Source organism: Streptomyces typhae (genome assembly GCF_009755605.1).
GTDB lineage: Bacteria > Actinomycetota > Actinomycetes > Streptomycetales > Streptomycetaceae > Streptomyces > Streptomyces typhae.
In genome coordinates, this window is record NZ_WPNZ01000008.1 from 228033 (window position 1) to 285703 (window position 57671).

The following is a 57671-nucleotide window of genomic DNA, read 5'->3' on the forward strand; positions in this document are numbered from 1 at the left end:
GGACACCCTGGACGCCTGCGGGCGGCTGCTCGCGGGCGGGCCCCGCCGGGACCCGGCGGCCCAGCACCACGCTCTCGACCTCGTCGCCCGGCAACTTCAGACGGCGGTGTCCGCCGAGGGCCTGGAGGCGTTCGGCTGCGTCGGGGAGCGCGCGGCCCCGGCCACGCACCAGATCGTGGAGGCGCGCCCGGCGCCCTCCGGAGCCGCGGACGACGAGGTCCTCGAAGTGGTGCGGCGCGGATACCGCTACCAGGGGCAGGTGCTGCGCGCCGCCCGGGTGGTGGTCGCCTCGACCGGCGGCGCCGAGGAAGGATTGCGAACGGACCCCGCCGGACCGCCTTCCGGCGACGGGACCACGTCCGCACCAGGGCCGCCGGTGCCGCCGCCCGCGTGAGGACCGCCGGGGCCACCCGCCCGCACATGAACCGCCGGGACCGCCGGGACCATCCGCCCGCACACGGACCGCCGGGTGCCGCCCCGGCACCACTCGCGCGGCCCCACGCGGCCTTGCGCGGCCCGCGCGGTGCGGCCATCGTGGCCGTCGTGACCTCCTTCATCCTGCCGCACGAACTGGTGGGCGACGGCACGCACAAGGTGCTCGCCGTGCACGGCTGGTTCGCGGACCGCTCGGCGTACGCGCCCCTGCTCCACGACCTCGACACCGGCGCCCTCCAGTACGCCCTGGTGGACCTGCGCGGGTACGGCGAGGCGAAGGCCGCCGCCGGCTCGTACACCACCGCCGAGGCCGCGGCGGACCTCCTCGACCTCGCCGACCGGCTCGGCTGGGAACGGTTCTCGCTGGTGGGGCACTCCATGGGCGGCAGCGTGGCGCAGCGCGTGACGGCGCTCGCACCGCACCGGGTGCGGCGGCTCGTGGGCGTCTCGCCGGTGCCCGCGTCGGGCCTGCCGCTGGAACCGGAGGCGTGGGAGCTGTTCTCCTCGGCCGCGCACCGGCCGGAGAACCGGCGCGCGATCATCGACATGACGACGGGCGGCGTGCGCCCCGCCGCCTGGCTCGACCGTATGGTGGCCCGCTCCCTCGCGTGCAGCGACGCGAAGGCGTTCCGCGCGTGGCTCGACTCCTGGGCGGGGGGTGACTTCCACGAGCGGCTCCAGGACTGCCGGGTGCCCGCGCTCGCCGTCACGGGCGCGCTCGACCCGGCGCTCTCGGCGGAGCTGATGCGGCGGACATGGCTGACGTGGTTCACGCGCGGCGACCTCGTGGACCTGCCGGGCGCCGGGCACTACGCGATGGACGAGGCTCCGCTGGACCTGATCCGCACGGTCGAGGACTTCCTGCGGGCGGACGACGGCACGCCGGAGACCGCGCCGGCGCGACACGACGCCTGACCGGCCGACCGACCACCCGTGCCCGCACCCGCCGAGGACGCCACGCCCGCTCCCGCACCCGACGAAGACGCCACGCCGGCCCCCGCACCCGACGAAGACGCCACGCCAGGTGCACCCGGCGCCCCGGACATCCTCGACGTCTTCGACCCGCGCGTCTACGCCCGCTCCGTCCCGTACGACCGCTACCGCGTCCTGCGCGACCACCACCCGGTCGCCCGGCAGGAGGAGCCGGCCGTGCTCGGCTGGCCGGCCGGGCCCGGCTTCTGGGCGGTGACGCGGCACGCGGACGTGACGGCGGTGCTCAGGGACGCGGCCACGTACTCCTCGTACCTGGGCGCCACCCAGATCCGCGACCCGGACCCGGCGGACCTGCCGTTCATCCGCCGCATGATGCTCAATCAGGACCCCTGCCCCCGGGCGCGGTCCGGCGCCCGCGGCGGGGACGCCACCGGCCACCATCGGCTGCGCACCCTGCTCGGCGGGGCGTTCACGCCGCGCCGCGTGGCCCGCTTCGCGGACGTGGCGCGCGAGCGGGCCGGGGCCCTGCTGGCGGCGGCCGTCGCCGAGGCCCGCGCCGGGGACGGCACCTGCGATCTCGTCGCCGCCGTCACCGACGACTACGCGCTCCTGAACCTCGCGGACCTGCTGGGCGTACCGGAGAGCGACCGTGGCCTGCTGCTGCACTGGACGCGCCGCGTCATCGGCTACCAGGACCCCGACGAGGCGGGCGAGAAGGTGCTCGGCTCCGACGGGCAGCCGGTGAATCCGCGGTCGCCCGCGCTGCTCGCCGACATGTTCGCGTACGCGGCCCGCCTCGCCGCGTACAAACGGCGCCACCCGGGCGACGACGTCATGACGACGCTGGCGACGACGCCCGGCCTGACCACCGCCGAACTGGAGATGTTCTTCTTCCTCCTGACGGTGGCGGGCAACGACACGGTGCGCAGCGCGGCGCCCGGCGGCGTCCTCGCGCTCGCCGGGCACCAGGGCGAGCTGCGCAGGCTGCGCGCGGGCGCGGCCCCGCTGCCCGGCGCCGTCGAGGGACTCCTCCGCTGGCACCCCCCGGTGCTGAGCTTCCGGCGGACGGCGGCCAGGGACACAAAGCTCGGCGGTATCCGGATCCGGCGCGGCGACAAGGTCGTGGTCCTCCACGGCGCGGCGAACCGGGACGAGCGGGTGTTCGCGGAGCCGGACCGCCTGGACCTGACGCGCGCCCCCAACCCGCATGTGTCGTTCGGCGACGGCCCGCACCTGTGCCTGGGAGCCCACTTCGCCCGCCTGCAACTGACGGTCCTGTACGAGGAGTTGCTTGCGGCGACACCCGTCCTGCGGCTCGCGGGGGCGCCGCCGCGCCGACTGGTCTCGCACTTCGTCAACGGCCTCAAGTCGCTGCCCGTACGGCTGTCCGACTGACCGGACGACGTGTTCCCGGTCGTCCCGGCGCCGCAGGACGGCTCCCGTCGGCGGGCGCCCCCGCCGGCCTGGAGGAGCACCTGTACGAGCTGGCCGAGTACGAGTACGTGACGCTGGGCAGCCTGGCCCGGTCCTGGCCCGAGGACGTCGACGTCCTGGTGGTCAACACGCGGACGCCGTGCGAGCGGTACTGCCCGACGACGCCGCAGGAGCGGCGGGTCCGGGCCGGCCTGCACGACGGCCACCACCGGCCCGGCCGGACCGGCGACCGCGTGGTCACCCGCCGCACGGGCGCGCCGGAGGGTCTCGTGCTGCACGGCCTGGCCTGCGGCGCCCATCTGTGCTTCGCCAACGGCGACGCCTGGAACACCCGGCGGACGGGTCCGGCGCTGACGACGGACCCGGACAGCCCTCGGGCGGCGGTGCCCTTCCGCTGACCGCGCGGCTCCCCGGGTGCGGAGGAAGGGTCCGCAAGGGCGCGGACGCGCCTGTTTGCGTCGCTTTCGCGGCGGTGTGTGCTGTCCCGCGGATACCGGTCAGCCGCACGGAAAGGATGACCTGTCGGAGGGCCGGTTCGCGCGGAGCCGGCTCGGGGGCCGGGAGGGGTGCTCGGTGCGGGGGCAGGAGCAGGGCAGCCACAACGACATGAGCGGGACGGTGTACGGCCCTGCCGTACAGGCGCACACCGTGTACGGCGGTGTCCATGTGCGGGCGCAGGAGCCCGCCCCGCGGAGGCCCTGGCAGTTGCCCGCGTCCGCCCCCATCACCAACCGCTCCGCGGAACTCGATGTGCTGGAGGAGCGGCGGCTGCGCGCCGGGCAGGGAGGTCACCACACCCTGGTCTCGCTGTCCGGCCTCGGCGGCGTCGGCAAGACCGCGCTCGCCCTGGCGTGGCTGCACCGGCTGCGCGCGGACTTCCCCGACGGTCAGCTGTACGCGGACCTCGGCGCGCAGTCGCCCGCCGGGCCGACGGACCCGGCCGAGGTCGTCGGCCGGTTCCTGCGCGCGCTCGGCGTCGCGGCCGCCCAGGTCCCCGCGGCGTTCGCCGAGCGCGGCACGCTGTACCGCTCGCTGACGGCCGGGCTCAAGCTGGTGGTGCTCCTGGACGACGCCGCCTCCGCCGCCCAGGTCCGTCCGCTGCTGCCGGGCGGGGCCGGGGTGACCGCCGTCACCAGCAGATGGCGGCTGCCGGGGCTGACCGTCGACGGCTGCCACCTGGTGCAGTTGGAGCCGCTCGGCGTGGAGGACGGCGTGGAGCTGCTGGCCGCCACGCTCGCCGACGGCCGCGTGGACGCGCAGCCCGAGCAGGCACGGGCGCTGGTGACCCTGTGCGCGGGCCTGCCGCTGGCGGTGCGGGTCGCGGGGGCGCGGCTCGCGGCCCGGCCACGACGCGGGATCACCACCATGGTGCGTGCCCTCGCCAAGGAGCACGAGCGGTTGGAGGGGTTGGCGATCGAAGGCGACCACAACGTACGAGCCGCGCTCGACCAGACGTACCAGGAGCTGCCGGAGGGCGCGGCACGCCTGTACCGGCTGCTCGGACTGCATCCCGGTACGGAGTTCGGCGACGCGGTGGCGATCGCCGTCCTGGCCCGGCCGGGCCCGGGGGACGCCGCCTCGGCTCCCGCTCCCGCGGCCGAGTCCCCCGCCGCCGCCGACGCCCTGGCCTCGCTCGACCTGCTGCACGACGCGAACCTGCTCACCGACACCGACGAGGACCGGCACCGCCTCCACGACCTCGTACGGCTACACGCGGCGGCGAAGGCCGCGCAGGACGAGCCGCCGCGGGAACGCGCGGCGGCGCTCCGCAGGATCGCCGACCACTACCTCGCGACGGCCACCGCGGCGGAGTACGCGGTGGACCCCCAGCACCGCACGATGGCCCGGGACTACGGCCCCGGCCCCGTGCTCACGGACGAGTTGGGGACCGGCCCCGAGGCGGCGCTGGACTGGCAGGAGCGCGAACTGCCCACGCTCATGGCGGTGGTGCGGCTGGCCCGCGGCGCCTTCCCCGAGGTCGCGTGGCAGCTCGCCGACGCGCTGTGGCCGCTGTTCCTGCGCCGCAAGTTCTACGAGGAGTGGCGGACCGCGCATCAGGAGGGCCTGGCCGCCGCCGAGGAACTGCGCGACACGGCGGCACAGTGCCGGATGCTCACGTCCGGCGGCGTGGGCGTGCTGGGTCTCGGCGAGCACACGCGCGCCCTGGAGATGTTCGAGCGCGCCGCGCGTCAGTTCCAGGCCGACGGCGACGCGCTCGGTCACGCCCGCACCCTCAACTACCGGGGTCTCGCCCTCCAGCGCCTGGGCCGTCTCGACGAGGCCACTCGCTGCTTCCGCCTGGCCGCGCGGGAACTGCCCGGCGTCGGCGACGTCCGCGCGGGCGGCCTGGCCCGCCTGAACCTCGCCGACGTGGCCCTCGCCCTGGGCCGTCCCGACGAGGCCGTCGTGCACGCGACCGCCGCGCACACGACGCTCCTCGGGGCGGGCGACACCTACAACGCCGCCCGCGCGGACATCCTGCTGGGCCGCGCGCACCTGGCCCGCGGCGCCGCCGACCTCGCCGAGGGCCGTCTGACGGCCGCGCTCACCGTGCTGCGCGCCATGTCCGCCGCGTACGAGACGGCCCGCGCGCTGCACGCCCTCGCCGAGCTCGCCGAGCACCGCGGCCTCCCCGGCCCGGCCCGAGCCGCCTACCTGGAGGCGCTCACCTCGTACGACACGGCGGGCCGGGCCGCCTCACCGGACGCGCGGTCGGCCCGCGCCCGCTTCGAGGCCCTGTCCGCGACACCCGACGGCGGCCCGGCGTGATGCGGGGTGCCGCACCCGGACCCCGGCCAGTGCCTCCGCGGGCAGGGCGGCGACGGTGACCGCGTGGGCGAGCGACGCCCACACCGGCCACGGCACCGACGGGCGGCGCCACCGGGCGGAGCGCAGCGCCACGGAACTCCCCCGGCGGCCGACGACCAGGCGGCACCAGCAGCCGTGATGGACGGCCACGACGAGCGCGCCGGGGTGCCGTGCCGCCAGCCGGACGGCGCGCGCCGCAGCGGTGGCCCCGGCGGCGGACTCCTCGTGGAGCACGTCACCGGCCCCCGCCCACGCCCCGGACGCGGGCAGCGCCACCCGCAGGTGCTCGTCCACGAGGACGCCGCCGGGCAGCGCCGGGCCGCGCAGGGCCACCCGGACGTGTTCGACGCCCCGCGCCCGGGGGACGCAGGTCACCGTCGCGGTGACGGCCTCCCGCACGTCGGCGGCCCTTCCGGCCGTCATGACGCCACGCTGCCCGGCTGTTCGTACTCGACGACCCGCGGGAGCCCCGCCGGTCCGGTGACCGGTACGGCGCCCGGGGCCCGCAGCCGCAGTCCGCGGTAGAGGAGCGCCCGCATCTTCCGTGTGAAGCGGCCGGGTTCGGAGGATATCCGCGCGGCCACCTGCTCGTGGAGGTCCGCCCGGTAGGTGGCGGCGGCCCGCGCCAGCTGGCGGCGCACCGGCTTGGCTCCGTGCAACCGCGGGACGAACGAGGCGAGTTCGGCCAGGGGCGAGCGGGGGTCCACGTCGGCTTCGGGCCAACTCGCGAGCAGCACCGGTCTGCCCGTCATGGCCCCGTACAGGGACACCGAGCCGTGGTCCCCGACGACGAAGTCGGCGGCGACGAGGGCGCCGACCCAGTCCGCACGGTGGCTGACGACGGCGAGCCCACCGCGGCCGAGGTCGGCGAACCAGCTCCGGACCTGCCATTCGCTGTGGGTGTGCCACACGTGGGGATGGAGCAGCACGGCCACCCGGTACTCCGGCGGCGGCAGCTCGGCCACCACCCGGTCGATCAGCTCCCGACCGCAGCGTCCCAGCAACGAGCCGGGCCCCCAGGTCGAGCAGAGCAGGACGAGCTGCTGCCCGGCCCGCGTGCGGAGTGCCTGCCGGTACAGCGCTCGCGCGGGTCGGCTCGCGGCGACCCGGTCGAAGCAGGGGTCGCCGACCACCTCGGCCACCGGCAGCGCCTCGGGGCACTCCGCGCCGAGCCGCTCGCGTTCGTCCCGGTGCGCGAGCACGATGGCCGCGGGGACGACCGAGCCGTCCCGGACCAGGCGCTGCCTGCTGAACCCGTAGATCCCGCGGGCCGCGACGGCCTCGCCCCCGCGCGCCGGTACGAACTTGTTGTGCCCGGCCCCGTGCGGCAGCACGACGACGGGAGCGTGCAGTTCGTGCAGGCCTCCGTATCCGGCGGCGACGGCCAGGTCGAAGACCGTCTGCACCGCCTGCCCCCACGGCAGCACCAGGGCCCCGAGCCCCTCCAGGAAGTCGGCCACTCCGCCGCTGAACACGTCGGGTGCCGAGGTGAAGAACACCTGCACGCGCCAGTCGCCCTCCAGGAGCCGCACGACGTCGAGGAGCCGCTGCCCCGACGTCACCGTGTGCACCACGGCGAGTACCCGTCTGCGCACCGGGCGGGTGGCCCAGCGTTCCACGTCCGGGCGCACGGGCACGGGCTGCCCGTGCGCCTCGGTCAAGGTCATGCCCATCTGTCGCTTCCCCCGTTCTGAGCGCCGTCCGTCCCGCGGAGCCGCTCGGTCTCGCTCGGCGTCACCGGGCGTCGTCCGATGTGTCCCGACCGCCGAGCCGGATGCCGGTCAGCGTGCCCGAGCGCCCTGGATGACCGGATTGCAGGAATCCTGCACTCCACCGCAGACGCCAACTTGCCTACTGCGTAAGGGAGTTGTGGACGCCTCGACGGCTGGGAGAAGGTTCCGGCCAGTGCGTGCACCATGCGCCCGCCACGCACCCGTGCGCCTCTGCCCGCTCCCCCTGACACCACGACAACAGTTGAAGGGAGTCCCGCACACCTGTGCGTGGCGGCCGACGGCGGGGGCGTGGGGCACCCGACGGGCGCGCACCCATCGGGGGCGATGATGGATCTGCTGGCTCTGGGGCCTCTCGAACTCTGGCAGGACGGACGGCGGCACGAGCTCGGTTCGCCGAAGGAGCGCTGCGTACTCGCCGTCCTGGTGCACGCGCACGGCGAGCCGGTCTCCCTCGACACCCTCATGGACCGCGTCTGGGACGACGAGCCGCCCCGCACGGCGCAGGACACGCTGCAGAGCTATCTGTCCCGGCTGCGTTCCCGCCTCGCGAGGGCGGCGGGCGAGCAGGCCCGCCTGGAGCGGTACGCACCCCGGCTGTACCGGCTACAGGTCGCTCCGGACGCTCTCGACCTGCAACGTCACCGGCGGCTCCGGGCCGGGGCCGCGGTGAACTCCCGCCGCGGGGAGCGGCACCGGGCCGTCGAACTGCTCCGCGCCGCCGAAGCGCTCTGGCGGGGCGAACCGCTGACGGAGTTCACCGGCGCCTGGGCGCGCTCGGCCCGCACCCGGCTCCTGGAGGACCACCGCCGGGTGCGGGAGGAACGGATCCGCCTGGAGCTCGAACTCGGGCGGCACGCGGACCTGATCGGCGAGCTGCACGAGCTGGCGACCCAGAATCCCCTGGCCCAGCGGGTGATCGCCGCCCTGATGCTGGCCCTGTACCGCTCGGGCCGCGACGACGAGGCGCTGGGCCTGTACCGCGCGACGCGCGCCCGGCTCCACGACGACCAGGGCATCGAGCCCGGCACCGACCTCCAGGAACTGCACCTGCGCATCCTCGGACAGGACCGGGGCCTTCGGACGACCGCCGCCCGGGGCCCCGGCCTGGGCGCGGACCCGGATCCGCCCGACGCCGCCCGGCCCGCGGCGGCCGTCGGCAGACGCGTCCCTGACCGCGAGCCCTCGCCCAGCAATCTGCCGCGGGACATCAGGGACTTCACCGGCCGAAGGAGCGAACTGCGCATCCTCCTGCGCGAGTCCGCGACGCCCAGGACGGAACCCGTCGACTTCACGGCGCCCCCGTCGGACTCCACGGCGACACCCCCGGGCCCCGCGCCGGCCCCCTCAGCTCTTTCGGCCCTTTCAGCCCCGACGGCCCCGACGGCTCCCTCCGGCTCCCCCGGGGACACTGCGAAGACCACCGGCTCCGGCTCCCTCGGGGACGCCGCGAAGACCACCGGCTCCGGCTCCCTCGGGCTCACCGCCCTCCCCCTCGTCGTCATCCACGGCATGCCCGGCGTCGGCAAGACCGCGCTCGCGCTGCACGCGGCCCACCGTCTGACGTCGGTCTGCCACGACGGCCAGTTCTACGTCGACCTGCGCGGGTACGGCGCCCTGCCCCCGTACGACCCCGCCGAGGCGCTCGCCGTCCTGCTGCACGCCGCCGGGGTCGCCTCGGTCGCCGAGGACCTGCCCCGGTCGCTCGACGACCGCGTCACGCTCTGGCGCGAGTGGACGGCCCGCCGTCACGTCCTGGTCGTCCTCGACAACGCCCGCGACGCGGATCAGGTCCGTCCGCTGCTGCCCGGCACCGCGTCCTGCCGCGCCATCGTGACGAGCCGGAACCGGCTCACCGGACTGACCGGCGCGACCCCGCTGTGCCTGGAGGCGCTGTCCACCGCGGAGGCCACCGCGCTGTTCACGCGGGTGGCAGGAGCGGGCCGGCTCGCCTCCGACACCGCGGCGCTCGCGCGCGCCGTCGCCGCGTGCGGCCGCCACCCTCTGGCGCTGCAACTCCTCGCGAGCCAGTTCCGGCACCGCGACTCCTGGAGCCTGGAGCACCTCACCAACCGCCTCGTGCAGGCCGCCGACCCGCTCGACGAGTTCGACGACGACGCGGTGGCCTCGGCCTTCACCCTGTCGTACACCGAACTGGCGCCGGAAAGCGCACGGTTGCTGCGCCGCCTCGCGCTGCACCCTGGCCCCGACATCACGTTGCGCGCGGCGACGGCGCTCGCCGCGGACGAGGGCGCCGACGCGCCGCCGACCGCCCCCGCCACGCTCGCGGTCCGCACCCGCAGAACCCTCGACCGGCTCATCGAACGCAACCTCGTCGAGGAGCCGGTGGCCGACCGCTACCGGCTGCACGACCTCACCCGCGCTTTCGGACTGCGGATGTGCCTGCGCGACGAGCCGCGGACGGTGCGGCGCGCGGCGCTCGAACGGCTGGTCCACTGCTATCTGACCGGGGCGTACCGCGCCGCCGTTCGCGCCGGTCCGCCGCACCGCGTCCTGCTGCCCGGCCCCGCACCGGCTTGCCCGTACGCACCCGACTTCCGCGACGCGGACGAGGCCACGGCATGGCTGAGCGTCGAGCGCGGAAACCTGCTGGCCCTGGCGCGTGCCGCGGCCACCGGGCCGGGGGCGCACGCGGTGCTGTTCCCGCACGTCCTGGCGACGTCGCTGCGCCTGTGGGGAGCGTGGGACCTGGCCGCCGACCTGTTCGAGTCGGCGGTGGCGGCGGCCCGCGGCCGCGACAACCCGCCGGAGCTGGCGCGGGCCCTGGTCGAGCACGCGAACGTCCTCACGCAGAAGGGGTCCGGCAAGGCGCTGCACCGGGCCACCGAGGCCCTGCTGCTCTTTCAGGAGTTGAACGACGACCGAGGCCACGCGGACGCGCTGCTCCAGTCCGGACGCGCCCACTTCGCGGCCGGGCAGAGCAGCATGTGCCTGCGGGTCCTGCGGGCGGCGCAGTCGCTGTACCGGCGCGTGCGGGACCCCTACGGGCAGGCCGAAGTGGCCAACATGGCGGGGGTGGCACTGCACGCGGCGGGCCGTCACCAGGAGGCGCTGGAGCAGTTCCGCACGATGCTCCGCATCCACGAGGGCACCGGGTATCTCTACGGCCAGTTGCGCGCCCTCAACAACGTGGGCGAGGTCCACCGCCTCGACGGGCGCCACGAGGAGGCCCGCGCCCACTACGAACGTTCCCTGCGCCTGGCCCACACCGTCGGTGGCCGCCAGGAGCTCGCGAACCTGCTGACGAACCTGGGCAACGTCTGCCGGGAGACCGGCCAGGTGGAGCAGGCCCTGGCCTACTTCCGCCGCGCCCTCACCAGTTACCGCGCCGCGGGGGACGCGCGCGGGGAGGCGGACACCCTGATCAGCCTCGGTTCCACCTGCGCCGCCGGGAGACAGCCCGACGAGGCGCTCCTGGCCTTCACCGAGGCGGCCCGCATCGCCCGCGGCATCGGCAGCCCCCTCGATCTGCAGGCCGCGCTCCTCGGCACCGGTACGGCGCTGCGTCTGCTCGGCCGGTACGAGGCAGCCCGCGACACCCACCGCGAAGCCCTGCGCCTGGCCCGCGAGGTCGGCCACCCGCTCGGCGCGGCGCGGGCCCTCGACGGCCTGGCCCGCACGGCCCTGCGGACACAGGACGCGCCCTCCGCTCGGGGTTGCGCGGAGGGCGCCCTTGAACTCTACGAACGGCTCGGCTGCGAGGGCCGGTCACGGGATCTCCGGCGGGCCTTGGCCGAGGCCGGGACGGCTAGCGGCCCGGCCACCACCACATGAAGATGCGCTGCACGCCGGGCTGCGGCGTGGGCTCGATGGTGCTGCTGAGGCCATTGTTGCGACGTGCCAAGCGCACTGGCGTTCCTCTGTTTCTTGAAAGAACCGGACCCCCGCCTTCGACAAGAACCGTAGCGATGTAAACCCGTGAGCGGAACCGGTTGATCACAAAAAGCCGGGCGTCATTCCGACAGCCGCAGCGAGATCGAGTTGATGCAGTACCGCTGGTCGGTAGGCGTCGGATACCCCTCGCCCTCGAAGACATGGCCGAGGTGCGAGCCGCAGCGCGCGCAGCGGACCTCCGTGCGGACCATGCCGTGCGAGCGGTCCTCGATCAGTTCGACGGCGTCGGAGTCCTTCGGGTCGTAGAAGCTCGGCCAGCCGCAGTGGGAGGCGAACTTCTCCTCGGAGGTGAAGAGCTCCGCACCGCAGGCGCGGCAGGAGTAGACACCCTTGGTCGTGGTGTCGGTGTACTCGCCGCGGAACGCGGGCTCCGTGCCGGCCTGGCGCAGGACCTGGTACTCGGCGGGGGTCAGTTCCGCACGCCACTGCTCGTCGGGCTTCTCGACGTCGTACGACATGGGTGGCATCCCCTTCTGGTGCGGTCCCGGCCCCGGCGGGGGCCGGGACGGTTCACTTCGGCGGTTCGGCGCTCACTTCGACAGTTCGGCCAGGATCAGCGGGCCGAGGTCGGTGACGTCGCCCGCTCCCATGGTGAGAACGAGATCACCGGGCTCCGCCATTCCCGCGATCACCGCGGGCGCCGTCTCCTTGTCGTGCACGGCACGCACGTCGGCACCGGCCGCGTGGGCGGCGTCGATGATGAGGCCGCTGGTCACGCCGGGGATCGGGTCCTCGCGGGCCGGATAGATGTCGAGGACCACGGAGGCGTCGGCGAGCGCGAGCGCCTGGCCCATCTCGGTGCCCAGCTCCTGGGTGCGCGAGAACAGGTGCGGCTGGAAGAGCACGAGCAGGCGGGCGTGCCCGGCACCGGCGGCCGCGGCGCGCATGGCCTCCAGGTCGGCGGTCATCTCCGTCGGGTGGTGCGCGTAGGAGTCGACGACCTGGACGCCCGCGGCCTCGCCCTTGAGCTGGAGGCGGCGCTTCACACCCGTGTACGAGGCCAGGGCCGGGGCCAGCTCGGCGGCCGGGACGCCGAGGGCGACACCGGCGGCGAGCGCGGCGACGGCGTTGTGCGCGTAGTGGCGGCCGGGGACCGAGACGGCGAAGCGCAGCTCGGTGCCGTCGATGACGGCGGTGACCTCGCTCTTGAGGCCCTGCGGCGTCACGCCGGTGATCCGCACGTCGGCGTCGGGGGACTCGCCGTAGGTCACGACGCGCAGCTCGGGCCTGCTCTTCGCGATCCGCCGCGTGAGCTCCCGCGCGCCCTCCTGGTCGGCGGCGACGACCAGCGTCCCGCCGGGCACGATCTTGTCGGCGAAGGTCTGGAAGGACTCGTGGATCTCGTCCATCGAGGCGTAGTTGGCGTGGTGGTCCAGCTCCACGTTGAGGACGATCGCGACCTCGGGCGCGTACTTGTGGAAGCTGCGGTCGCTCTCGTCGGCCTCGGCCACGAAGATCTCACCGGTGCCGTGGTCGGCGTTGGAGCCGGGCACGTCCAGGTCGCCGCCGATCGCGTACGACGGGTGCAGACCGAGGGAGGCGAGACTGACCGCGAGCATCGACGTGGTGGTCGTCTTGCCGTGGGTGCCGGCGACGGCGATCGGGCGCAGGCCGTCCATGAGGGAGGCGAGGGCGTCCGAGCGGTGCACGACCGGGATGCCGAGCTCCTCGGCGCGCGCCAGCTCCGGGTTGTCGGCGCGGATCGCGGAGGAGACGACGACGCTGGTCGCGTCGTCCGCGAGGTGGTCCGCGGCGTGCCCGATGTGGACCCGGGCGCCGAGGGCGCGCAGCGCGTCGGCGGTCGCGGAGTCCTTGGCGTCGCTGCCCGCGACCTTCGCGCCGCGCTGCGCGAGGATCTTCGCGATGCCCGACATTCCGGCGCCGCCGATGCCGATGAAGTGCGGTCGGTCCATGGCGGTGGGAAGGCCGGGGGCCATGTTTCTCTCCCGAGAGGGTGTGACGGTACGTACCGGGCCCACCCTAGCGGGGCCCGCCCCCGGCGCCTCGCCCGACCGTTTCCCTCGTGCTCACGTACTGTGGGCGAACAGCTTCAGGACCGGCACGCCCACCTTGTGCCGCGCCCGCGAGGCCCAGTCGCGGTGGAAGAACTCCTCCACCAGATGGGGCTCGGTGAGCACGATGACCTCGTCCGCCCCCACCTCGTCGACCAGTTCCTGGAGCACGTCCAGGGGGTGCCGCTCGATCAGGCGGCCCTCCGCGGCGCTGCCCGTCGCCCGCAGCGCCATGAGGGACACCTGCAACGCCTGCCCGGCGGGCCCCAGGGCGTCCTTCCCCTCGGGCACCTCGCCCTCGCGGACCGCTTCGTCGAATTCGCCGAGCGCCACGTCGTCGATGGCGCGCAGCAGCCGGTCCGCCTGGTCGCCGCGCGGCTGGAGGAGCACATGGAAAGTGACCGGCTCGTCGCCGTGCAAGGTGCTGACGAACTCCACGTCGGCGGACGTGAGGGCCTTCTCGATCATCAATACGCTGGTGAACACGACAGGCGACCGTCCTTCTCTTCCGTGGGCCGTGCGACCGGCACCCTGCGGAAACCATCCTTCCCCCGCCCGAGACGGGGTCGCGAGACTTAGTGTGCCCCGCGGAAGCGAAACGGAACGGGATATTCCGCTGATTGTCGGTGCGATTGTCAGATGCCGCGCCGGTAGCGCGTGTACAGGAACCCGGCCTCTTCGAGCACGGACGTCAGTACGAATCGCTCGGGCACCGCGAGCCCCGGTCCGCCCGCGATCCGCTGGGCGCTCCCCGCGGTCAGGAGCGGCGACACCGACAGGCACAGCTCGTCGAGCGCGCCGGCCGCGACGAACTGTCCGAGCAGCCGCGGCCCGCCCTCGGTGAGCAGCCGCGTCAGGCCCCGCGCGCCCAGCTCCCGCACGACCCGCCCGGGGTCCGCCCCCGCGCCCTCGCCCGCGATCACCACCTCCGCCCCCGCCTGCCGCGCCGCCTCCATCCGGTCGGCGGGCGCGGCGGCGCCGGTCACCACGAGGGTGGGCGTGCGCGGGGCCGTGAACAGGGGCAGGGAGAAGTCCAGGTCGAGGCCCGCGCTCACGACCGCGATCGCGGGGACCACGGCCTGGCCCGCCGCCGCCCTGCGGGCCGCGAAGGCGTCCCGCGACCTGGCGGGCCGGTACCCCTCCTGGCGTACCGTTTCCGCACCGACGACCACGGCGTCCGCGAGGGAGCGCAACGTACCGAAGACGCGCATGTCGGTGTCGCTGGACAGGGGCTGGGAACGGCCGTCGTGCTGGGCCGCGCCGTCGAGGGACGAGACCATGTTGGCGCGCAGCCAGGCGGTGGGGCCGGACCCGCACAGCTCCGGGTAGGCGTAGGCGTCGGCGAGCTCGTCCAGGGTCCACTCCCGGTCCGCCCCCTGTGGCGCACCGTCCGGAACGCTCTTCACCGAGGTCGGCGCTGGTGTGTGGTCGGTCACAGGGAACAGGCGTCGCATGCCGGGCAGTCTTACACGGCGCCGATACGGCTCTACAGTGGAGAACCGTGTCAGCCACCACCCCCGCCGGGCAGAGCCCGATACCCGCAGCGGCCCCCGCATCCCTGAGCACCCGCGAGCCGCAGGTGCCCGCGGACCGTCTCGTCGCCGAGATGGTGCCGCCGCCGCGGTTCGACTCGGCCCGCTTCGCCACGTACATCCCGGACCCGGGTCAGCCGAGCCAGGCCGAGGCCGTGCGCGTCCTCAGCGGCTTCGCGGAGGGGCTCGGCGGGGCGCACGCCACGGGCGCGGGCAAGCGCCGCTGGTTCGCACGGGCGAAGCAGCCGGCTCCGGCAGGGCCGCGCGGCGTCTACCTCGACGGCGGGTACGGCGTCGGCAAGACCCACCTCCTGGCGTCCCTGTGGCACGCCACTCCCGCGGAGCCCGCGCTCAAGGCCTTCGGCACCTTCGTGGAGCTGACCAACCTCGTCGGCGCGCTCGGCTTCCAGCAGACGGTGCGGACGCTCAGCGGTCACCGCCTGCTGTGCATCGACGAGTTCGAACTGGACGACCCGGGCGACACCGTCCTGGTGTCGTCCCTGCTCGGCAAGCTCGTGGAGGCGGGCGTCGCGCTCGCCGCGACCTCCAACACGCTGCCCGGCAAGCTGGGCGAGGGCCGGTTCGCCGCCGCCGACTTCCTGCGCGAGATCCAGGGCCTGTCGGCGCACTTCAAGGCCCTGCGCATCGACGGCGAGGACTACCGCCACCGCGGCCTGCCCGAGGCCCCGGCCCCGTACTCCGACGAGCAGGTCACCAAGGCCGCGTACGCGACGCCGGGCGCGAGCCTCGACGACTTCCCGCAGCTGCTCGGGCACCTGGCGCGCGTGCACCCCAGCCGCTACGGCGCCCTCACCGACGACCTCACCGCCGTGTGCCTCACGGACGTCACGCCGGTGCCCGACCAGTCGACGGCGCTGCGCCTGGTCGTCCTCGCCGACCGCCTCTACGACCGCGAGGTGCCCGTGCTCGCCTCCGGAGTGCCGTTCGACGCGCTCTTCAGCGAGGAGATGCTGGCCGGCGGCTACCGGAAGAAGTACTTCCGTGCGATCTCCCGGCTGACCGCGCTGGCACGCGACGCGAAGCCGCTGGTGGCGGGCTGAGGGTCCGGCCCCAGGCCCCGTCAGGGGCGCGGGGAACTGCGCGACCAGCCACGACGCGTCCGCGGTCGAAGGATCCGCCCCGGGGACGGAGCCGCCGCCCGCGAGGCGGACCGGGCCCGCGTTCAAACTCTCGTGCGAGGCAGCCCTGCGTGATACACACATGCGGGTCAGTTCCTGTCCGCCAGCAGGAGGTTGCCATGCCCGACACCGAGATGTCCGCAGCCGAGACACCCGCGACCGAGATATCCGCGACCGAGACACCCGCGACCAGACGCCAGATACTCGCCCGCACCGGAGCCCTGGGGGCGTCCATCGCCTTCACCGGCGCCCTGTCGGAACTCTTCGCGGGCACCGCCACCGCGGCCGCGCGGGGCAGGAGCGGCTACGGCCCGCTCGTGCCCGATCCGGACGGTCTGCTCGATCTGCCGAAAGGTTTCCGCTATCGGGTCCTCTCGCGTGAGGGGGACGATCTGCGCTCGGGCGAGGGCAAGGTGCCGAGCAACCACGACGGGATGGCCGCGTTCGGGGGCCGGCGCGGCGGGGTGCACCTGGTGCGCAACCACGAGAACCGCCCGACGGCGCCGCTCGGCGTCCCGACGGTCGAGGGCCTGACCTACGACCCGGCGGCCAAGGGCGGCTGTACGGCGCTCGCGCTCGACCGGCGCGGCCGGGTGGTGGACGAGCGCGTCGCCATCGCCGGTACCGCCGTCAACTGCGCGGGTGGGCCCACCCCGTGGGGCACCTGGCTGACCTGCGAGGAGACCGAGGACAAGGCCGGTACGAACGGCTACACCAAGGATCACGGCTTCATATTCGAGGTCGACCCGGTGGACCCGCGGCGCTCCGGTGCCGTCCCGCTGACCGCCATGGGCCGCTTCCAGCACGAGGCGATCGCCGTCGACCCGTGGCGCGGCGTCGTCTATGAGACGGAGGACGCCTTCCAGCGGCCCTTCGGCCTCTTCTACCGCTTCCTGCCGGACAGGCCCGAGGGCGGCCGGGGCTCGCTGCGCGCGGGCGGGCGGCTCCAGGCGATGCGGGTGCCGGGCGTGCCGGACCTGTCCGCCGTGCAGGAGCCGGGCGCGTCCTTCGACCGCGTGGAGTGGGCCGACGTACCCGACCCGCTGGCGGCCCGCACGCCCGTACGCCACCAGGACTTCGGCCCGAAGGGGATCACCCACGCGCAGAAGCTGGAGGGCTGCTACTGGGGCGGCCGCTGCGTCTACTTCGTCTCCAGCTACGCGCGCGGCGCGGAGGGCTCGGCCGCCGACCACCACGGCCAGGTGTGGCGGTACGACCCGGCGCGGCGCCGCCTCACGCTGGTGATCGTGTTCGGCCCCGGCACCGACGTGCAGCTGCCCGGCGAGTCCCCCGACAACATCTGCCTCGCGCCGAGCGGCGGCCTGATGGTGTGCGAGGACGGCGGCGGCCTCCAGCACGTGTACGGCGTGACGCGCGGCGGCGAGGTCTACGCGATGGCGCGCAACGCCCAGAACACGGGCACCCCCGACAAGCCGGAGTGGGGCGAGTTCGCGGGCGTCGCCTTCTCGCCCGACCACGACACGATGTACGTGAACTGCTACACCCCCGGCACGACGTTCGCCGTGACGGGGCCCTGGCACAGGTAGCGCCCGCCCGCGGCCGCCCCGTTCCGTCGTCCGGGTACGGGGCGGTGGCGGCAGGGCGGTGGCACGGCGGGGCCGGTGGCTCAGGTGGCCGGGGCGAGCCGCCACAGGGAGGTGACCTCGGCGGCGCGAGCCGTGTGCAGCGGGTCCGAGGCGTCGCTCGCACGGGGGTGGCGGGGCTTGGCGTCGAGCCGGTCGACGACGCGCAGACCGGCCGCGGCGAAGGCCTCGTCGAGTGCGTCGCGGGTGCGCAGGCCCAGGTGTTCGGCGAGGTCGGAGAGGATCAGCCAGCCCTCGCCGCCCGGCTGGAGATGGCCTGCGAGCCCGTCGAGGAAGGCCCGCAGCATCGCGCTGTCGGGGTCGTACACGCCCTGCTCCACGGCGGAGGTCGGGCGTGCCGGGAGCCACGGCGGGTTGCACACGACGAGGGCGGCGCGGCCCTCCGGGTAGAGGTCGCCGCTGTCCATGACCTGCACGCGGTCGCCGATGCCGAGGCGCTCGACGTTGTCGCGCGCGCACGCGAGGGCGCGGGGGCTGCTGTCCGTGGCGACGGTCCGGCCGAGACCCCGGCGGGCGAGGACCGCGGCGAGGACGCCGGTCCCGGTGCCGAGGTCGAAGGCGGTGGCGTCCGCGGGGGCGCCGTGGACGGCGGCGGGCAGCGGGGCGGCGGCGACCAGGTCGACGTACTCGCCCCGGACGGGCGAGAACACTCCGTAGTGCGGATGGATGCTGCCGCCGACCGCCGGGACCGGCACACCCTTGCGGCGCCACTCGTGGGCGCCGATCACGCCGAGGAGTTCGCGCAGCGACACGACCGTGCGCCGCCGGGGCGGGCCGTAGGCCTCCGTGCAGGCCGCCCGCACGTCGGGGGCGCGGCGCAGCGCGAGGGAGTGGTCGTCCTCCAGGACGACGAGCAGCATGCCGAGCACCCTGGCCCGGTGGCCGCGGGCCTGCCGGTGCCGGTGGAACGTCTCGGCCGGGGTGGCGCCCGGCTTCGGCGCGAGCCGGTCGAGACGGCTTCCGAGGGCGCGGAGCAGTTGCCGGGCACCCTGGTAGTCGCCCCGCCACAGCAGCGCGGTGCCCTCACAGGCGAGGCGGTAGGCCACGGCGGCCTTCGTCCGGTCGTCGGCGACGATCACACGCCGGGGCGCGGGCAGGCCGCTCTCGGAGTGCCAGTGGGCCGTGTACGTCAGCGGGGCGGGGACGGGGCCGGACGTCGGCGCGGCCCCTGAGGCGGCTCCACCGCCGCCCGGGGCGCCGCCTCGCCTCGACCGCGCCGGTGACCGGACTTCTTCGGTCCAGGTGACGTCCGGGGCGTCGGCGATGTCGGGGGCACCCTGGGTGTGGGGGTTGCCGGTGTCACCGGTGTCACCGGTCCTGCCGGAGGGGTTGGCGGGCTCGGACATCGACGGCTCGTCAACTCCTCGGTGGTCGCGATGCGCGGATTCCCGGAGACGTGCGGCGACCGGGAAGCGCCTCAGGACGATTCCACAGCCCGTGCCCCCTGGCAAACCCGGCCCCTCGGCACGAATGCCCAGGCGGCGGGCCCTGCGTCGCTCGCGCAGCCGGGTGAGTCCAGAGACCCGCCTACCCCATTAGTCCTATTTACCCATATATCGTCGCTCCGTGATCATTCGCGCACGGACCCGGAACACCCGCACCGCCCTGACGCTCCTCGCCGCGGCCACCCTCTCCCTGACGGCCTGCACCGCGTCCCCCGCCCCCGCGCCCCACCAGCGCCCCGCGGCCCTCAAGGACCGGAACCCGGCCGCCGCGCGCCAGGCGCCGCCGACCCTGGCCCCCGGACCCCAGGGCCTGACCCCGGTCTTCACCAGCGCGCCGCGCGCCGTGCAGGCACCCCGCGGCGCGGCGAAGGCCGCGCCCACCGTCGCCCTCACCTTCGACGCCGACATGACGGCGGACCAGGGTCGGCGCGCCGCTGCGGGCGAACACTTCGACAATCCGCCTCTCGTCGACACCCTGCGCCGCCTGAAGGTCCCGGCGACGTTCTTCATGACGGGCCGCTGGGCCGAGCAGTACCCGGCGCAGACCCGGGACATCGGCCGGGATCCGCTCTTCGAGGTCGCGAACCACTCGTACAGCCACTACGCCTTCACCCCCCGCTGCTACGGCCTGCCCACCGTCGCCCCGCACCGCATGCGCGCCGAGGTGGAGCGCGCCTTCACCGCCCTGCGCGAGTCGGGGGTCGAGCGCCCGGTGCCGTACTTCCGCTTCCCGGGCGGCTGTTACGACCAGCGGGCGCTGCGGGCCATCGCGCCGGCCGGTGTGACGGCGGTGCAGTGGGACGTGGTGGGCGGCGACGCGTTCGCCAAGGACCCCGACGCGGTGGCACGGCAGGTCCTGCAAGGGGTGCGGCCCGGTTCGGTCGTCGTCCTGCACTGCACGCGCAGCGCGGCGCCCGCGACCGAGCGCGCCGTCCGCACGATCGTCCCCGCGCTGCGCGAGCGCGGCTTCCGCTTCGTGCGGGTGTCGGAGCAGATCGGCGCCGCGCGTGGTGCGCGCGATGCGCGGCGGGACGGGGCTCGGCCCGCCGGAGCCCGGCCGGACGGGGCCTGGCCCGACGACACCCGGGCCAGCGGCACCCGACCCGACGGGGCACGACCCGACGACAACGGGGCCAGCGGCACCCGACCCGACGGGGCACGACCCGACGACACCGGGGCCAGCGGAGCCCGACCCGAAGACACCCGGGCCAGCGGCTCCAGGCCCGACGGCCCCCGGGCTGCCGGGGCCGCCCCGAACTAGGCTGGCCGTCATGGCCGACGCCCCCGACACCCCCGACGCACTCGACGCACCCGACGCACCCGACATGCCCGCCCCCGCCCCGGCCCGCCACGCCTCCGGCAGCCCCGAAGCCGCCCCCGGCGCCGTCGACGGCTACTGCGCGCCGGGGCCGTCCGCACCTCCCCCGGGCGCGGGCGGCCCGCCCTTCGCCGAGTGCGTCCTGTGCCGGAAGCCCACGGAGTACCCGGAGTCGCACAAGGGCATCACCCTGTGCCCGGTCTGCGAGTGGCAGGAGGCGCAGCGCACGGCGTGCTCGGGCTGACGCATGACGCCTGACGCCTGACATCCCACGCCGGACGCCTGACGCCTCACATCCGACGCGTGGCATCCGACGCATGACGCATGACCGGCGCAGGAGGAACCGGCAGCCGGGGGGCCGGGCGCACGGGGCCGTCCGGCAGCCGCCCCGCAGCCGGCGCTCGCCCCCTGGCAGACTGGACGCGTGACCAGCAACGAGTACCGCTCCACCGCCTCCGAGGCGGCCGACTCGCGCGACGAGGCCCCGCAGTTCGTCCTGCCCCTGGTGGCCCGCATCGAGCGCGCGGCACCCCCGGCCCGTACGGACGCCCTGGAGACGGCGGCCCGCGCGGTCCTCACGATCCTGAGCGACGAGCGGTCCCTCGGCGACGGCGAGTGGGCGCGGGCCGTGCGGGACTGGCAGGACGCGCGCATCCGCAAGGTGGTGCGCAGGGCGCGCGGCGCGGAGTGGCGCCGCGCGGAGGCGCTGCCCGGCATCACGGTCACCGGCAAGTCGGCCGAGGTCCGCGTCCACCCGCCGGTGCCCCTGGACGGCTGGCCCAAGGACCTGGCCCGCCTCCAGGTCTCCGGCACCGAGCTGGACGACCCGGATCCCGTACCGGACCCCGACCCGGCGGCGCCCGTCCTGTGGCTGAACCCCCACGTCTCGATGTCGGCGGGCAAGACGATGGCCCAGGCGGGGCACGCCGCCCAACTGGCGTGGTGGGAGCTGTCCGAGCCGGACCGCGCGGCCTGGCGCGAGGCGGGCTTCGCCCTGTCCGTCCGCACCGCCTCCCCGTCCCGCTGGGCCGAACTGGTCGCCTCCGGGCTGCCGTTGGTGCGGGACGCGGGCTTCACGGAGATCGCCCCCGGGGAGACCGTCGTGGCCGAGGGAGGCAGCCACGTCTGCCCGCTCCCGCGGAAGGACCCCGCCTGAAACGGCGCGCACCCCCGCGACAGCGTGCCACCCCTCCCCGGGCGAAGCCTTCAGCCCCGCAGCGCCCCCTCCACCGGCCATGTCCGCAGCGTCTCGTCCAGGCGCTCGTACGCCTCGTCGAACCACTCGTCCGTGAGCGTGACCGTCGCCGTCACCGAGGTCAGGGACATCGAGTGGTCGGCGATCGTGACGTGGGCCAGCTCGCCGTCCGGGTCGAGTTCCACGGAGAGTTCCGGGTCCCGGCGGCCGGCGCGCCAGGTGCGGTCCTCGCCGCCGTCCAGGGCGTCGAGGGTCTCCCGCCACTCGGTGAGGTCCTCCGGGGACACCGACGTGGCCAGCGAACCCCGGACGAAGGCGGTGTCGACGAGGATCTCGCCGACGAGCACTTCGACTCCGGAGCGGCCCGGCGCCGGGCGCTTCCCCGTGATGCGGACCGTCACGCTGTTGTCCTCGCCCTCCAGGCTGATCAGGTCGATCGACTCCGCTGACGCCATGGCCCCTCCGTGTTCCCCGTGTTGCCTGCGATACCTGTTGTTGCCCGTACTGCCCGTACTGCCCGTACTGCCCGCACTGCCCGCACTGCCCGTGTTGCCCGTACTGCCCGTGCGCACTGCAATCCTCGGCGCACCGCCCGCGATTGCCTGCCCTTCGGACCCTAGACGACGGCACTGACAACGCCGCGGTTCCGGACGTGCCGCCTCTCGTACCGCGCGACGTGACCCCCGTCACAGAACCTTCACGGTGCTGAACACCGCCGCCACCCCTCCCGTACCTTCCCGTACCACCAAGCAGCCCGGCCCCCGGCCGGGTTGCGGCTCGGGAGGCACCTTGCAGCGCATCAGGCACGTCGGGCGCGTGAACGGCACCGCCCTGATCATCGCGGCCCTCGTCGTCACCGTCGGCGCGCTCGCCTTCCCGGTGTGGTCCTACGCCGACCGCTCCGGCACCGGCGAGGCCAACCTGAACGCCGGGAGCGTGGCGACGCGTTGGGGGCCCCTGTCGGCCACCGACCGGGACTTCCTCGTGAAGGTGCGGCTCGCCGGGCTGTGGGAGATCCCCGCCGGGCAGCAGGCCGTGGAGCGCGCGCCCAGCAAGGCCGTCAAGGACGCGGGCGACCACCTGATCGTCGGCCACACCGACCTCGACCAGCGGGTGCGGGGCGTCTCCGCGCAGCTCGGCGTCGAGCTGCCGAACCAGCCGAGCGACCAGCAACAGGGCTGGCTGCGGGAGTTGACGGCGGCCTCCGGCGAGACGTACCAGCGCAAGTTCGCCAATCTGCTGCGCGTCTCGCACGGCAAGGTCTTCGCCCTGATCGCCCAGGTCCGCGACACCACCCGCAACTCGCTCGTGCGCCAGCTCGCGTCCGACGCCAACCAGACCGTCCTCGACCACATCACCATGCTCGAAGGCACCGGGTACGTCGACTTCGACGCCATCGCGAACGGCTCCGCGGCCACCTCGACCGCGAGCCCCACCGGACCGCCCGCCCCCGGCCGCGACGCGCCCCCCGACCCCGCTCCCGCCGGCCCCACCGGTGACGTCTCCGGCACCTCACGGCCCTCTCCCGCCCCGCCGGGCACCGTCGACACCAACCGTCCGGAACCTCAAATGTAGCTCTGAAACCGCTGATCAGAAGGTTCGGTGCAGACTGTCGGGGTCAAGACTCCCGCTACGGAACGGGCGGGGAGGAACGTCGGCAGGCACACGGAACCGAGGGGGAACCATGACTGCACGGGGGACGACGGTACGAGGTACGGCGGCAGAGAGCACGGTGGCAGGGAGCACGGCGGGAAGTACGGCGGCGGGAGGCGCGGCGGAGCCGGGCGCGGGGCGGGCACCGCGCCTGGGGACCGGGATCGGATGGCGGCCCGAGATCGCGGACGCGGTCGAGCGCATGCCCGGCATCGACTGGGTCGAGGCCGTCGCCGAGAACCTCTGCCCCGGCCATCTGCCGGACTCGCTCCTGCGGCTGCGCGAGCGCGGCGTCACGGTCGTGCCGCACGGTGTCGCGCTGGGGCTCGGCGGCGCGGACCGCCCGGACCCGGCGCGGCTCAGGGCCCTCGCGGAGCGCGCGGAGGCACTCGGTTCGCCGCTGGTCACCGAGCACATCGCGTTCGTGCGGGCCGGGGGCGCGCTCACCGCGTCCCAGGTGCTCGAAGCCGGGCATCTGCTTCCCGTGCCGCGCACCCGGGACGCGCTCGCCGTGCTCTGCGAGAACGTCCGCATCGCGCAGGACGCGCTGCCGGTGCCGCTCGCCGTCGAGAACATCGCCGCGCTGATCTCCTGGCCCGGCGAGGAGCTGACGGAGGGGCAGTTCCTGTACGAGCTGGTCGAGCGCACCGGCGTACGGCTGCTCATCGACGTCGCCAATCTGCACACCAACCACGTCAACCGGGGCGAGGACCCGGCCCGCGCCCTGTCCGAGCTGCCCGTCGAGGCCATCGCGTACGTCCATGTGGCGGGCGGGTTCGAGCGGGACGGCGTCTGGCACGACAGCCACGCACACGCGGTGCCGCGGCCCGTGCTCGACATTCTCGCCGACCTCGCCGCGCGCACGCGCCCGCCGGGCGTGCTCCTGGAACGGGACGAGAACTTCCCGGAGGCCGACGAGCTGGAGCGGGAGCTGGACGCCATCCGGAAGACGGTGGCAGGGGCAGGGGCAGGGACAGGGGCGGCCAGGGCGACTTTCCCACCCGTCGCACCCGCCACCCCCTCGGCCCCCACCGCCGACACCCCCACCCCCACCCCCACCGCCACCGCCACCCCCACCGCCACCGCCACCCGCCAACGCGTGGCGCTCTCCCAGGCCGCCCTGCTCTCCGCCCTCGTCGCGGGCACTCCCGCCCCGGAGGGCTTCGACGGGGCCAGGCTGCGGGTGCAGAGCCGGGCGCTGAGCGCCAAGCGGGCGGACGTCGTGGCGAAGGTCGCGCCGGAGCTGCCGCGGATCGTCGGCCCTGCGTACCGCGCGGCCTTCGTCGCGTACGCCCGTTCGCGGCCCATGACGGACGGCTACCGCAAGGACGCCCTGGACTTCGCCGCCCACCTGCTGCTCGGGGAGGACCCGGACGCCCCCCTCGGTGAGGAGGCGCGCGGTGAGCTGCGGACCTGGTGGCTGGAGCGCTCGGGTCCGAAACCGCCGGGCCGGGGGCCGCTGACGCGCTGGCTGCGGACCCGGACCGGGCGCCGGGCGCTGCGCAGGGCACAGCGCCTCGCGTAACGGGGCCGGCGGACCGCTCCGTACAGACGTCGACGTACTCCTGCCGATACGCCCGCCGCCGCGCCGGGCCGCGCACTAGCGTGCGGTGGCGCACCAGGAGGCGTCATGCGATCCCGACACACCGGCGGCCACGGACCCGTGCGCGGCGACGGCCCCGTACGCACCATCGAATTCAAGCGTCGCGAGGGATTCACGCGTCGCGGCAGATTCACGCGTCGCGACGGACCCGTGCGCGGCGGCGGACTCGGCAGCAGACTCGTCAGCGGCACCGGACTCCTCCTGACGGGGCTCATCGCCACCCTGGTCGCGCTGGTCTGTCCCGTGTGGTCGTACGAGGACCGCTCGGGCACCGGCCTCGACACGCTGACCTCGCAGTCCGTGGCGACGGAGTTCGGGCCGCTGTCCGCGCTCGACCGCGACTTCGTCACCAAGGTGCGGCGCGCGGGCCTGTGGGAGCTGCCCGCGGGCCAGCAGGCACAGGAGCGCGGCACCACGACCGCCGTGCACACGGCGGGCAAGCACCTGGTCGAGGGGCACACCTTCCTCGACGCCCGGGTGCGCGAGGTCGGCGCCGCGCTGCGCCTGGAACTGCCCAGCCAGCCCGACGCCCAGCAGCGGCGCCGCCTCGACGAACTGAGCGCGGCCCGCGGCCCCGCGTACGACGCGAGGTTCGCGAACGTCCTGCGGCGCGCCCACGGCCAGGTCTTCACGCTGGTGGCACAGGTCCGCGCCACCACCCGCAACTCCCTGGTGCGGGCCCTCGCCGACGACGCGAACACCACGGTCCTCGACCACATCAAGGTCCTGGAGGCCACCGGTCTCGTCGACTTCGACGGGCTGGCCCGCGAGGCCGCCACGGCCGCCCCGGGGCCCGTCACCCGCTCCCCCGCCCCGCCGGGCCCCCAGGCCTCGCCCCCGTCCGCCGCCCCCGCGCCCGGCGCGGCGCGGGCCCCGGCACCGCCGACGCCGCCGCTGCCCCCGGCGGTCTCCCGGCCCGACCCCGACCCGGACGGCTGAACCGCGTACGGGGCGGACGTGCCCGTGCCCGAACCGCGGACAGCCGACCGTCCACATCGTGGAATTCCGGTGGCGGGGGCACAGCACCTTCACATAGAAAACCGGCATGTTCTGGGTTCCGTTGCTGCTGCTCGCCTGCGCCCTCTCCCTGCTCACGTGTGCCCGGCTGTGCCTCGCCGCGGTGCGTGCCGCGGCGAGCGAGGCCAGGGGCGCGCATCAGGGGCGCGGGCTCACGCTTTACGAGGCCGCGTTCCTGTCGGGCGGCCCCGGGCGGGTCGTCGACGTGGCCCTCCTGTCGATGGCGCGCAGGCAGCGGCTGCTGCTCGCGCACACCGGGTGGGCGACGGTCGTGGACCCGGTGGCCAAGGACGACATGGAGCGCTCGGTGCTCGGCGCGATCGGGCCCGCGGGGCAGTCGCGGATCGCCCCGGTCCGCAGGACCGCCGCGGCGGCCGACGCCGTGCGGTCGCTTGCGGACCGTCTCGTCGCGGCGGGCCTCGCGGTGCCGGACGGGGCGTGGACGGGCATCGCGGGCGCGGCACGGCAGGTGCGGGCCGCGGCGGTCGCGGTGGTGGCCCTGGGGGTGTGCGCGACGCTGCTGCCCGCGCAGGGGCGCGAGGGGCAGACGCCGGTCGCGGTGTGGTTCGCGCTGCCGTTCTTCCTGACGCTCAGCTCGCTCGCCATCGCGCGGTTCGAGGTGCCGACCACGCGCTGGGCCTCGCCGGCCGGGCAGCGGCTGCTCGGGACGCTGCCCTCGCGGGACGACCTGACGTCGGTCGCCGTGCGTGGCCTGCGCGCCCTGGAGGACCCGGCGCTGCGTGCCGCGCTCTCCCACCGGGACCCGAACCTCGACGGGTACCGCGAGTCGCGTCTCTGACGTCCGTGGGGCTGTGAGGGGGCTTTGGGCCGACACCCGCGAGCCGGTGCTTTACTTCGCCGACCGTCGAACTGAGTATCCCTTTCGATGCGGTTTATCCGATTAAACGACTTGGTGACTCACCGACGCCGACTTCGGGTGGACCGCACGGCCGATCGAGCCGCGCGAAAGGGACACGGAACAGCGATGAGAGCACCTGGAACCCCTCTGTACGGAAGAGCCGTCCGGTACGGAACCGTCGGATCCCTCGTCCTGAGCGCCCTCGCCGCAGCTCCCGCAGCCGGAACCGGGCCGGGCCCCGCGCCCGGTCCCGTCGCCGAGACCCTCGGCACCGGCCTCGCCGTCCAGCGCGCCCACGCCGCAGGCATCCGCTTCGGCGCCTGTGCCGAGGCGGAGAACCTGCCGCCGTCCGTGCGCTGCGGCACGGTCACCGTCCCCCTCGACTACGCCCGCCCCGACGGCAAGCAGATCCGGCTGACGGTCAGCCGGGTCGCGGCCACGCGGAAGGCGGACGGCGAGCGGGTCGACCGGCAGGGCGCGCTCGTCTTCAACCCCGGCGGCCCCGGGGCCTCCGGGATGTACTTCCCGATGGTCGGCCCGATGCCGGAGTGGCGGCGCCTGGCGGCGGCGTACGACCTCGTCGGCTACGCCCCGCGCGGTGTCGGCAGGTCCGCCCCCCTGACCTGCCTAAAGCCCGAGCGGTTCACCGAGGCCCCCACCAACTCGCCGAGCCACCCCGACGCCTCGTACAAGGCGGAACGCGTCGCGCGGGCGAAGGCCTACGTCCGCGGCTGCGCCCGGCACGCGGGCGCCGGCCTGCGCCACTACACCTCCGTGAACAACGCCCGTGACCTGGAGGTGCTGCGCGCCGCCCTCGGCGAGCGGAAGCTGACGTTCATGGGCGCCTCGTACGGCACCTACCTCGGTGCCGTGTACGCGACGCTGTTCCCCGGGCACGTGCGCCGCATGGTCTTCGACTCGGCCGTCAACCCGGACCCGGAGCGGATCTGGTACGGCAACAACCTCGACCAGTCCTTCGCCTTCGAGCGGCGCTGGGCGGACTTCCGCGCATGGGTCGCGAGGCACCACAAGACCTACCTGCTCGGCGCGACGCCCGAGGAGGTGCAGCGCTCCTACGAGACGGTCCGCGCGCGGCTCACGCACGAACCGGCCGGCGGGCGGGTCGGCTCGGCCCAGTTGCAGGCGGCGTTCCTGAAGGCCGCGTACTACGACGACTACTGGCCGATGCGGGCGACGGCCCTGTCGCAGTACCTGAAGGGCAACGCGAAGCCGCTCGTCGAGCAGGCCGCGCCGCACCCGGAGGCGGCCGCCGAGGAGGAGAACGGCAACGCCGTCTACACCGCCGTGCAGTGCAACGACGCCCCTTGGCCCACCGACTTCGCCGTCTGGGACCGCGACAACACGCGCCTCGCCCGCGTCGCCCCCTTCGAGACCTGGGACAACGCCTGGATGAACCTGCCGTGCGCGTACTGGCCCGAGCCGCGCCAGGAGCCGGTGGACGTGGGCGCCACCGCGGACGCGCTGCCGCCGACCCTGATCCTGGCCGCCGAACGGGATGCCGCCACGCCGTACGCGGGCGCCCTCGAACTGCGCCGCAGGCTCGGCGGTTCGGCCCTGGTGACCGAGCGGGACGCGGGTACGCACGGCATCGGGGGCGGCCCGAACGCCTGCGTCAACGGCCACTTGGAGGCGTACCTCCTGAAGGGGCGCCTCCCCGCCGGGCGCGCGGCGTGCGCTCCGCGCCGGGCACCGGAGCCCCTGGTGGGGCCGCGCGCGGCGGCGCGGCCCCACGTGGTCTAGCCACGGCACGGTCCGCGCCGTCCTGCCGTGACACGGTCCCACCGCGGCGCAGGGGCGGCTACAGCGCGCCGAGCCGCTCCAGCGGGAACGGCGGCTGCGCCAGCGGGCGCACCGCGAGCCGGGTCAGCGGCAGCGCGTTGTCGTCGCCCGCGGTGCGGTTGGCGTGCAGGACGCCGCAGTGGGTGCAGCGGTGGACGAGGACCCATTCGCCGTCGCCGCGTACGGATATGGCGAGGGGTTCCATCCGGGCGCCGCAGTCCGCCGCCCGGTCGCCGGGGGTGTCGTCGACGTGACGGCTCCACAGGCAGTTCGGGCAGTGGTTGCGGTGCTGGGTGCCGGGTGCGGTCGTCGAGACGTCGAGGCCGCACTGGAGGCAGCGGAAGGACTGGACGCGTGCTTCAGCGCGCGCCCGCCGGGAGGTGTTGCGTGACATGGGAGAGATGACTCCTGAGCGATGCGGAAGGGGATGAGCTGAAGGAGTTCCGCAGGGCCCTGGGCATACAACACCGGCTTTCCGTGGGGAGGGTCTCGACGGGAGGGTGCGAACTCCCCGACGGATCACGCGTGATCCGTCAGAGGGCCGCCCTCTCGATGAAACCCCCCGCGCGGCGGGCGCGGCAACCGAATATCGGCGCTGCCGGCTCAGGCGAGGGTCGCCACCAGCTCCGCCACGGACTTGCGGCGGCCGGTGTAGAACGGCACCTCCTCGCGGACGTGCATCCGGGCCTCGGAGGCGCGCAGGTGCCGCATGAGGTCGACGATGCGGTACAGCTCGTCGGCCTCGAAGGCGAGCAGCCACTCGTAGTCGCCGAGGGAGAACGAGGCGACGGTGTTGGCGCGCACGTCGGGGTAGCCCCGGGCCATCTTGCCGTGGTCGGCGAGCATGCGGCGGCGGTCCTCGTCGGGCAGCAGGTACCAGTCGTAGGAGCGCACGAAGGGGTACACCGAGACGTAGTCGCGGGGCGTCTCGTCGGCGAGGAACGCCGGGATGTGCGACTTGTTGAACTCGGCGGGGCGGTGCAGCGCCATGTTCGACCACACCGGCTCCAGGGCGCGCCCGAGCCGGGTGCGGCGGAAGAGGTTGTAGGCCTCCTGGAGCTCGTCCGCGGTCTCGGCGTGCCACCAGATCATGACGTCGGCGTCGGCGCGGAGGCCGGACACGTCGTAGGTGCCGCGGACGGTGACGTCCCGGGCGGCGAGCTTGTCGAACAGCTCCTGGACCTCGTCCGCGTACCCGGCGCGGTCCTCGGGCAGGACGTCGCGGAGCTTGAAGACGGACCACAGCGTGTAGCGGATGACCTCGTTGAGGTCCTTCGCCTTCTTGCCCGCGTTCGGGATCTTGGCGGAAGCTTCGTCACTCATGGGCCTATTCTCCCGCGCCGCCGTGGAGGCTCTGCACCGGGTCGGCGGTGAGTCCGCGCACTCCGGAGAGGTCCCCGAAGAGCTGGTCGACGGCGGCGTGCGCACCGGCGACACAGGCCGGGATGCCCACTCCGTCGTACGCCGCTCCGCAGACCACGAGGCCCGGCACCCGCGCCACGTGCTCCCGGACGCGGGCCACGCGCGCGTGGTGGCCGACCGGGTACTGCGGCAGGCCCTCGTACCAGCGGGTGACGGCCGAGTCGACGGGGGCGGCGGCCAGGCCGGTGGCCGTGCGCAGGTCCTGCCGGGCGACGTCGACGAGTTCCTCGTCGGGGCGGCCGAGGTCCTTCTCGTCGCCGTGCCGGCCGACGGAGGCGCGCAGCACGAACAGGTCGGGGTCCTGGTCCGCGATCCAGCCCCACTTCTGGGTCGCGAAGGTGGAGGCCTTGATGGTGCGTCCGTCCACGGGCGGCACCAGGAACCCGCTCCCGGCGGGCAGCACGGCCGTGTCGGAGCGCCGGTAGGCGAGGGTGATCAGGGCCATGGAGGCGTACTCGACGGCGCGCAGCTCGGCGGCGGCGCCGGGTACCTCGCGGTCGAGGAGCCGGGCGGCGGCGGGGGCGGGCAGAGCGACGACGACGGCGTCGGCACGCTCGACGCGCCCGCCGTCGCCCCGGCCGCCCCGATTCCCTTGACCGCCCCGGTCGCCCTGGTCCCTCCGGTCGCTCCGGTCGCTCCGGTCGCTCCGGTCGCTCCGGTCGCTCCGGCCATCATCGTCGCCCCGGCCCCCGCCGTGGCCGCCGTGGCCACCATCGCCACCGTCGCCGCCCACGCGCACCTCCCAGCATCCGCCTCCACCTGAGCCGTCGCCGTCGCCGTCGCCTTCGGCGACGCGGCGCAGGCCGTGCACGGGGGCGTCGAGCACGATCGTCCCGCCGCGTGCCCGGACGGCGTCCGCGACCGCGAGCGGGAGGGTGCCGACGCCGCCGTCGATGCCCATGAACACGGGGCCGGTCTGCTGGTGCCGCGCCGCGCGGGCCTGGAGGGCGCGGACGCCTTCGGTGAGCGAGGTGTGGCCGCGGGCGGCCTCGAAGAGCTGCGGTACCGCCGCGCGCATCGAGATGCGGTAGGCGTCGCCCGCGTACACCCCGCCGAGCAGGGGTTCCACCATGCGGTCGACGACCTCGCGGCCGAGGCGCGCCGCGACGTACTCGCCGACCGCGACGTCGTCGCCGACCTCCGTGCGCGGCAGTTCGCGGTCCTGCGCGATACGGCGGAGCCCGTCGTCGGAGAGGATGCCCGCGAGGGCGGCGGCGTCGCCCGGCACGCCCATGACGGTGCCCTTGGGCAGTGGCCGGAGCGCGTCCCGGGTCCACAGGGCGGCGCCCGCCGTGGCGGGCGGCTGGAGCCGGTCGGCGAGGCCCACCTGGCGGGCCAGGGCGACGGCCTCCGGCCTGCGGGCGAGCATCGACTCGGCGCCGAGGTCGACGCGGACGCCGGCGATCTCACCGGCGTGCAGCTTTCCGCCGAGCCGTGCGGAGGCCTCGTACAGGGTGACGCGCGCGCCGGTGTCCAGCAGCCGGTGCGCGGCGGCGAGCCCCGCGATACCGCCGCCGACGACCACGACGTGCAGGGGACCGCTCCTGCCGCTGCCGCCGATGCCACCGCCCGGTCCGGGGGAGCCGCCGCCGTCCGTACCGGGGAAACTGTCCGCTGCGCGCATGCCCCCACTCTCTCAGACCCCTCTGATCCCCCCGACACCCGGACGAGTCCGCTCCGTGACCCTGCCGGGACCGGTCCGGGACCGGCAGGGTCGAACACACGGGGGCGCCCCGGCGTCGTAGGAGCACACTCGCCACGACCCTCGGGGGTACGCAGATGCACTCGTCAAGCACGACCGGCAGGACCGGCACGCACGGCACGTCCAGGCGGCGCCGAGCCGCGCCCGCCGCCCTGCTGCTCGCGCTCGCGCTGGCTCTCGCCGGGTGCGGTGGCGCGGACGACGCCGACTCGGGCGGGGACGCGGCGGCGGCACGGCAGGACACGGCGAAGGGGCCCGCCGGACCCGGCGGCGGCCAGGCGGACGCGGACCAGGAAGGAGGCCACGCCGGGGACCGTGCCGGAGGCCATGCCGGGGAGGCCGGTGCCGCCAAGGGCCGTGAGGGCGGCAAGCCCCGGCGGCCCGGCGGGGTGACGGTGACGCGGCCCTCGGCGGCACCGGCCTCCCACGTGATCCGTACCGCCTCCCTGACGGTGCGCGTCAAGGACGTGCCCCGCGCCGTGGAGCGGGCGCGCACGGTGGCCGAGGACGCGGGCGGACTGGTCGGCGACGAGTCCACGGACCGCGGCCGGCACGGCGACGACCGCTCGCGCGTCGTGCTCCGCGTCCCGCAGGACCGCTACGGCCAGGTGCTCTCCGAACTCGCGGGCGCGGGCCGCCTCGTCAGCCGGTCCGCGAAGGCGGAGGACGTCACCGAGCAGGTCGTGGACGTCGAGAGCCGGATCAGGACGCAGCGGGCGAGCGTGGCGCGGGTGCGGGCGCTGATGGACAGGGCCACCAGGATCGGCGACATCGTGTCCCTGGAGGGCGAGTTGAGCAGCCGTCAGTCGGACCTGGAGTCCCTGCTCGCCCAGCAGGCGTCGCTGAAGGACCGTACCGCGATGGCGACGATCACCCTCACGCTCACCGAGTCGCCGCGCCCGTCGACGGCTGGCGGCGATGACGACGGCACGTCGTTCGCCGACGCGCTGTCCGGCGGGTGGGGGGCCTTCGTGACGCTGCTGGGGTGGGTGGCGGTCGCCCTGGCGGCGGCCCTGCCGTTCGTCGCGGTCGTGGCGCTGCTCGCGCTGCTGTGGCTGCGGGTGGCGCGGCCCCGGCTCACGCGGCGGGGACCCGCGGAATCCGCCGGACCGGAGGCCGCCCGCGCCACCGGGACTCCCGGCGGTCCGGGCAGCGCCTGACGGTGCGGGGGCCCGTAGCGTGGGCGCATGAGCGAACGACTGGTGATCATCGGAGGGGACGCGGCCGGGATGTCGGCCGCGTCCCAGGCACGCAGGCTCAAGGGCCCGCGGGAGCTGGAGATCGTGGCCTTCGAGCGGGGGAACTTCACCTCGTTCTCGGCCTGCGGCATCCCCTACTGGGTGGCAGGCGACGTCGACGAGCGCGACGCGCTGATCGCGCGGACGCCGCAGGAGCACCAGCAGCGCGACATCGACCTGCGGATGCGCACCGAGGTCCTGGAGATCGACCCGCGGGAGCGCCGGGTGCGCGCGCGGGACCTCGCGTCGGGCGCCGAGGAGTGGACCTCGTACGACAAGCTCGTGATCGCCACCGGCGCCCGGCCGCTGCGGCCCGACCTGCCGGGCATCGACGCGCCGGGCGTGCACGGCGTGCAGACCCTCGACGACGGCCAGGCACTCCTGGACACGCTCGGCGACACGGAGGGCCGCCGGGCGGTGGTGGTCGGCGCCGGCTACATCGGCGTGGAGATGGCGGAGGCGCTGCTCCGGCGCGGTTACGAGGTCACGGTCGTCAACCGGTCCGCGGAGCCCATGGCCACCCTCGACCCGGACATGGGCCGCCTGGTGCACGAGGCGATGACCGGCATGGGCATCACGATGGTCAACGACGCCGAGGTCACCGCGGTCCGCACCGGCGACGACGGCCGGGCGCGCGCGGTCGCCACCGAGGACGACGAGTTCCCCGCGGACGTGGTGGTGCTCGGCATGGGCGTGCGGCCCGAGACGGAGCTGGCCCGCGCCGCGGGGCTGCCGCTCGGTGACCACGGCGGGCTGCTCACGGACCTGTCGATGCGCGTACGGGGTCCCGTGGCGGACGGCGCGATCTGGGCGGGCGGCGACTGCGTGGAGGTGCTCGACCTGGTGTGGGGCCGCGAGCGGCACATCGCGCTCGGCACCCACGCCAACAAGCACGGGCAGGTCATCGGCGCGAACGTGGGCGGGGGCTACGCGACGTTCCCGGGTGTCGTCGGCACGGCCGTGAGCAAGGTGTGCGACCTGGAGATCGCCCGCACGGGCCTGCGCGAGAAGGACGCGCGCTCGGCGGGGCTTCAGTACGAGGCGGTGACCATCGAGTCGACGAGCCGCGCCGGTTACTTCCCCGGGGCGGCCTCGATGGCGGTGAAGATGCTCGCCGAGCGGCGCACGGGCCGCCTCCTCGGCACCCAGATCGTGGGCCGCGAGGGCGCGGGCAAGCGGGTCGACGTGGCGGCGGTCGCGCTCACCGCCCGGATGACGGTGGAGCAGATGACCGCCCTCGACCTGGGCTACGCGCCGCCGTTCTCACCCGTGTGGGACCCGGTCCTGGTGGCCGCGCGCAAGGCGGTTGCGGCGGTACGGGCGGGCTCCGCCGCGTAGGGGCGGCGGGACACGGGGGGCGAGCGGGGCGCCGGGCGGGGCTTGATACGCCCGGCGCCAGGCCCTGCCGGTACGCGTCAGGCGCGCAGGTCAGAACGCGCTTTCCGGCGTTCCGGCGGGCCCTGCGACAGTGACACGGCATGGCTGATTTCCTTCGTAGACCCGAAGCCCCTCCCCCACCCGAACACGCCGGGCGCACCCCCTATACATGCATATGCCACGCACTACGTCGACGAGGCAGGCCGACCCCTGTTGAGCGGCCACGCCGCCGCGCCCCCCGCGCCACCCACCCCCACCCGGGCGCATCCGCCTCCCCTCGCGCACCGCATGACACACCTCTTCGCAGGTCCCAGCTCTTTTCCGCCACTTTTCACAGAATCAGCACAGGCACCACAACCTGGACGCACTATGTGACGCGTCAGAGCGATCCGGACACACACCGCGACGTGTGGGCCCGGACGTAGGGGGGCGGTCACGGCGCCGGTGACGACGCCGCGGCCCGATCGTGGAGGGGACCACGACTCCCACCCGCCGGGGGGCGGGTGGGAGCAAGGGGCGGTGCCGCCCCCCGCCCGGCGCCCCGCAGCCCGATCACACGGAGACGCAGATGACCTCGGCACCACTCGCCGCACCCGTGCGGATACTCGTCCTCGGCTCCACCGGCTTCCTGGGCGGGCACATCACCGAGCGGCTGCGGGCCCTGCCGGGCGCGCAGGTCCTCACCGGCGGCCGTGCCCCGGATTCCGACGTGCGCTGCGACCTCGCCACCGACCGGCCGGACGCCCTCGCGGAGGTCCTCGCGGGGATCGCGCCGGACGCGGTCGTCAACTGCGCGGGGGTGGTCGGCGGCAGCGCCCTGACCCTCGCGGAGGTCAACGCCCGCGGCCCGGCCGCCCTGTGCGCGGCGGTGCGGGCCGCCGCGCCCGGCGCGCGCCTGGTCCACCTCGGCTCGGCCGCCGAGTACGGGCCGTGCCCGGGTGGGGAGCGGACACCCGAGGAGGCCCCGGCACGGCCGCCGGCCCCGTACGGCGCGACCAAGCTCGCGGGGACCCTCGCCGTCACGGCGTCGGGCCTGGACGCGGTCGTCCTGCGGGTGACCAACCCGGTCGGCGCGGGCGCGGCCACCGCGGGCCTGCCCGGCCGGCTCGCCGCCGAGCTGCGGCACGCCACCGCGCAGACGCCGCACGGCACGGTCCGCGTCGGCGACCTGTCGGTCCACCGCGACTTCGTCGACGTCCGCGACGTGGCGCGGGCGGTGGCCCTGGCCGCGACGGCCCCGGGTCCGCTCCCGCCGGTGCTCAACGTCGGCAGCGGCCGGGCGATCCCGGTGCGCGACCTGGCCCACGGCCTGGTCCGCACGGCGGGGTTCCGCGGCCGCCTGGAGGAGTCCCTCAACGGCTCGGGGCGCTCGGCGGCGGTGCCCTGGCAGTGCGCGGACATCACCGCCGCGGCCCGCGAACTGCGCTGGCACCCCGAGTACACGCTGGCGGAGTCGTTGACGGCGCTGTGGGGGGCGGCCCCTGGCGCACCGGCCCCCTCGCCCGCCCGCCAGGACGCCTGAGGGGGTTCAGGAAGCGGTGCGCGTGTGGACGTACTCCACGAGCCGGGTCAGCGCGTCCGGGTCGGTGGTGGGGAGCACGCCGTGGCCGAGGTTGAAGATGTGCCCCTCCAGGCCCGCGGCCGCGGCGAGCACGTCGTCGGCCTTGGCCTCGATCGCCTCGCGCGTGGCGAAGAGGACGGCCGGGTCGATGTTGCCCTGGAGCGCCTTGCCGGGCCCGACCCGGCGGGCGGCCTCGTCGAGCGGCACCCGCCAGTCGACGCCGACCACGTCGGCACCGGCCTCGCCGAGCAGCCCGAGCAGTTCGCCCGTACCGACGCCGAAGTGGATGCGCGGCACCCCGTACCCGGCGACGGCTTCGAAGACCTTGCGGGAGGCGGGCATCACGGAGCGGCGGTAGTCGGCGGGCGCGAGCGCGCCGACCCAGGAGTCGAACAGCTGCACGGCGCTGGCGCCGGCCTCGATCTGCACCTTCAGGAAGGCACCGGTGATCTCCGCGAGCCGGTCCACGAGGTCGGCCCACAGCTGCGGGTCGCCGTACATCATGGCCTTGGTGTGCTCGTGGTTGCGGCTCGGACCGCCCTCGACGAGATAGCTCGCGAGGGTGAAGGGGGCGCCCGCGAATCCGATGAGCGGCGTCCCGCCCAGCTCACGGGTGAGCATCCCGATGGCTTCGGTGACGTACGGGACGTCCTCCGGGGTCAGGTCCCGCAGCCGCGCGAGGTCCGCGCGGGAACGGATCGGCTGCTCCACGACGGGTCCGACGCCCGGCTTGATGTCGAGGTCGATGCCGATGGCCTTGAGCGGTACGACGATGTCGCTGAAGTAGATCGCGGCGTCCACGCGGTGGCGACGCACCGGCTGCAGCGTGATCTCCGTGACGAGCTCCGGCATCATGCAGGACTCCAGCATGGCGGTGCCCGCACGGGCCTTGCGGTACTCGGGCAGTGAGCGCCCTGCCTGCCGCATGAACCACACCGGCGTGTGCGGCACGGGCTCGCGCCTGCACGCCTTCAGGAAGGCGGAGTCGTACGTCGCTGCGGTCTGCTGGCCGACGGCCTCGTCATTGACACTCACCCGCAAAGTCTCGCACGGTCGGCCCCCCGCGGATCGCGGGCCCCGACACTCGGCAAGACCCGCGAAGCACGAACAGAGGCCCGCCCCGCACCCGGCGGGGCTTGAGCACCCCCCGAAGAAGACCGAGAGGCGCGATACGGCCCCCGCCCGGCACCGGACGACGAGCACGCGGCGCAGCATGAAGCCCGTCCGGCACCCGACGACGAGCACGCAGCGCAGCATGAAGCCCGTCCGGCGCTTGAGGACGAGCGCGCAGCGCAATACCGCAGCCCGCCCGGCACCCGACGACAAGCACGCAGCGCAGCATGAAGCCCGTCCGGCGCTTGAGGACGAGCGCGCAGCGCAATACCGCAGCCCGCCCGGCACCCGACGACAAGCACGCAGCGCAGCATGAAGCCCGTCCGGCACCCGACGACAAGCGCACAGCGCAATGTGGACAGCCCGTCCGGCGCTTGAGGACGAGCGCGCAGCGCGACAACCCCCCACCGCGCCCCCCACACACCCCGAAACACCCACCCCCACAGGGTCAAGGAAGGAGCGAAGCGCGCCCCGAAAGGGGCGCCTCCCTGCACGGAGGCGCAGTTCCCCTTAACCTTCCCCGCATGGCTGCGGCTCAAGGACAACGGTCGGACGGCGCCGACGAGATGGACGGCGCACAGGGGGTGGCGGACACCGGTCCGCCGCCGTTTCGCGCTGCGGTCGAGGCGCTGCGCGGGGCACGGCTGCGGCCGCAGATCGAAATCGATCCGACACCGCCCCCGAAACGGCTCGCCCCGTACGCGTACGCCCTGGAGGCGGCGGTGGTCGAGGGCGACGAGGACCTGGCGGACGGACGCCTCGTGCTGCTGCACGACCCGGCGGGCCACGACGCCTGGAAGGGGACGTTCCGTCTGGTGACCCTGGTGCGGGCGGAGCTGGAGCCGGAGATGGCGGCGGACCCGCTGCTGCCGGAGGTGTGCTGGTCCTGGCTGACCGGGGCGCTGGGCGCGCGGGGCCTCGCGTGCGGGGAGCCGAGCGGGACGGTGACGCGGGCGGGCTCGCACTACTTCGGCGGGCTCGCCGAGCGCCCGCCCGCCTCGCAGATCGAGATCCGCGCGTCGTGGACGCCGCGCGAGTCGGCGGGCGGGGTGCCGGACACGGGGGCGCACCTGGTGGCGTGGTGCGATCTGCTGTGCCAGATCGCCGGGCTGCCGCCGGCCGCGGCGGCCGACGGCTCGGTGGTCTCGCTGCCGCAGCGGCGCGGCCCGCGCCCCACCTGAAGGCCGCACAGGCCACGCCCCCTGAGGGTGGTACAAGCTGCGCCCCCGGAGGGTGGTACAAGCCGCGCCCCCCTAGAGGGCGATACGGACCGCGCCCCAGCGCGGGCGCGGCACGGCGGTGACCCCCGGGGTTGACGCAGCCGGGGGGAACGGCGCACAAGGAGCGGGGAGATGCGCCTGGTGAGAGGTTTTGATCGTCGAATGATCGATCACATGTCCGACTCGTCCGAATTGTTACTCACCAAATCGTGATCATTCCCTAAAGGCGGGTGGCTTTGGTGCCGAAGAGGTTTGTGACCTTGAAACGCACGGTTCGTCCCGGCTTCATCCCCGCGCCGGCCGCGTTCCGCCACCCCAGGAGGCCTGGTGTCCGTTCTTCTCGAGCAGCCCGCAAGCCTGGTCGCCTACCGCCCGAACAAGCCGACCGCCATGGTCGTCGTGGCCGACCCCCGCGTCCGCTCCACCGTGACCCGCCATCTGTGGGCCCTCGGTGTACGTGACGTCATCGAGGCCTCGTCGATCGCGGAGGCTCGTCCCCGCATCGGCAACCCCCGCGACATCTGCGTCGCGGACGTCCACCTTCCCGACGGCTCCGGCCTGACCCTCCTGTCCGAGACCCGCGCGGCGGGCTGGCCCAACGGGCTCGCGCTCTCCGCCGCCGACGACATCGGCGCCGTGCGCAACGCCCTCGCCGGCGGCGTCAAGGGCTACGTCGTCACCGGCACCCGTACCAACGTGGGGCTCCCCACCCGTCCCGGCGCCGCCCCCATCGGCTCCGCCGCCGCCCGTATGCACCGGCGCCCGCCGGGCACCCCGAGCCACCCGGGCGGCTACCGCGAGTTGTCGGGGCGCGAGGTGGAGGTGCTCCGCCTCGTCGCCGAGGGCCAGTCCAACAAGGCCATCGGCGTCTCGATGGGCCTGTCCGCACTGACCGTAAAGAGCCATCTCGCCCGCATCGCCCGCAAGCTCGGCACCGGCGACCGCGCGGGAATGGTCGCGGTGGCCCTGCGCACGGGCATCATCCACTGACTGATTTACACCCCCTCGCCGCCCGTCGACGTAACGTTCCGTCGACGGGCGCCGTGCGTTCACAGATACCCTTGACAGGTGACCGACGCCCAAGAGACCGCAGCAGACAGCTCACTGCGAACCACCGGAGGCGCTCCTCCGGACGAAGGCGTCACAGGCGTCTCCGTCGAAGGGACACCGACCCCTCTCCTCGAACCGCGTGATGGCATCCCGCCGGTCGTCGCGGACCCCGATGCCCTCGCGCAGGTCATCGCGGCATTTGCCGCCGGTACGGGACCGGTGGCCGTGGACGCCGAGCGGGCCTCCGGGTACCGCTACGGACAGCGCGCGTATCTCGTCCAGCTCCGCCGCGAGGGCGCCGGCTCCGCGCTGATCGACCCCGTCGCCTGCCCCGACCTCTCCGGACTCGGCGAGGCGCTCGCCGGTGCCGAGTGGGTGCTGCACGCGGCCACCCAGGACCTGCCGTGCCTGCGGGAAATAGGCATGGTGCCGTCCGCCGTCTTCGACACCGAGCTGGCCGGACGGCTCGCCGGATTCCCGCGGGTCGGCCTCGGCGCCATGGTCGAGAGCGTCCTCGGGTACGTCCTGGAGAAGGGCCACTCCGCGGTCGACTGGTCCACGCGCCCGCTCCCCGAGCCCTGGCTGCGCTACGCCGCGCTCGACGTCGAGCTCCTCGTCGACCTGCGGGACGCCCTGGAGAAGGAGCTGGACCGGCAGGGGAAGCTGGAGTGGGCCCGCGAGGAGTTCGACGCGATCGCCTCGGCGCCGCCCGCCCCGCCCCGCAAGGACCCCTGGCGGCGCACGTCCGGCATGCACAAGGTGCGGCGACGGCGGCAGCTCGCCGTGGTGCGGGAGCTGTGGACGGCCCGGGACCGGATCGCCCAGCGGCGGGACGTCTCCCCCGGCAAGGTGCTCAGCGACGGGGCGATCGTGGAGGCCGCCCTGTCCCTGCCCCCGAACGTGCACGCGCTCACCGCGCTGCCCGGCTTCGGGCACCGGATGGGGCGGCGTCAGCTGGAGCAGTGGCAGGCCGCGGTCGAGCGCGCGAAGGCGCTGCCGGACGCGGAGCTGCCGCAGCCAGGACAGGCCGTGGCGGGCCCGCCGCCGCCGCGCTCGTGGGCCGACCGGGACCCGGCCGCCGCGGCCCGGCTCTCCGCCGCGCGGGCGGCGGTGTCGGCGCTCGCCGAGCAGCTCGGCATGCCGCAGGAGAACCTGATCACGCCGGACACGGTCCGGCGCGTCTGCTGGGAGCCCCCGGGCGACCTCTCCGCCGACTCCGTCGCCGGCGCGCTCGCCGCCCACGGCGCCCGCCCGTGGCAGATCACCCAGGTGACCCCGGTCCTCGCCAGGGCCCTCACGACTCCGGCCCCGTAGGCGGGCGGCCCGAGTGCGCCCGCGCCCCCGGTGACCCGCGCGACCACCGGGGGCGCCGTCGTCCCGCCGTCCTCATACCGTCCGCACGCCGTCGTCGAGGGGCGCGCGGACGTGTGACGTGCGCCTCTCCCGGGGGACCCTTGGCCTCATAGTTACCGACAAGTAGCATGGGCCGAGGAAGCGCGCCGCAGGCGCACCGCACCCTGGAGGAGAGCCATCGTGCCTCGTACCGTCAGGGACGTCGTCTTCGTCGACGGCGTCCGCACCCCGTTCGGCAAGGCGGGCCCCAAGGGCATCTACCACGAGACCCGCGCCGACGACATGATCGTCAAGGCGATCCGGGAGCTCCTTCGCCGCAACCCGGCCCTGGACCCCGCGAAGATCGACGAGGTCGCGGTGGCCGCGACCACGCAGATCGGCGACCAGGGGCTCACCATCGGCCGCACGGCCGGCATCCTCGCCGGACTCCCGCAGTCCGTGCCGGGCTACTCGGTGGACCGCATGTGCGCGGGCGCCCTGACGGCCGTCACCACCACGGCGGGGTCCATCGCCTTCGGCGCGTACGACGCCGTGATCGCCGGCGGTGTCGAGCACATGGGCCGCCACCCCATGGGTGAGGGCGTCGACCCCAACCCCCGCTTCGTGAGCGAGAAGCTGGTCGACGAGTCCGCCCTGTTCATGGGCATGACGGCGGAGAACCTGCACGACCGCTACCCCTCCATCACCAAGCGGCGCGCCGACGAGTACGCGGTGCGCTCGCAGGAGAAGGCCGCCAAGGCGTACGCCAACGGCAAGATCCAGCAGGACCTGGTGCCGATCTCCGTACGCCGTACCAGCGACGAGGCGGGAGAGACGGGCTGGGGCCTCGCCACCCAGGACGAGCCCATGCGGCCCGGCACCACCCTGGAGAACCTCGCGGGTCTGAAGACGCCGTTCCGTACCCACGGCCGCGTCACCGCGGGCAACGCCGCCGGTCTCAACGACGGCGCCACCGCCTCGATCATCGCGTCCGAGGACTTCGCCCGCGAGCACGGCCTGCCCGTCAGGATGCGCCTGGTCTCCTACTCCTTCGCCGGGGTCGAGCCGGAGGTCATGGGCTACGGCCCCATCCCGGCCACGGAGAAGGCCCTGGCCCAGGCCGGTCTCTCCATCTCCGACATCGGTCTGTTCGAGATCAACGAGGCCTTCGCCGTACAGGTCCTCGCCTTCCTGGAGCACTACGGCATCGCCGACGACGACGCCCGCGTCAACCAGTACGGCGGCGCCATCGCCTTCGGCCACCCCCTCGCCTCCTCCGGTGTCCGCCTGATGACGCAGCTCGCGCGGCAGTTCGAGGAGCAGCCCGAGGTCCGCTACGGCCTGACCACGATGTGCGTCGGCTTCGGCATGGGCGCCACGGTCATCTGGGAGAACCCGCACCACAAGGACGCCGGAGGCGACAAGTGAGCACCACCACCGAGCTGTTGAAGGGTGCGGCCCAGCTGTTCCCCGACGAGGTCGTCACGCAGGCGCACGTACGCCACCTGGACCTCCCCGCGGGCGCGGGACGCTTCGCCCTGATCACCCTGGACAACGGCTTCGACCACACGAAGCCGACGACCTTCGGGCCGGGCTCGCTCGCGAACCTGAACGCCGCTCTCGACCAGGTCGAGAAGGAGGCGGCCGAGGGCACGATCGTCGGTGTCGGCATCACCGGCAAGCCGTTCATCTTCGCCGTCGGCGCCGACCTCAAGGGCGTCGAGATCCTCAAGCGCCACGAGGACGCGCTGGCCATCGGCAAGAGCGGCCACGACGTCTTCAAGCGCCTCGCGGGCCTGGCTGTGCCGACGTTCGCGTACTACAACGGCGCCGCCATGGGCGGTGGCGTCGAGGTCGGCCTGCACTGCACGTACCGGACCGTGTCGAAGGCCCTCCCGGCCTTCTCTCTCCCCGAGGTCTTCCTCGGCCTCGTCCCGGGCTGGGGCGGCTGCACGCTGCTGCCGAACCTGATCGGCGCGGACCGTGCGGTTTCGGTCATCATCGAGAACTCGCTGAACCAGAACAAGCAGCTCAAGGGCAAGCAGGTCTTCGAGCTCGGCATCGCCGACGCGCTGTTCGAGGGCGCGGACTTCCTGGAGCAGTCGCTGGTGTGGACGGCGTCCGTCCTGAAGGGCGACGTCGAGGTCGAGCGGCCCGAGGTCGACCGCGGCGAGGCCTGGGACGCGGCGGTCGCCCGCGGCCGGGCCGTAGCGGACTCCAAGGTGCACGGCGCCGCCCCGGCCGCGTACCGCGCCCTGGAGATCGTCGCTGCCGCGAAGGACGGCGACCTCCAGAAGGGCTTCGACGCGGAGGACACCGCGCTCGCCGACCTCATCATGAGCGGTGAACTGCGCAGCGGCATCTACGCCTTCAACCTCGTGCAGAAGCGGGCCAAGCGCCCCGCGGGCGCCCCGGACAAGAACCTGGCGCGGCCGGTCACCAAGGTCGGCGTCGTGGGTGCCGGTCTGATGGCCTCGCAGCTCGCGCTCCTCTTCCTGCGCCGCCTGGAGGTGCCGGTCGTCCTGACCGACATCGACCAGGAGCGTGTCGACAAGGGCGTGGGCTACGTCCACGAGGAGATCGACAAGCTGCTCCTCAAGGGCCGCGTCAACCAGGACAAGGCCAACCGTCTGAAGGCGCTGGTCTCCGGTGTCCTGGACAAGGCGGAGGGCTTCTCCGACGCGGACTTCGTCATCGAGGCGGTCTTCGAGGAGATCGGCGTCAAGCAGCAGGTGTTCGCGGAGGTGGAGGCGGTCGCCCCGGCGCACGCGATCTTCGCCACGAACACCTCGTCCCTCTCCGTCACGGAGATGGCATCGAAGCTGGCCCACCCCGAGCGGGTCGTCGGCTTCCACTTCTTCAACCCGGTCGCGATCCTGCCCCTCCTGGAGATCGTGCGCGGCGAGCAGACCGACGACGCCTCGCTGGCCACGGCCTTCGGTGTCGCCAAGAAGCTGAAGAAGACCGCGGTCCTGGTGAAGGACGCCCCGGCGTTCGTCGTGAACCGCGTCCTCACCCGCTTCATGGGCGAGATCCAGAACGTCATCGACGAGGGCACCCCGGTGCCGGTGGCTGAGAAGGCCGTCGAGCCGCTCGGCCTGCCGATGTCGCCCCTGGTCCTGCTCGAACTGGTCGGACCGGCCATCGGCCTGCACGTCTCGGAGACCCTCAACCGGTCCTTCCCGGACCGCTTCACGGTCTCCCCGAACCTGAAGGCCGTCGTCGAGGCGGGCAAGCGCGGCTTCTACGTGTACGACTCCGGCAAGCCGGAGCTCGACCCGGAGGTCGCCGCGCTCCTGAAGCAGGGCGACTCCGTCCTGACCGAGGAGCAGGTGCGGGCCCGCGTGCTCGACGCGGTCGCCCAGGAGATCGGGCTCATGCTGGAGGAAGGTGTCGTCGCCGAGGCGCAGGACATCGACCTGTGCCTGATCACCGGTGCGGGCTGGCCCTTCCACCTGGGCGGTGTCACGCCGTACCTGGACCGTGAGGGCGTCAGCGAGCGCGTCAACGGCAAGCGGTTCCTGGAGCAGGGTGTGGCGAGCGTGCCCGCGTAGGCGGTCGTATGAGCGTGGGGTGCCCGGTACGTCGTACGCGACGACGTACCGGGCACCTTCGCGTACTCAGACGGTGGCGGCCTGTTCCCAGGGCCTGAGGGCGAGGCCGGGTTCGTCCTTGCGGTGGGTGAGGCGCAGGGCGCCGGTGCCGGGGACGAAGGTCGCCGCGACCACCCGGCCCGCCGGGTCGCTCGCGAGCGAGACCCGTGCGTCGATCGGCAGGGCGGGGCCCGACTCGGTCCACCAGGCTCCGGCCGACTCCAGTTCGGTCGGATACGCGGCGAAGGCGACGCGGCCGCTCTCGGCGCGCTGGGCCAGCAAGGTGCAGTCGTGGCCGTCGAGTTCGCAGCGCAGCGCGGACACCGGGCCGGGCCCTGCCGCCGTCAGGAGGCGGACGGGTCCGTCGGCGGCGGGTCCGCGCCACGCGCACAGCCGGCCGCTCTCGTCCGTGAAGTAGAGGGTGGTGTGTTCGGCGGACGTGGCGAGGGCGCGCAGGGTGCCGGGGCGGGCGCGGACCGCGAGCGGGTCGCCGTCCAGGGCGGGGATCGCGCCGGGCGAGGCCTGGCGCCAGCGCAGGATGCCGTCGGGGGTGGCCGCGTACGCCGTGACGAGGCCGGACTCCCCCGTGACCGCGGTGACGGGGCCCTCCACGCCCTTGCCCTTGAGGTCGCGCCACGGCCCCCAGCCGCCCTTCTCCTTCTGGCCGCGCATGCTGAGGCCGCCGCCGCGGTTGGGGACGAAGACGTGGGCGCGGCCCTGGGCGTCGACGGTCACGGCGGGCACGCCGGTGCTCTCGCCCTTCTTGTTCGGGTGGCCGAGCGGGTTCCAGTCGAGGGCGGTGAGGTGCGGCTGGAAGTGCGTGGAGTGCACGAGGCCGGACTCGCCGGGGACGGTGGGGCGCCACGACACGAGGTGGACGTAGGCGTCGGTGCCCTGGCCCACGGCGAGGACGGGGTGCACGCGCTGGTCGCCGCCGACGGGGCGGGGGGCCGTCCAGGGCCCGCCGGGCCGCCGCTGGGTGCGGCAGACCACGGCGTCGTTCTCGCACGCGTACACGGCGAGCCTGCCGTCGCGTGCGCGTATGAGCCAGTCGCCGTTCACGGTCGGTGGGGGGAGGGCTGGGGGCATGCGGCGTTCCGGGGGCGGGGCCAGTGAGGTCAGGTCACTGCAACTCTAATGGGCGTGGTGGGGGTGGGTGCACCCGGGCGTGCGAGGCTTGGCCACATGGAGACTGTGACCCTTGTCGTGGACGGCGCCAATGTGGTGGGTTCCGTGCCCGACGGGTGGTGGCGGGACCGGCGGGGGGCGGCGGAGCGGCTGCGGGACCGGCTCGTTCCGCTCGCCTCGCTCGGGCTGCCGCCGGAGCTTCCCGGGCCGCTCGACGTCGTGCTCGTCGTGGAGGGGCAGGCGCGCGGGGTCGACTCCGTCGAGGGGGTACGGGTGGACTCCGCGCCCGCGAGCGGGGACGACCGCATCGTGGAACTCGTCGCCGGGGTCCCCGGACCCTGCGTGGTCGCCACGGCGGACCGTGAACTCCGGCGGCGGGTGGGGGCGCTGGGCGCCGAGTGCGTGGGCCCCCGGGCGGTACGGGGCTGACCCCACGGCCCGGGGACCGGCGGCCGTGCCCTGTGCCCACCCGTGCCGCTTCTGGCGGCCCGGTTGCCCACAGGGGGGTGGGTGTCCGCCGCGGCGGGCACCCACCCGGCAGGGTCAGAGCCGCTTGGCGCTGCGCAGAGCGGACGCGTAGTACCCGTTCCCGTCCAGACGGGACGTACCGCTCTTGTCGCCGATGGTCGGACCGTCGACCTCCTCGCGGCTGGAGATGAAGATCTTGTGCCCCTCGCCGTCGTGGCCGAGGAAGATCCCCACGTGGTCGAGCCGCTGCTTGGTGCGCGCGTCGAGCTTGAAGAAGACCAGGTCGCCGGGCTGGACGACGTCGATGGTCTTCGGCCGGTCCGCAGGCGTGACGCCCTTGAGGGGGATGACCGGCGCGCCGACCTTGCCACGGGCCATGCCGTTGGCGGTGCGGGGCAGCCCGTCACCCGAGAGGTCGTTGGCCATCAGCGGGAACCGGGCGCGGTAGCCGAACACGGTCCGCACGAAGCCGGAGCAGTCGATGGCGCGCGCCCGCTTGGCCTCGGGCTGGATCGTGGTGCCGTCGCGGAAGGTGTACGGGATGCCGAGGTAGTCGAAGAAGTCGGACTCCTCCTCGCGCAGGTCGTTGCCCTCGCTGCCGTTGGGGTTCAGCGGCCCGAAGCTGGCGTCACCGGCGTAGGCGATGCCCTCGTCGTCCTTCTTGACCGGCGCGCCCTCCACGTACTGGAACGCGAAGGCGAAGATGTCGTCCTCCTCGCTGCCGGCGTACTGCTTGAACCAGTCCTTGAACCACTTCTCCTTCTCGGCTCCCTGGCGCCAGTTCTCCGGCATGAGCCGCACCCAGTTGTCCGTGACGACCTTGGACTTGGTGTTGGTGGGCTCGGCGAAGGTACGGCTCGGACCGGACAGCGTCGCCGTGCGGGCACCGTCGGTGAAGGTGGCGATCACCTTGCCGCCCTCGGTGCGCAGGACGGAGCGGTCGGGGTTGCGCAGCCGCTCCCACTTCTGCTTCCCGTCGGCCTGCCCGGTGCCGTTGGTGAGGTCGGGCGTGTCGGTGACGGCCTGCACGGTGGGCGTCTTGTCCTGCTCGTCCTTGCGCAGTTCGACGGTCAGGTAGGTGCTGCCCGCGAGCAGGGCGAGAACGGTGACGGCGTGGAGTGCGGGGCGCTTCTTCTTGAGCGGCATGAGTGGCTCCGGAGTCAGGCGGACGGCATGAAGCCGAGGAGGATCCCGGCCGTGAGGACGACATAGGCCATGAGGGTCACCGAGCCCGTGGCGAGCAGGGTGGGGCCCTTGGGCTGGCGCACCAGCTGGTAGGCGATCAGGCCCGGCACGATGAAGCCGAGGGTCTGGTTGCTGTACATGAGCGGGAACTCGATCGACAGGACGATCATCACGGTGGCCTGGAGCACCACACCGGTCAGCACGACGGCGGCGAACAGGCGCTTGCCGTAGAGGATCACGAAGCGCTGCATCAGCAGCACGCAGACGTAGGTCAGGACGGTGACGCCGACCACCATGGCGGCACGCTGGAGGTCCTCGACCAGGGTCAGCGCCAGCCAGCCCGGCGTGATCATGCCGCCGGGCGAGAGGTTCGTCGTCAGATAGCAGACGAGCGAGAACAGCAGCCCGAGCGCGATGCCGACCGCGGCGATCTCGGGGGTGAGGACGGACGGGATCAACGCTGCTCTCCTGGGCTGTGCCACTGCTGGGTTTCATCCGCGGCGGGCGGGGCGGGCTGGACTCGCGGCTCGAACAGGCCGCGCGGTGCGGGAGGTTGCTGCTGTGCGGACCGGCCCGACTGTGCAGACGAGTCCTGGTGTGCCTGTGGTTGCGTCTCGTGCGGTGCCTGATACGCCTGGTGCTGTGCGTACGGGTCGTGCTGGGTGTGCTGGCCGTGCTGGCCGTGCTGGCCGTGCTGGGCATACGAGTCGTACGACCCCTGGTTGCCGTAGCCACCGTGGTTGTCGTACGGAGCCTGGGCTCCCTGCCCCGCGTACGGGTCGTGGGCCGCGTACTGCCCCTGACCCTGACCGTGGTGCTGGTGCTGGTCCTGGTGGTGCTGGCCCTGGTACGCGTCCTGGTAGGAGCCCTGCGCCGCGTACGGGTCCTGTGCGGCGTGGGTGTGGGCGTACTGCGCCGGGATCTGGTGCGACGCCGTGTTGTACCGGCTCTCGTACGCCTCCGGGTAGTGCTGGTACGGGTCGAGGTGCGGCTCGTACAGATGGTGGCTGCCGGTCGTCTCGCCCGCCGATTCGGCGGCCGGGGCGTCCGGGGACGCCGGGTCCTCGCTCTCGTCGGGCGGCAGCTCCGCGAGGTGCTCCAGGAGCAGCTCGCCCTGGCCGTGGATGTTGCCGATGGCCACGAGGGAGGAGTCGGCGCCGAGCTGGCCGAGCAGCTGGCCCATGAACTCCTCCGGGTCGCGCTTGTCGCCGCCGAGGTCCACGGCGCGCGAGCGCCACTCGGAGGGGATGGCGTCGATGGCGGACTTGGCGGGGTGGCCGATGACGAAGACCTTGTCCGGCTTGAGGTCCGGGATGATCTCGCCCATCTGGCCGTTGCGCTCGACACGGTCGGGGCGGCAGTTGATGACCACGTTCAGCGGCCGGTTGATGGCGCCGAGGTCGAGGAGCTGGTTGATGTTCATCAGCGTCGACTCGGGGTCGTTGGCCGCGAAGACGTTGGCGAAGCGGAGCTTCTTGCCCTCCTCGGTGACATACCGCTCGACGGAGAGCACACCGGGGTCCGGCGGCGCGTCGTACATGCCCTGGAGGGCGACGTCGCGCCCCACGCCGAGGAGCTCGGCGACCTTCAGGGCGATCGCCACGTTCTCCTTGAAGGTGAACCAGCTGAAGCCGCGCAGCTCCTCGTCGGAGACCGTCTCGGGGTCCGCGTAGATCAGCTCGCAGCTGCGGGAGTCCGCCTCCTCCTTGAGGATGTCGAAGCGGTCCTTCTCAGCCGTCACGCAGATGCCGTTCTCCGGCATGGAGCGGGACAGCGAGCGCGCCACGTCGTCCAGGGTGGGGCCCATCTCGGCGAGGTGGTCCTCACGGACGTTGCAGAGCACGCCGATGGTGGAGCGGATCAGCTTGGACTGGTTGATCTCCTGGAGCGCGGGCATGACCGCCATGCACTCGATGACCAGGGCGTCCGGGTTGTACGCGGCGGCGCGCCGGACGATGCCGATCTGCTCGACGACGTTGGCGATGCCGAACTTGCGGTAGACCGGCTCCTCGGTGGCGTCGGGGTGGATGAAGCGGGCGGCGGTGCCGGTGGTCTTGGCGACCGTGGTCAGGTCGCCGCCGCGCAGGGCCCCGGCGCAGAGCCGGGTGATGGAGCTCTTGCCGCGGATGCCGTTGACCAGCACCCGCGACGGTATGTGTTCCAGGTTGGTGAAGTGCCGCCGCTGCTCGATCACTCCCGCGGCCAGCAGGACGGCACAGCACACCACCAGGACGGTGAAGAGGAAGAGCACGGCGGTTCAGTTCCTTCCGGCGAGACCGGCCGACGCGCCGTCCCGCTTGCGCTGCGCGCCGGACGGCAGCTGCTGCCTGATCAGTTCGAGGCTACGGGTCACGGCACCCACCTCGTCGTGATGGACCGGATACAGGACGGTCTTGCGGTCACCATCGGCCAGTGCCTCCGACTGCTCCATGAGTTTGCGCAGCGGCCGCACCACGATGATGTGCAGCCAGCCGAGGCAGGCCGCGGCCGCCGTGACACCGAGCATGCCCGCGAGGACCGTGCGGTTCTGAAGGGTGTACTCGGGGATGGCGAGGGCGGACGCGGGCTGCCAGCTCACGACGGTCCAGCCGAGCTGCTCGGCCACACCGCCACCGGCGAACGGGGCGGCGGCGGCGATCTGGATGTCGTCGCCGTCGCGGTACAGCACACCGCTGGGCCGCGGCTTGTTGCCGACCTTCTGGCTGGTGCCCCGCACGAGCCCGTCCAGGCGTCCGCTCGGCAGCCCCTGGAACTCGCGGTAGCCGGTGTTGCCACCGATGATCTTGCGGTCCTTGTCGACGACCCGGACCTCGCCGAGGCCGGGGCGCTTGAGCAGCGAGTTGAGGAACTCGATACGGAACTCGCCCACCACCGCGGCGCCCTGGCGGCCCGACAGCTCGGCCGTGCCGATGATCACCGGCTCCTTGCCGTCCTCGTCTAGCACCCGGACCTGCTGGTCGGACGGCTTGTCACCGGCGCCGCGCGGGTCCCCGCCGGCCTCGGCGAGCACCTCGCCCTTGTGGTCGAGGACGTAAAGGGACCGGTAGCGCGAGTGCTGGTTCAGGGTGGAGTCGAGGACCTTCTCCATGTCCGAGGCCTCGGTCTTGGTGCCGATCAGCGAGGCCACCGAGGTGAGGTCGGCGTGGCCCTCGTTGAGGGCGCGGCGGACCCGGTCGGAGAGCGTGTCGGTGCGCTCCCGCTGGTCGTTGATCATCTGCTGGGGCACCTGGACGCTGTCACCGGCGCGGTTGAGCAGGAGCAGCAGCGGCCCCGCCCAGACGAGCAGCAGCACTCCGGCGACCGCGACCAGGGTGCGGGTGCCGAACCTGCTGCGCCTGGGGGTGGCCTTCGCGGCCGGTTCGCCGAGGAGCTGGCGGCGCAGGCGCTCCAGGGCGGCGCCGATGCGACGGGCCTCGCCGTGTTTGGGCACGGAGACCGGACGGTTGAGGTCGCCGCGCGTGAGCCTGCGGCTCTCCAGGAACAGCTGAATCAGCGGGCGCTGCACGGTGCGAAGCAGCCAGAAGACCGTCAGACCGCCGATGAGCAGCAGCGCGCCCGCGGCGAGCAGACCGAAGGCGGAACTCGTGGTGCGCTTGGAGTCCTCGGCCACCGGGACCATGGCGACGACGCTGAGGCCGAGCCGGGTGGCCACGGTGGACTCGCCGGCCTCGGGGGCGGCGAGCGAGGCGTAGCCGGCGACGGCACGCTCACCGTCGTGGCGGTCGCCGATCAGATGGCCGCTGACGCCGAGGTAGCCGCCGGAGCCGGGTTCCTTGGAGAGGATCGGGTGGCTGCGGGACTTCTTCGCCGCGGTCTCCGCGAACGCCTTCAGCTGGTTGTTGGAGGCCTTGACCTCGGCCTGCTCCTCGTCGGTGCTGACCTGCTCGGGCTCCGGGATGCCGTCGGTGCTGAGCACCTTGCCGTCCTCACCGACGACCGCGATGGAGCGGAAGTTGCCGAGGCTGATGCCGGGGAAGCGCAGGCTGCTCGAGGCGACCAGGAGCTGCTGCGGCTGGCCCTTCCAGGCGAGTACGGAGAAGGTGAGCAGCCGGGTCTCGCCGTTCTCCAGGCGGACCATGCGGGGATCGAGTCCGTGGTCGTCGCTGAGCTTGCTGCGGTCGATCGCGGCCAGCGGCACGTTCTCACCACGTGCGGCCATCAGCTTGCCGGAGCGGATCTCGACGACGGCGGTGCCCATCCACTTCTGGTAGACGCTGCCGATCTTGTCGAGTACGGCGTCGGCGGGCACCGGCTCGGCCGCGTTGAACAGATCCGCGGTCCGGGTGAGGTCGGTGACGCTCTCGTCGATGGAGGCTCTCAGGGCGATCGCGCCGTCCTCGGCGAAGTGCTGCTGGGACGACTTGACGGCCTTGGGGACGGCCTCCTGGCCGACGCGGCCGAGGGTGAGGGCGGTGACGCCCGCCAGGGCAAGGAGCAGAACCGACAGCACGGCTATCGGAGGGCGTATGCCTCCGATCAGTGACATGTCGGTCCTTCGGCGGACCTTGTGCCGCCGCTTCGTGGGCGAAGCGGCCAAGGGGGAGCTCCTCTCCTGGAGTGACACAATGTGACACTGTGGTGACGCGGGCAAGGGGTTGCGTTACTGCGCGCGTAGGCGCACGGGTGCGACTCGGAATGTCATGACCCATGACGGGTCCGGATGGATGTACGAACTCGGCGAGATGTGAGCCAGATCAAAGATCCACTTTGTTTGAACGCCTCGAAGAGCGCCAGTCATACCGCCGGGTGTTCTTCGGAATTTCTCAGTCCGGCAACTTCTCCAGGGGCTCGAGGCCGTCCTTGCCGCCGCCGCGGTTGAGCAGGGTGCCCTCCGTGCGCTCGAAGGCGAGGCGGTAGCGGGCGCGCTGCTGGTCGCTGAGCTTGTCACCGTTGCGCAGCGCGTCGGTGACGGTGAGCAGCCGGTTGTTCTGCACGGCGCCCTTGGGAATCTGGTCGGACTCGTCGGGGTCCGGCGGGAGTTCGGTGAAGGTGGGCACGTACTTGGCGTCGACGTCCCACTTGCCGCCGCGCTTGTGGAACTCGAACCAGCCGATCACGCCCTCCTCGGTCAGTCCGCTGGGCGCGTCGTGCCGGGCGATCTGGTTGCCGAGGCCGTACGCGATCCAGGTGCCGTCGACCTTCTCCATCGGCTGCACCACGTGCGCGTGGTGGCCGACGACGAGGTCGATGCCGGTCTCCTTGGCGATCCTGCGGCCGAGTTCGACCTGCTGGGCCGCGGCGTTGGGCTGGTGCTCCTTGCCCCAGTGGATGCTCAGGATCACGACGTCGGCACCGGCGGCGCGGGCCTTCTTCTCGGCGGCGGCGATCCGGTCGAAGTCGGTCAGATTGGCGAGCCAGGGCTTGTCCTTCGGGACTTCGCGCCCGTTGAAGCCGAGGGCGAAGGCGATCTGGCCGACCTTGACCCCCTTCACATTGGTGATGAGGGGCTTGTCCGCCTCTGCCTGGTTCCGTGCCGTTCCGGTGTGCCGCAGCCCCACCTTGTCCAGGGCGTTCAGGGTCCGGGTGACCCCTTCGGGGCCGTGGTCGAGGCTGTGGTTGGAGACGCTGGAGCACTGGTCGTAGCCGACGCCCTTGACCGCCGTGGTGATCTGCGGCGGCACCACGAAGTCCGGGAAGCCCTGGAACGGCCCGCCGGGCTCACCCACCACCGGCTCGAAGTGGCAGATGGCGAGGTCCGCCTTGCTGATCACCGGCTTGATGCCGGCCAGCATCGGGGCGAAGTCGATCCCCTGCTCTCCCTTGCCCGTCGCCTTCGCGTCCTTGCGCGCCTGCTCGGTGAGCTTGGGGTGGATGAGGATGTCGCCCGCGGCGGCGACGGTGAAGGCCGGGCCGCCGTCGTCGGCGGCCTTCCCGTCGTCGCCGAAGGGGCCGCAGGCGGTGGCCGCGAGCAGGACGAGCGAGGCGGCGCAGGCCGGTATGAGCCCGCGAGAAGGACGTGTCATCACGAGGCTATCTTTATACAACCATGACTCAGCCTCCAATTCGGTCAATCACAAAAGCAAAGCGTCAGAGGACCCTTGCTGTGCTTGCGCTGGCTCTCGCCGGTGTGCTGAGTCTCACGCAGTGCGGCTCGTCGGACGACGGCTCCGAAGGGCGGCGCGGCTCCTTCGGCGAGCGCGACCTGCCCGCCGACGCCGGTGTCGAGGAGCTGATCACTGCCTACACGTCGAGCTTCTCCGAGGACAGCGGCTACGACCGCCCCACCCGCGACGAGCGGCGCGCCGTAGCCGACGGCGTGGCCCTCCTCCTGGACCGGCACCGCTCCCGCGCCGAACGCCGTCTGGCCGATGTCGACTTCCGTGTCCGCACGGTCACCGAGCCGTCCACCGGGCGGCGCTACGCCGAGGTCTCCGACCGGCTCGACGTCGACGGGGACTCGGAGGCCCCGCGCGGCTGGGGCCGGGCGTACATCGATCTCGACTCCCCGATCCGCTGGTCGGTGCAGGTTCCGCACCCGGTCGCCGACCGCAGTACCGAGCATCTCGGCGCCGCGCTGCTCAGCCGCTCACCCGGCGGTGTCCTCGTCATTGCTGGGGCACATCGCAAAGCTGGGCGCGGCGACGAGGCGGACGTGGCGCACCGCCGGAAGAGCGTGTTCCACGCGATCTGCGACGAGTTGGCGAAGCGCGGGGTGCCCGGTATCCAGGTGCACGGGATGGCGGACGACTCCGCCCCCCGGTACGACGTGGTCGCCTCCACGGGCCGGGGCCGCGAGGCGGTGGCGGAGGGCCGGGACCTGGCGGACGCGCTGCGGCGGCGCGGCTACGAGGTGTGCCGCGCCTGGGCCCGCTCCTGTCCCCTGGAGGGGCGCCGCAATGTGCAGGGGCGTACGGCCTGGGCCGAGGAGACGGAGTTCCTGCACGTCGAGTTCGGCGCGGGAATCCGGGACAGCCGGGCGGGGCGGCGCAAGGCCGTGGCGGCCATGGCCGCGGTGACGCGGGACTGGCGGCGCATGTAGGCACCGCCCGTTGCCCCGGCGGCCCGGGGTCGGCTTCCCTTTCGTACCCGCCTCGACGCGACTCGTACCTGCCTTGACGCGACTCGTACCTGCCTTTACACGACGGGGGCTCCGCCTCTGGACCTCCGTACCGGCGCTCCGCGCCTCGTCCTCAAACGCCGGACGGGCTGCACCTCACCGGCACCATTGCTCGGCGCCCCGCGCGTACACCACCGCACCCCCCACCACCCCCACCCGCACATACCCCCCACCCCTCAGCACCCGCCGGAACCCCACCACCCGCTCGGGCCCGAAGGGCTTCCCGCGGGAGTCGTCGACGACGATCGCGGGCGGGCGGGCGGCCAGTTCGGCGCGGAAGACGTCCCAGGACCCTTCCACCGCGTACTCCTCCCCCACCTGGGGACCGTCACGGCCCCCGCTGTAGTTGGTGAGGAGGCCCGCGGTCAGATAGCGGCTGGCCGGGGTGCGGTCGGCGAGCCAGTACGTCTCGGGGTGCATGCCCCACACCAGGACGCGGTCGCCGGGGGCCGTGCGGCCGCGGACGGAGGCGGCGACGTGCTCGGCGTGCGCGAGGTCGGTGCGGGGCGCGAGGAGCCCCCAGGACACGAACAGCGAGCAGGCGCACGCGGAGGTGAGGACTGCCCTCACGGTGCGCTCCCCGGGCAGGATTTGCAGGGCAACTGTGCCCAGAAGGGCCAGCGGCGGTGTGAGCTGGAGGAAGTAGTGGCCGAAGAAGTGGAAGCCGAGCACGACCGCGCCCGCCGACGAGCCGAGCCACAGCCACAGGTCCGCGGCCCCGGTCCTCGCCACGCGCAGCACCCGCAGCACCGGCGGCAGGAACCCCGCGCAGGCCGCGCCGAGCAGCGCGGTGTTCGCGAGGCCGCGGGAGAGCACATGGAGTTCCGAGCCGGTGAAGGACGCGTAGGCACCCGACCCCGTGACCGTCCAGAACACGAAGCCCCCCGGGTCGGTCAGCAAGGCCGCCGCGAGCACGGGCCCCGCCACCCCGGCGGCGAACCGCACCCCTTCGTGCCAGGCACCGGCGGCGAACCGCACCCCTACCCGCCGCGTCCCGCCCGCGAACCGCACCCCCTCGTGCCGCGCCCCGCCCGCGAACCCCGCCCCGGCGCCCTCCGCCCCCGACCGCCACAGCAGCCACACCACCGGCACCAGCACCGCTCCCCCGGTCTGCTTGGCGAGGAAGGCGCACGCCACCGCCGCCCCCGCCGGCCCCCAACGCCGCCTGTCCGCGCTCCACATGGCGGCGGCCGTGCAGGGCAGCATGAAGATCTCGAAGGTGGCGGCCTGGGCGTCCTCGGGGTTCAGGCCGACGGAGGCCAGAAGGTACAGGACACCGGCGGTGCGCCCCGCCCGGTCCCCCCAGCGGCGGCGGGCCAGGGAGGCGAGCAGCACGGCGGTGAGCAGTTGCGCGCCGATCGCGAGGACCCGTACGGAGGTCAGCGACTGGTCCCCCGCCACGGCGAAAGCGGCCCGGTACAGCCAGGGCACGAGGGGCGGCTTGCGGTCGACCACCGTCTCGTACAGCTCGCCCCCGTCCGCGAGGAGCCGCGCCTGGACGGCGAGGAAGCCCTCGTCGGGGTTCCACAGCGGCCGGGTGAACGAGGGCAGGCGCGTCGCACAGGCCAGCAGGGCGAGGGCGGGCAGCAGCCGGGGCCAATAGGTCCGGTGTCCGGGTACGGTCCCGGTGGTCCCGGCGGCCACGATGGATACGGAGCGTGAGGGAGCGAGAGGCTCGACGGGCATGGCCCGCACGCTATCCGGCCCTGCGGTTCCACCAAAATGGAACGTACAGGGCCGAAACGATCGCGGAGGCAGTCACTCCGTGTGAGGGGAAGTCGACTTCTCCTGGCGTCCGAGCATGCTGTGCGAGCGGCCGTAGAGGAAGTAGACGACGACGCCCACGGCCATCCAGCCGGCGAAGCGGACCCAGGTCTCGGCGGGCAGGTTGAGCATCAGCCACAGCGAGGCGCACACCGACAGGATCGGGAGGAGCGGAACCCAGGGGGTGCGGAAGGAGCGGGGCAGGTCCGGGCGGGTGCGGCGCAGGATGATCACGCTGATCGCGACGATCACAAAGGCGAACAGGGTGCCGATGTTCACGAGCTCGGCGAGTTCGCTCAGCGGGGTGAACCCGGCCACGACGGCGATGATCACACCGAGGAGGACGGTCGGCCGGTGCGGGGTACGGAAGCGCGGGTGGACGCGGGAGAAGAAGCGCGGCAGGAGCCCGTCGCGGCTCATCGCGAAGAACACCCGGGTCTGGCCGAGCAGCAGGATCATGCAGACCGTGGTGAGGCCGACGGCGGCGCCGAAGCTGATGAAGCCCGCGAACCAGGGGTGCCCGGTGGCCTTGAAGGCGTCGGCGAGCGGGGCGTCCACGGAGAGCTTGCTGTAGTGCTGCATACCGGTCACGACGATCGACACGGCGACATAGAGCGTGGTGCAGATGAGGAGCGAGCCGAGGATGCCGCGCGGCATGTCCCGCTGCGGGTTCCTGGTCTCCTCGGCGGCGGTGGCGACGATGTCGAAGCCGATGAAGGCGAAGAAGACGACCGAGGCGGCGGTGAAGATGCCCATGACGCCGAAGTTGGCGGGCGCCCAGCCGAACATGAGCTGGATGAGGGGCGAGTGCAGGCCGCCGCCCGCCTCCACCGGCTGCGAGTCCGGGATGAACGGGTCGTAGTTCTCCGACTTGACGAAGAAGGCGCCCGCGACGATCACAACGAGGACGACCGCCACCTTGATCGCGACGACGAGCGAGGTGATCCGCGCGGACAGCTTCATGCCGAGGACGAGGATGCAGGTGAGGACCAGGACGAGGAGCGCGGCGAGGATGTCGAAGCCGAAGCCGTCGGCGCCGTCCCGCCCGCTCAGCGCCTCGGGCAGCTGCCAGCCCGCGTTGTCGAGCAGCGAGGCGATGTACCCGGACCAGCCGACGGCGACCACCGCCGTGCCGAGCGCGAACTCCAGGACGAGGTCCCAGCCGATGATCCAGGCGGGCAGTTCGCCGAGCGACGCGTACGAGAACGTGTACGCGGATCCGGCGACCGGGAGCGTGGAGGCGAACTCGGCGTAGCAGAGCGCGGCGAGCGCGCAGACGACCCCGGCGACCACGAAGGCGAGGGCGACGGAGGGGCCCGCGTTGTTCTTGGCGACCGTGCCGGTGAGGACGAAGATGCCGGTGCCGATGATGACACCGACGCCGAAGACGGTCAGGTCGAGCGCGGACAAGGATTTCTTGAGCGCGTGCTCCGGCTCCTCGGTGTCGCGGATGGACTGCTCGACCTTCTTCGTCCGGAAGAGGGTGCTGCTCACGGCGTACCTCCCACGCTTGTCGTCCTCGACATGATCGAGAGGGGGCGGAGAGGTGATGCCCCGACGCGGGTGCATTCACGCAGATGGGCCGGTTTCACCACTCTTGACGGTGGCGGAACCGGCCCATCCGGATACCTGTGAGGCGCTGCGGCCATCAGTCGCGCGCGGGCTCCACGGAGTCCACGTGCGCACCGGCGCGCTCGAAGCGGCCGTCCAGCTTGGCGACCAGGCCGGTCACCTGCCGGGCGATGTCCGGCGCGGTGAGCCCGATCTCGGCCATGACCTCCTTGCGCGAGGCGTGGTCGAGGAAGCGCGGCGGGATGCCGAAGTCGCGCAGCGGTACGTCGACGCCCGCGTCCCTGAGGGCCTGGGCGACGGCCGAGCCGACGCCGCCCGCGCGGGAGTTGTCCTCGACGGTGACCACGACGCGGTGCTGCTCGGCGAGCGGCGCCATCGCCTCGTCGACCGGCTTGACCCAGCGGGGGTCGACGACGGTCGTGGAGATGCCCTGCTTGTCGAGCAGACCGGCGATCTC

General features: G+C 73.7%; 46 protein-coding genes and 1 pseudogene (2 of these 47 cut by a window edge). 26 read left to right on the forward strand and 21 right to left on the reverse strand.

Annotated features, from left to right (window positions below):
- From GPA10_RS16670 to GPA10_RS16690, 5 genes are all read left to right on the forward strand, one after another.
- Nucleotides 1-394, forward strand: the 3' portion of a protein-coding gene (locus GPA10_RS16670) for a nucleotide exchange factor GrpE (protein ID WP_157166195.1). It extends 176 nt beyond the left edge of the window; only the last 394 of its 570 coding nucleotides appear in the window; its start codon lies off the left edge, out of view; the stop codon is at nucleotides 392-394.
- Nucleotides 395-543: 149 nt separating this feature from the next.
- Nucleotides 544-1350, forward strand: a complete 807-nt coding sequence (locus tag GPA10_RS16675) for an alpha/beta fold hydrolase (RefSeq protein WP_343040971.1) — start codon at nucleotides 544-546, stop codon at nucleotides 1348-1350.
- A 129-nt stretch (nucleotides 1351-1479) separates the two neighbouring features.
- The gene (locus GPA10_RS16680; protein WP_343041000.1) at nucleotides 1480-2763 is read left to right on the forward strand and encodes a cytochrome P450; all 1284 of its coding nucleotides are present in this window, start codon (nucleotides 1480-1482) and stop codon (nucleotides 2761-2763) included.
- 107 nt (nucleotides 2764-2870) lie between these two features.
- Nucleotides 2871-3200: a hypothetical protein gene (locus GPA10_RS16685; protein ID WP_157166197.1), complete on the forward strand. Its 330-nt coding sequence runs from the start codon at nucleotides 2871-2873 to the stop codon at nucleotides 3198-3200.
- A 208-nt stretch (nucleotides 3201-3408) separates the two neighbouring features.
- Nucleotides 3409-5571, forward strand: coding sequence for an ATP-binding protein (locus GPA10_RS16690; RefSeq protein ID WP_157166310.1), 2163 nt, complete (start codon nucleotides 3409-3411; stop codon nucleotides 5569-5571).
- Here GPA10_RS16690 and GPA10_RS16695 read toward each other — a convergent pair.
- Nucleotides 5500-6033 carry a hypothetical protein gene (locus tag GPA10_RS16695; protein ID WP_157166198.1) on the reverse strand — a complete coding sequence of 178 codons (534 nt, stop codon included), beginning with the start codon at nucleotides 6031-6033 and terminating at the stop codon, nucleotides 5500-5502. The genes GPA10_RS16690 and GPA10_RS16695 overlap by 72 nt on opposite strands.
- A complete protein-coding gene (locus tag GPA10_RS16700) occupies nucleotides 6030-7283 on the reverse strand; it encodes a hypothetical protein (protein ID WP_157166199.1) in 1254 nt (417 codons plus the stop codon). Before GPA10_RS16700 ends, GPA10_RS16695 begins: the two co-directional genes overlap by 4 nt.
- Nucleotides 7284-7667: 384 nt before the next feature.
- On the opposite strand from GPA10_RS16700, the gene GPA10_RS16705 reads away from it, so the two are divergent.
- Complete coding sequence (locus tag GPA10_RS16705) at nucleotides 7668-11135, forward strand: AfsR/SARP family transcriptional regulator (protein WP_157166200.1); 3468 nt, start codon at nucleotides 7668-7670, stop codon at nucleotides 11133-11135.
- A 179-nt stretch (nucleotides 11136-11314) separates the two neighbouring features.
- On the opposite strand, the gene msrB is transcribed toward GPA10_RS16705, so the two are convergent.
- From msrB to GPA10_RS16725, 4 genes are all read right to left on the reverse strand, one after another.
- Entirely contained in the window at nucleotides 11315-11713 is a 399-nt protein-coding gene (msrB, locus tag GPA10_RS16710) for a peptide-methionine (R)-S-oxide reductase MsrB (protein ID WP_058849354.1), read from the reverse strand.
- Nucleotides 11714-11785: 72 nt separating this feature from the next.
- On the reverse strand, nucleotides 11786-13192 hold the full coding sequence (murC, locus tag GPA10_RS16715) for a UDP-N-acetylmuramate--L-alanine ligase (protein WP_157166201.1): 1407 nt from the start codon (nucleotides 13190-13192) through the stop codon (nucleotides 11786-11788).
- Between the two features lie 90 nt (nucleotides 13193-13282).
- Nucleotides 13283-13735 carry an indole-3-glycerol phosphate synthase gene (locus GPA10_RS16720; RefSeq protein ID WP_157166311.1) on the reverse strand — a complete coding sequence of 151 codons (453 nt, stop codon included), beginning with the start codon at nucleotides 13733-13735 and terminating at the stop codon, nucleotides 13283-13285.
- Nucleotides 13736-13902: 167 nt separating this feature from the next.
- Nucleotides 13903-14721 (reverse strand): pyrimidine reductase family protein, encoded by an 819-nt coding sequence (locus GPA10_RS16725; RefSeq protein ID WP_157166202.1) that lies wholly within the window; start codon nucleotides 14719-14721, stop codon nucleotides 13903-13905.
- A 47-nt stretch (nucleotides 14722-14768) separates the two neighbouring features.
- Here GPA10_RS16725 and zapE point away from each other — a divergent pair, with 47 nt between their 5' ends.
- Together zapE and GPA10_RS16735 are read left to right on the forward strand one after the other, a co-directional pair.
- Complete coding sequence (zapE, locus tag GPA10_RS16730) at nucleotides 14769-15860, forward strand: cell division protein ZapE (RefSeq protein WP_058849358.1); 1092 nt, start codon at nucleotides 14769-14771, stop codon at nucleotides 15858-15860.
- Nucleotides 15861-16072: 212 nt separating this feature from the next.
- Complete coding sequence (locus tag GPA10_RS16735) at nucleotides 16073-17485, forward strand: alkaline phosphatase PhoX (RefSeq protein ID WP_157166313.1); 1413 nt, start codon at nucleotides 16073-16075, stop codon at nucleotides 17483-17485.
- An 80-nt stretch (nucleotides 17486-17565) separates the two neighbouring features.
- Here the strand turns inward: GPA10_RS16735 and GPA10_RS16740 are convergent, their stop codons facing one another.
- Nucleotides 17566-18888, reverse strand: coding sequence for a methyltransferase (locus GPA10_RS16740; RefSeq protein WP_246259228.1), 1323 nt, complete (start codon nucleotides 18886-18888; stop codon nucleotides 17566-17568).
- A gap of 220 nt (nucleotides 18889-19108) precedes the next feature.
- On the opposite strand from GPA10_RS16740, the pseudogene GPA10_RS16745 reads away from it, so the two are divergent.
- From GPA10_RS16745 to GPA10_RS16755, 3 genes and pseudogenes are all read left to right on the forward strand, one after another.
- A pseudogene (locus tag GPA10_RS16745) lies at nucleotides 19109-19999 on the forward strand (polysaccharide deacetylase family protein); the annotation flags it as partial.
- Between the two features lie 259 nt (nucleotides 20000-20258).
- Nucleotides 20259-20549, forward strand: coding sequence for a hypothetical protein (locus GPA10_RS16750; RefSeq protein ID WP_157166203.1), 291 nt, complete (start codon nucleotides 20259-20261; stop codon nucleotides 20547-20549).
- A 180-nt stretch (nucleotides 20550-20729) separates the two neighbouring features.
- Nucleotides 20730-21461 (forward strand): peptidyl-tRNA hydrolase, encoded by a 732-nt coding sequence (locus GPA10_RS16755; protein ID WP_343040973.1) that lies wholly within the window; start codon nucleotides 20730-20732, stop codon nucleotides 21459-21461.
- Nucleotides 21462-21511: 50 nt separating this feature from the next.
- Here GPA10_RS16755 and GPA10_RS16760 read toward each other — a convergent pair whose 3' ends face one another.
- Nucleotides 21512-21955, reverse strand: coding sequence for a DUF5959 family protein (locus tag GPA10_RS16760; RefSeq protein ID WP_157166204.1), 444 nt, complete (start codon nucleotides 21953-21955; stop codon nucleotides 21512-21514).
- Nucleotides 21956-22289: 334 nt separating this feature from the next.
- On the opposite strand from GPA10_RS16760, the gene GPA10_RS16765 reads away from it, so the two are divergent.
- The 5 genes from GPA10_RS16765 (at nucleotide 22290) to GPA10_RS16785 (ending at nucleotide 28393) form a co-directional block, all read left to right on the forward strand.
- The gene (locus GPA10_RS16765; protein ID WP_157166205.1) at nucleotides 22290-23075 is read left to right on the forward strand and encodes a DUF4142 domain-containing protein; all 786 of its coding nucleotides are present in this window, start codon (nucleotides 22290-22292) and stop codon (nucleotides 23073-23075) included.
- Nucleotides 23076-23355: 280 nt separating this feature from the next.
- On the forward strand, nucleotides 23356-24678 hold the full coding sequence (locus GPA10_RS16770; protein WP_246259317.1) for an MbnB/TglH/ChrH family RiPP precursor modification enzyme: 1323 nt from the start codon (nucleotides 23356-23358) through the stop codon (nucleotides 24676-24678).
- Nucleotides 24679-24783: 105 nt separating this feature from the next.
- Nucleotides 24784-25695, forward strand: a complete 912-nt coding sequence (locus GPA10_RS16775) for a DUF4142 domain-containing protein (RefSeq protein WP_157166207.1) — start codon at nucleotides 24784-24786, stop codon at nucleotides 25693-25695.
- Nucleotides 25696-25801: 106 nt separating this feature from the next.
- Nucleotides 25802-26572 carry a TIGR04222 domain-containing membrane protein gene (locus tag GPA10_RS16780; protein WP_058849361.1) on the forward strand — a complete coding sequence of 257 codons (771 nt, stop codon included), beginning with the start codon at nucleotides 25802-25804 and terminating at the stop codon, nucleotides 26570-26572.
- Between the two features lie 186 nt (nucleotides 26573-26758).
- Complete coding sequence (locus GPA10_RS16785; RefSeq protein WP_157166208.1) at nucleotides 26759-28393, forward strand: alpha/beta hydrolase; 1635 nt, start codon at nucleotides 26759-26761, stop codon at nucleotides 28391-28393.
- A 58-nt stretch (nucleotides 28394-28451) separates the two neighbouring features.
- Here the strand turns inward: GPA10_RS16785 and GPA10_RS16790 are convergent, their stop codons facing one another.
- The 3 genes from GPA10_RS16790 to hemG form a co-directional block, all read right to left on the reverse strand.
- Nucleotides 28452-28826: an RNHCP domain-containing protein gene (locus tag GPA10_RS16790; protein WP_058849363.1), complete on the reverse strand. Its 375-nt coding sequence runs from the start codon at nucleotides 28824-28826 to the stop codon at nucleotides 28452-28454.
- Between the two features lie 209 nt (nucleotides 28827-29035).
- On the reverse strand, nucleotides 29036-29755 hold the full coding sequence (hemQ, locus tag GPA10_RS16795; protein WP_058849364.1) for a hydrogen peroxide-dependent heme synthase: 720 nt from the start codon (nucleotides 29753-29755) through the stop codon (nucleotides 29036-29038).
- A 4-nt stretch (nucleotides 29756-29759) separates the two neighbouring features.
- Nucleotides 29760-31478, reverse strand: a complete 1719-nt coding sequence (gene hemG / locus GPA10_RS16800) for a protoporphyrinogen oxidase (RefSeq protein ID WP_157166209.1) — start codon at nucleotides 31476-31478, stop codon at nucleotides 29760-29762.
- Nucleotides 31479-31633: 155 nt separating this feature from the next.
- Here hemG and GPA10_RS16805 point away from each other — a divergent pair, with 155 nt between their 5' ends.
- From GPA10_RS16805 to GPA10_RS16815, 3 genes are all read left to right on the forward strand, one after another.
- The gene (locus tag GPA10_RS16805) at nucleotides 31634-32716 is read left to right on the forward strand and encodes a DUF4349 domain-containing protein (protein ID WP_157166210.1); all 1083 of its coding nucleotides are present in this window, start codon (nucleotides 31634-31636) and stop codon (nucleotides 32714-32716) included.
- Between the two features lie 27 nt (nucleotides 32717-32743).
- Nucleotides 32744-34132, forward strand: a complete 1389-nt coding sequence (locus GPA10_RS16810; protein WP_157166211.1) for an FAD-dependent oxidoreductase — start codon at nucleotides 32744-32746, stop codon at nucleotides 34130-34132.
- A 634-nt stretch (nucleotides 34133-34766) separates the two neighbouring features.
- Nucleotides 34767-35693, forward strand: coding sequence for an NAD-dependent epimerase/dehydratase family protein (locus tag GPA10_RS16815; protein WP_343041001.1), 927 nt, complete (start codon nucleotides 34767-34769; stop codon nucleotides 35691-35693).
- A 6-nt stretch (nucleotides 35694-35699) separates the two neighbouring features.
- On the opposite strand, the gene hemE is transcribed toward GPA10_RS16815, so the two are convergent.
- The gene (hemE, locus tag GPA10_RS16820; protein ID WP_343040977.1) at nucleotides 35700-36767 is read right to left on the reverse strand and encodes a uroporphyrinogen decarboxylase; all 1068 of its coding nucleotides are present in this window, start codon (nucleotides 36765-36767) and stop codon (nucleotides 35700-35702) included.
- Between the two features lie 602 nt (nucleotides 36768-37369).
- Here hemE and GPA10_RS16825 point away from each other — a divergent pair.
- The 5 genes from GPA10_RS16825 to GPA10_RS16845 all read left to right on the forward strand — a co-directional run bounded on the left by GPA10_RS16825 (nucleotide 37370) and on the right by GPA10_RS16845 (nucleotide 44001).
- A complete protein-coding gene (locus tag GPA10_RS16825) occupies nucleotides 37370-38026 on the forward strand; it encodes a DUF3000 domain-containing protein (RefSeq protein WP_157166214.1) in 657 nt (218 codons plus the stop codon).
- Nucleotides 38027-38392: 366 nt separating this feature from the next.
- A complete protein-coding gene (locus tag GPA10_RS16830) occupies nucleotides 38393-39055 on the forward strand; it encodes a response regulator transcription factor (RefSeq protein WP_016643199.1) in 663 nt (220 codons plus the stop codon).
- 78 nt (nucleotides 39056-39133) lie between these two features.
- Entirely contained in the window at nucleotides 39134-40429 is a 1296-nt protein-coding gene (locus GPA10_RS16835; RefSeq protein WP_343040978.1) for an HRDC domain-containing protein, read from the forward strand.
- A 219-nt stretch (nucleotides 40430-40648) separates the two neighbouring features.
- A complete protein-coding gene (locus GPA10_RS16840) occupies nucleotides 40649-41875 on the forward strand; it encodes an acetyl-CoA C-acyltransferase (protein ID WP_343040979.1) in 1227 nt (408 codons plus the stop codon).
- The gene (locus tag GPA10_RS16845; protein ID WP_343040980.1) at nucleotides 41872-44001 is read left to right on the forward strand and encodes a 3-hydroxyacyl-CoA dehydrogenase NAD-binding domain-containing protein; all 2130 of its coding nucleotides are present in this window, start codon (nucleotides 41872-41874) and stop codon (nucleotides 43999-44001) included. The genes GPA10_RS16840 and GPA10_RS16845 overlap by 4 nt, the downstream gene beginning before the upstream one ends.
- Before the next feature lie 66 nt (nucleotides 44002-44067).
- On the opposite strand, the gene GPA10_RS16850 is transcribed toward GPA10_RS16845, so the two are convergent.
- Nucleotides 44068-45102 (reverse strand): PLL family lectin, encoded by a 1035-nt coding sequence (locus GPA10_RS16850; RefSeq protein WP_343041002.1) that lies wholly within the window; start codon nucleotides 45100-45102, stop codon nucleotides 44068-44070.
- Between the two features lie 123 nt (nucleotides 45103-45225).
- Between GPA10_RS16850 and GPA10_RS16855 the strand changes: the two genes are divergently transcribed.
- Complete coding sequence (locus tag GPA10_RS16855; RefSeq protein ID WP_157166216.1) at nucleotides 45226-45597, forward strand: PIN domain-containing protein; 372 nt, start codon at nucleotides 45226-45228, stop codon at nucleotides 45595-45597.
- 114 nt (nucleotides 45598-45711) lie between these two features.
- Here GPA10_RS16855 and GPA10_RS16860 read toward each other — a convergent pair whose 3' ends face one another.
- From GPA10_RS16860 to GPA10_RS16880, 5 genes are all read right to left on the reverse strand, one after another.
- The gene (locus GPA10_RS16860; RefSeq protein WP_157166217.1) at nucleotides 45712-46782 is read right to left on the reverse strand and encodes a C40 family peptidase; all 1071 of its coding nucleotides are present in this window, start codon (nucleotides 46780-46782) and stop codon (nucleotides 45712-45714) included.
- 14 nt (nucleotides 46783-46796) lie between these two features.
- On the reverse strand, nucleotides 46797-47279 hold the full coding sequence (locus GPA10_RS16865; RefSeq protein WP_030574387.1) for a poly-gamma-glutamate biosynthesis protein PgsC/CapC: 483 nt from the start codon (nucleotides 47277-47279) through the stop codon (nucleotides 46797-46799).
- Nucleotides 47276-49072, reverse strand: coding sequence for a poly-gamma-glutamate synthase PgsB (gene pgsB / locus GPA10_RS16870; RefSeq protein WP_343040982.1), 1797 nt, complete (start codon nucleotides 49070-49072; stop codon nucleotides 47276-47278). The genes GPA10_RS16865 and pgsB overlap by 4 nt, the downstream gene beginning before the upstream one ends.
- A 6-nt stretch (nucleotides 49073-49078) precedes the next feature.
- Complete coding sequence (locus tag GPA10_RS16875) at nucleotides 49079-51307, reverse strand: HAMP domain-containing protein (RefSeq protein ID WP_058849375.1); 2229 nt, start codon at nucleotides 51305-51307, stop codon at nucleotides 49079-49081.
- 277 nt (nucleotides 51308-51584) lie between these two features.
- Nucleotides 51585-52784 (reverse strand): CapA family protein, encoded by a 1200-nt coding sequence (locus GPA10_RS16880; RefSeq protein ID WP_157166218.1) that lies wholly within the window; start codon nucleotides 52782-52784, stop codon nucleotides 51585-51587.
- A gap of 80 nt (nucleotides 52785-52864) precedes the next feature.
- Between GPA10_RS16880 and GPA10_RS16885 the strand changes: the two genes are divergently transcribed.
- Nucleotides 52865-53800 (forward strand): hypothetical protein, encoded by a 936-nt coding sequence (locus GPA10_RS16885; protein ID WP_343040983.1) that lies wholly within the window; start codon nucleotides 52865-52867, stop codon nucleotides 53798-53800.
- Between the two features lie 174 nt (nucleotides 53801-53974).
- Here the strand turns inward: GPA10_RS16885 and GPA10_RS16890 are convergent, their stop codons facing one another.
- From GPA10_RS16890 to dxs, 3 genes are all read right to left on the reverse strand, one after another.
- On the reverse strand, nucleotides 53975-55564 hold the full coding sequence (locus GPA10_RS16890) for an ArnT family glycosyltransferase (protein WP_157166220.1): 1590 nt from the start codon (nucleotides 55562-55564) through the stop codon (nucleotides 53975-53977).
- Between the two features lie 72 nt (nucleotides 55565-55636).
- Nucleotides 55637-57136, reverse strand: a complete 1500-nt coding sequence (locus tag GPA10_RS16895; RefSeq protein ID WP_343040984.1) for an amino acid permease — start codon at nucleotides 57134-57136, stop codon at nucleotides 55637-55639.
- Nucleotides 57137-57290: 154 nt separating this feature from the next.
- A protein-coding gene (gene dxs / locus GPA10_RS16900) for a 1-deoxy-D-xylulose-5-phosphate synthase (protein ID WP_343041003.1) crosses the window boundary here: on the reverse strand, nucleotides 57291-57671 show its final stretch. It continues 1548 nt past the right edge of the window; the window shows 381 of its 1929 coding nt (coding positions 1549-1929); its start codon lies beyond the right edge, outside the window; it ends in the stop codon at nucleotides 57291-57293.

Bases quoted from the DNA above. Each gene is read 5' to 3' on its own strand.
- GPA10_RS16690 (WP_157166310.1), top strand. From the start codon at position 3,409: ATGAGCGGGACGGTGTACGGCCCTGCCGTACAGGCGCACACCGTGTAC.
- GPA10_RS16695 (WP_157166198.1), bottom strand. From the start codon at position 6,033: ATGACGGCCGGAAGGGCCGCCGACGTGCGGGAGGCCGTCACCGCGACG.
- GPA10_RS16700 (WP_157166199.1), bottom strand. From the start codon at position 7,283: ATGGGCATGACCTTGACCGAGGCGCACGGGCAGCCCGTGCCCGTGCGC.
- GPA10_RS16705 (WP_157166200.1), top strand. From the start codon at position 7,668: ATGATGGATCTGCTGGCTCTGGGGCCTCTCGAACTCTGGCAGGACGGA.
- msrB (WP_058849354.1), bottom strand. From the start codon at position 11,713: ATGTCGTACGACGTCGAGAAGCCCGACGAGCAGTGGCGTGCGGAACTG.
- murC (WP_157166201.1), bottom strand. From the start codon at position 13,192: ATGGCCCCCGGCCTTCCCACCGCCATGGACCGACCGCACTTCATCGGC.
- GPA10_RS16720 (WP_157166311.1), bottom strand. From the start codon at position 13,735: ATGATCGAGAAGGCCCTCACGTCCGCCGACGTGGAGTTCGTCAGCACC.
- GPA10_RS16725 (WP_157166202.1), bottom strand. From the start codon at position 14,721: ATGCGACGCCTGTTCCCTGTGACCGACCACACACCAGCGCCGACCTCG.
- GPA10_RS16735 (WP_157166313.1), top strand. From the start codon at position 16,073: ATGTCCGCAGCCGAGACACCCGCGACCGAGATATCCGCGACCGAGACA.
- GPA10_RS16740 (WP_246259228.1), bottom strand. From the start codon at position 18,888: ATGTCCGAGCCCGCCAACCCCTCCGGCAGGACCGGTGACACCGGTGAC.
- GPA10_RS16750 (WP_157166203.1), top strand. From the start codon at position 20,259: ATGGCCGACGCCCCCGACACCCCCGACGCACTCGACGCACCCGACGCA.
- GPA10_RS16760 (WP_157166204.1), bottom strand. From the start codon at position 21,955: ATGGCGTCAGCGGAGTCGATCGACCTGATCAGCCTGGAGGGCGAGGAC.
- GPA10_RS16770 (WP_246259317.1), top strand. From the start codon at position 23,356: ATGCCCGGCATCGACTGGGTCGAGGCCGTCGCCGAGAACCTCTGCCCC.
- GPA10_RS16775 (WP_157166207.1), top strand. From the start codon at position 24,784: ATGCGATCCCGACACACCGGCGGCCACGGACCCGTGCGCGGCGACGGC.
- GPA10_RS16780 (WP_058849361.1), top strand. From the start codon at position 25,802: ATGTTCTGGGTTCCGTTGCTGCTGCTCGCCTGCGCCCTCTCCCTGCTC.
- GPA10_RS16785 (WP_157166208.1), top strand. From the start codon at position 26,759: ATGAGAGCACCTGGAACCCCTCTGTACGGAAGAGCCGTCCGGTACGGA.
- GPA10_RS16790 (WP_058849363.1), bottom strand. From the start codon at position 28,826: ATGTCACGCAACACCTCCCGGCGGGCGCGCGCTGAAGCACGCGTCCAG.
- hemQ (WP_058849364.1), bottom strand. From the start codon at position 29,755: ATGAGTGACGAAGCTTCCGCCAAGATCCCGAACGCGGGCAAGAAGGCG.
- hemG (WP_157166209.1), bottom strand. From the start codon at position 31,478: ATGCGCGCAGCGGACAGTTTCCCCGGTACGGACGGCGGCGGCTCCCCC.
- GPA10_RS16805 (WP_157166210.1), top strand. From the start codon at position 31,634: ATGCACTCGTCAAGCACGACCGGCAGGACCGGCACGCACGGCACGTCC.
- GPA10_RS16810 (WP_157166211.1), top strand. From the start codon at position 32,744: ATGAGCGAACGACTGGTGATCATCGGAGGGGACGCGGCCGGGATGTCG.
- GPA10_RS16825 (WP_157166214.1), top strand. From the start codon at position 37,370: ATGGCTGCGGCTCAAGGACAACGGTCGGACGGCGCCGACGAGATGGAC.
- GPA10_RS16855 (WP_157166216.1), top strand. From the start codon at position 45,226: ATGGAGACTGTGACCCTTGTCGTGGACGGCGCCAATGTGGTGGGTTCC.
- GPA10_RS16860 (WP_157166217.1), bottom strand. From the start codon at position 46,782: ATGCCGCTCAAGAAGAAGCGCCCCGCACTCCACGCCGTCACCGTTCTC.
- GPA10_RS16875 (WP_058849375.1), bottom strand. From the start codon at position 51,307: ATGTCACTGATCGGAGGCATACGCCCTCCGATAGCCGTGCTGTCGGTT.
- GPA10_RS16880 (WP_157166218.1), bottom strand. From the start codon at position 52,784: ATGACACGTCCTTCTCGCGGGCTCATACCGGCCTGCGCCGCCTCGCTC.
- GPA10_RS16890 (WP_157166220.1), bottom strand. From the start codon at position 55,564: ATGCCCGTCGAGCCTCTCGCTCCCTCACGCTCCGTATCCATCGTGGCC.